54 protein-coding genes (1 of these 54 running past the window's edge) are annotated in these 57,098 nt (G+C 54.6%); 20 read left to right on the top strand and 34 right to left on the bottom strand.

The window, feature by feature from the left end; all coding sequences use genetic code 11:
* Positions 1 to 115 precede the first annotated feature (115 nt).
* The 3 genes from VKV18_RS06585 to VKV18_RS06595 are packed head-to-tail and all read left to right on the top strand — an operon-like array spanning position 116 to position 2,341.
* On the top strand, positions 116 to 1,093 hold the full coding sequence (locus VKV18_RS06585; RefSeq protein WP_324203414.1) for a DUF1385 domain-containing protein: 978 nt from the start codon (positions 116 to 118) through the stop codon (positions 1,091 to 1,093).
* Positions 1,094 to 1,116: 23 nt separating this feature from the next.
* On the top strand, positions 1,117 to 1,605 hold the full coding sequence (locus tag VKV18_RS06590; RefSeq protein ID WP_324203415.1) for a DUF393 domain-containing protein: 489 nt from the start codon (positions 1,117 to 1,119) through the stop codon (positions 1,603 to 1,605).
* Positions 1,586 to 2,341, top strand: a complete 756-nt coding sequence (locus tag VKV18_RS06595) for a DUF2071 domain-containing protein (RefSeq protein ID WP_324203416.1) — start codon at positions 1,586 to 1,588, stop codon at positions 2,339 to 2,341. Before VKV18_RS06590 ends, VKV18_RS06595 begins: the two co-directional genes overlap by 20 nt.
* An 18-nt stretch (positions 2,342 to 2,359) precedes the next feature.
* Here VKV18_RS06595 and VKV18_RS06600 read toward each other — a convergent pair whose 3' ends face one another.
* From VKV18_RS06600 to fliQ, 9 genes are all read right to left on the bottom strand, one after another.
* On the bottom strand, positions 2,360 to 3,586 hold the full coding sequence (locus tag VKV18_RS06600; protein ID WP_324203417.1) for a CPBP family intramembrane glutamic endopeptidase: 1,227 nt from the start codon (positions 3,584 to 3,586) through the stop codon (positions 2,360 to 2,362).
* A gap of 34 nt (positions 3,587 to 3,620) precedes the next feature.
* The gene (locus VKV18_RS06605) at positions 3,621 to 4,400 is read right to left on the bottom strand and encodes an ABC transporter ATP-binding protein (protein ID WP_324203418.1); all 780 of its coding nucleotides are present in this window, start codon (positions 4,398 to 4,400) and stop codon (positions 3,621 to 3,623) included.
* A 3-nt stretch (positions 4,401 to 4,403) separates the two neighbouring features.
* The gene (gene prmC, locus VKV18_RS06610) at positions 4,404 to 5,309 is read right to left on the bottom strand and encodes a peptide chain release factor N(5)-glutamine methyltransferase (RefSeq protein WP_324203419.1); all 906 of its coding nucleotides are present in this window, start codon (positions 5,307 to 5,309) and stop codon (positions 4,404 to 4,406) included.
* 15 nt (positions 5,310 to 5,324) lie between these two features.
* On the bottom strand, positions 5,325 to 6,458 hold the full coding sequence (gene prfA, locus VKV18_RS06615) for a peptide chain release factor 1 (RefSeq protein ID WP_324203420.1): 1,134 nt from the start codon (positions 6,456 to 6,458) through the stop codon (positions 5,325 to 5,327).
* 195 nt (positions 6,459 to 6,653) lie between these two features.
* On the bottom strand, positions 6,654 to 8,111 hold the full coding sequence (locus tag VKV18_RS06620) for a site-specific DNA-methyltransferase (RefSeq protein WP_324203421.1): 1,458 nt from the start codon (positions 8,109 to 8,111) through the stop codon (positions 6,654 to 6,656).
* A gap of 320 nt (positions 8,112 to 8,431) precedes the next feature.
* A complete protein-coding gene (locus VKV18_RS06625) occupies positions 8,432 to 9,211 on the bottom strand; it encodes a hypothetical protein (protein WP_324203422.1) in 780 nt (259 codons plus the stop codon).
* 69 nt (positions 9,212 to 9,280) lie between these two features.
* Entirely contained in the window at positions 9,281 to 10,363 is a 1,083-nt protein-coding gene (gene flhB / locus VKV18_RS06630; RefSeq protein ID WP_324203423.1) for a flagellar biosynthesis protein FlhB, read from the bottom strand.
* Positions 10,364 to 10,366: 3 nt separating this feature from the next.
* Positions 10,367 to 11,146, bottom strand: a complete 780-nt coding sequence (locus VKV18_RS06635) for a flagellar biosynthetic protein FliR (RefSeq protein WP_324203424.1) — start codon at positions 11,144 to 11,146, stop codon at positions 10,367 to 10,369.
* 6 nt (positions 11,147 to 11,152) lie between these two features.
* Positions 11,153 to 11,413: a flagellar biosynthesis protein FliQ gene (gene fliQ / locus VKV18_RS06640; protein ID WP_324201984.1), complete on the bottom strand. Its 261-nt coding sequence runs from the start codon at positions 11,411 to 11,413 to the stop codon at positions 11,153 to 11,155.
* A gap of 372 nt (positions 11,414 to 11,785) precedes the next feature.
* On the opposite strand from fliQ, the gene VKV18_RS06645 reads away from it, so the two are divergent.
* Positions 11,786 to 11,953: a hypothetical protein gene (locus VKV18_RS06645; protein ID WP_324203425.1), complete on the top strand. Its 168-nt coding sequence runs from the start codon at positions 11,786 to 11,788 to the stop codon at positions 11,951 to 11,953.
* A 154-nt stretch (positions 11,954 to 12,107) separates the two neighbouring features.
* Here the strand turns inward: VKV18_RS06645 and VKV18_RS06650 are convergent, their stop codons facing one another.
* From VKV18_RS06650 to lnt, 5 genes are all read right to left on the bottom strand, one after another.
* Positions 12,108 to 12,719, bottom strand: a complete 612-nt coding sequence (locus tag VKV18_RS06650; protein ID WP_324203426.1) for a hypothetical protein — start codon at positions 12,717 to 12,719, stop codon at positions 12,108 to 12,110.
* Between the two features lie 60 nt (positions 12,720 to 12,779).
* Positions 12,780 to 13,724 (bottom strand): ADP-ribosylglycohydrolase family protein, encoded by a 945-nt coding sequence (locus tag VKV18_RS06655; RefSeq protein ID WP_324203427.1) that lies wholly within the window; start codon positions 13,722 to 13,724, stop codon positions 12,780 to 12,782.
* A gap of 26 nt (positions 13,725 to 13,750) precedes the next feature.
* Complete coding sequence (locus tag VKV18_RS06660; RefSeq protein WP_324203428.1) at positions 13,751 to 13,987, bottom strand: oxidative damage protection protein; 237 nt, start codon at positions 13,985 to 13,987, stop codon at positions 13,751 to 13,753.
* A 128-nt stretch (positions 13,988 to 14,115) separates the two neighbouring features.
* Positions 14,116 to 14,853, bottom strand: a complete 738-nt coding sequence (locus VKV18_RS06665; RefSeq protein WP_324203429.1) for an alpha/beta hydrolase — start codon at positions 14,851 to 14,853, stop codon at positions 14,116 to 14,118.
* Positions 14,850 to 16,424 (bottom strand): apolipoprotein N-acyltransferase, encoded by a 1,575-nt coding sequence (lnt, locus tag VKV18_RS06670; RefSeq protein WP_324203430.1) that lies wholly within the window; start codon positions 16,422 to 16,424, stop codon positions 14,850 to 14,852. Before lnt ends, VKV18_RS06665 begins: the two co-directional genes overlap by 4 nt.
* 346 nt (positions 16,425 to 16,770) lie before the next feature.
* On the opposite strand from lnt, the gene VKV18_RS06675 reads away from it, so the two are divergent.
* The 6 genes from VKV18_RS06675 to VKV18_RS06700 all read left to right on the top strand — a co-directional run bounded on the left by VKV18_RS06675 (position 16,771) and on the right by VKV18_RS06700 (position 23,467).
* Entirely contained in the window at positions 16,771 to 18,009 is a 1,239-nt protein-coding gene (locus VKV18_RS06675; RefSeq protein WP_324203431.1) for a PIN/TRAM domain-containing protein, read from the top strand.
* Entirely contained in the window at positions 17,894 to 19,201 is a 1,308-nt protein-coding gene (gene ispD, locus VKV18_RS06680; RefSeq protein WP_324203432.1) for a 2-C-methyl-D-erythritol 4-phosphate cytidylyltransferase, read from the top strand. Before VKV18_RS06675 ends, ispD begins: the two co-directional genes overlap by 116 nt.
* Positions 19,202 to 19,329: 128 nt before the next feature.
* The gene (gene hrcA, locus VKV18_RS06685; RefSeq protein WP_324203433.1) at positions 19,330 to 20,370 is read left to right on the top strand and encodes a heat-inducible transcriptional repressor HrcA; all 1,041 of its coding nucleotides are present in this window, start codon (positions 19,330 to 19,332) and stop codon (positions 20,368 to 20,370) included.
* A gap of 198 nt (positions 20,371 to 20,568) precedes the next feature.
* Positions 20,569 to 21,159: a nucleotide exchange factor GrpE gene (grpE, locus tag VKV18_RS06690; RefSeq protein ID WP_324203434.1), complete on the top strand. Its 591-nt coding sequence runs from the start codon at positions 20,569 to 20,571 to the stop codon at positions 21,157 to 21,159.
* Positions 21,156 to 22,535 (top strand): phosphoglucosamine mutase, encoded by a 1,380-nt coding sequence (gene glmM, locus VKV18_RS06695; RefSeq protein ID WP_324203435.1) that lies wholly within the window; start codon positions 21,156 to 21,158, stop codon positions 22,533 to 22,535. The genes grpE and glmM overlap by 4 nt, the downstream gene beginning before the upstream one ends.
* A gap of 35 nt (positions 22,536 to 22,570) precedes the next feature.
* Positions 22,571 to 23,467 (top strand): alpha/beta hydrolase, encoded by an 897-nt coding sequence (locus tag VKV18_RS06700; protein WP_324203436.1) that lies wholly within the window; start codon positions 22,571 to 22,573, stop codon positions 23,465 to 23,467.
* Between the two features lie 49 nt (positions 23,468 to 23,516).
* Here VKV18_RS06700 and VKV18_RS06705 read toward each other — a convergent pair whose 3' ends face one another.
* Positions 23,517 to 24,788 carry a Glu/Leu/Phe/Val dehydrogenase gene (locus VKV18_RS06705; protein ID WP_345786396.1) on the bottom strand — a complete coding sequence of 424 codons (1,272 nt, stop codon included), beginning with the start codon at positions 24,786 to 24,788 and terminating at the stop codon, positions 23,517 to 23,519.
* Positions 24,789 to 25,127: 339 nt separating this feature from the next.
* On the opposite strand from VKV18_RS06705, the gene VKV18_RS06710 reads away from it, so the two are divergent.
* From VKV18_RS06710 to VKV18_RS06730, 5 genes are all read left to right on the top strand, one after another.
* Positions 25,128 to 26,477: a sulfatase gene (locus tag VKV18_RS06710; protein ID WP_324203438.1), complete on the top strand. Its 1,350-nt coding sequence runs from the start codon at positions 25,128 to 25,130 to the stop codon at positions 26,475 to 26,477.
* A gap of 11 nt (positions 26,478 to 26,488) precedes the next feature.
* Positions 26,489 to 29,806 carry a LamG-like jellyroll fold domain-containing protein gene (locus VKV18_RS06715; protein ID WP_324203439.1) on the top strand — a complete coding sequence of 1,106 codons (3,318 nt, stop codon included), beginning with the start codon at positions 26,489 to 26,491 and terminating at the stop codon, positions 29,804 to 29,806.
* Between the two features lie 242 nt (positions 29,807 to 30,048).
* Entirely contained in the window at positions 30,049 to 30,870 is an 822-nt protein-coding gene (locus VKV18_RS06720; protein WP_324203440.1) for a DUF1559 domain-containing protein, read from the top strand.
* A gap of 74 nt (positions 30,871 to 30,944) precedes the next feature.
* A complete protein-coding gene (locus VKV18_RS06725) occupies positions 30,945 to 31,217 on the top strand; it encodes a hypothetical protein (protein WP_324203441.1) in 273 nt (90 codons plus the stop codon).
* A gap of 151 nt (positions 31,218 to 31,368) precedes the next feature.
* Entirely contained in the window at positions 31,369 to 31,749 is a 381-nt protein-coding gene (locus tag VKV18_RS06730) for a VOC family protein (protein ID WP_324203442.1), read from the top strand.
* On the opposite strand, the gene VKV18_RS06735 is transcribed toward VKV18_RS06730, so the two are convergent.
* Positions 31,701 to 32,939 (bottom strand): polysaccharide deacetylase family protein, encoded by a 1,239-nt coding sequence (locus VKV18_RS06735; RefSeq protein ID WP_324203443.1) that lies wholly within the window; start codon positions 32,937 to 32,939, stop codon positions 31,701 to 31,703. The two genes, VKV18_RS06730 and VKV18_RS06735, sit on opposite strands and share 49 nt — an antisense overlap.
* Before the next feature lie 103 nt (positions 32,940 to 33,042).
* Here VKV18_RS06735 and VKV18_RS06740 point away from each other — a divergent pair, with 103 nt between their 5' ends.
* The gene (locus VKV18_RS06740) at positions 33,043 to 33,399 is read left to right on the top strand and encodes a hypothetical protein (protein ID WP_324203444.1); all 357 of its coding nucleotides are present in this window, start codon (positions 33,043 to 33,045) and stop codon (positions 33,397 to 33,399) included.
* 12 nt (positions 33,400 to 33,411) lie between these two features.
* Positions 33,412 to 34,059, top strand: a complete 648-nt coding sequence (locus VKV18_RS06745) for a hypothetical protein (protein WP_324203445.1) — start codon at positions 33,412 to 33,414, stop codon at positions 34,057 to 34,059.
* Here the strand turns inward: VKV18_RS06745 and VKV18_RS06750 are convergent.
* The 6 genes from VKV18_RS06750 to VKV18_RS06775 all read right to left on the bottom strand — a co-directional run bounded on the left by VKV18_RS06750 (position 34,056) and on the right by VKV18_RS06775 (position 39,824).
* On the bottom strand, positions 34,056 to 35,618 hold the full coding sequence (locus VKV18_RS06750; protein WP_324203446.1) for a glycoside hydrolase family 10 protein: 1,563 nt from the start codon (positions 35,616 to 35,618) through the stop codon (positions 34,056 to 34,058). The two genes, VKV18_RS06745 and VKV18_RS06750, sit on opposite strands and share 4 nt — an antisense overlap.
* A gap of 44 nt (positions 35,619 to 35,662) precedes the next feature.
* On the bottom strand, positions 35,663 to 36,763 hold the full coding sequence (locus VKV18_RS06755) for a 5-(carboxyamino)imidazole ribonucleotide synthase (protein WP_324203447.1): 1,101 nt from the start codon (positions 36,761 to 36,763) through the stop codon (positions 35,663 to 35,665).
* Positions 36,760 to 37,269 carry a 5-(carboxyamino)imidazole ribonucleotide mutase gene (gene purE, locus VKV18_RS06760; RefSeq protein WP_324203448.1) on the bottom strand — a complete coding sequence of 170 codons (510 nt, stop codon included), beginning with the start codon at positions 37,267 to 37,269 and terminating at the stop codon, positions 36,760 to 36,762. The genes VKV18_RS06755 and purE overlap by 4 nt, the downstream gene beginning before the upstream one ends.
* Positions 37,270 to 37,304: 35 nt before the next feature.
* Entirely contained in the window at positions 37,305 to 38,597 is a 1,293-nt protein-coding gene (locus VKV18_RS06765; protein WP_324203449.1) for an MFS transporter, read from the bottom strand.
* Between the two features lie 131 nt (positions 38,598 to 38,728).
* Positions 38,729 to 39,508: a DUF1559 domain-containing protein gene (locus VKV18_RS06770; RefSeq protein ID WP_324203450.1), complete on the bottom strand. Its 780-nt coding sequence runs from the start codon at positions 39,506 to 39,508 to the stop codon at positions 38,729 to 38,731.
* Positions 39,509 to 39,626: 118 nt separating this feature from the next.
* Positions 39,627 to 39,824, bottom strand: a complete 198-nt coding sequence (locus tag VKV18_RS06775; protein WP_324203451.1) for a YezD family protein — start codon at positions 39,822 to 39,824, stop codon at positions 39,627 to 39,629.
* Positions 39,825 to 40,150: 326 nt separating this feature from the next.
* Here VKV18_RS06775 and VKV18_RS06780 point away from each other — a divergent pair, with 326 nt between their 5' ends.
* Positions 40,151 to 40,792 (top strand): tetratricopeptide repeat protein, encoded by a 642-nt coding sequence (locus tag VKV18_RS06780; protein ID WP_324203452.1) that lies wholly within the window; start codon positions 40,151 to 40,153, stop codon positions 40,790 to 40,792.
* 1 nt (position 40,793) lies between these two features.
* Complete coding sequence (locus VKV18_RS06785) at positions 40,794 to 41,219, top strand: nuclear transport factor 2 family protein (RefSeq protein ID WP_324203453.1); 426 nt, start codon at positions 40,794 to 40,796, stop codon at positions 41,217 to 41,219.
* On the opposite strand, the gene VKV18_RS06790 is transcribed toward VKV18_RS06785, so the two are convergent.
* The 12 genes from VKV18_RS06790 to VKV18_RS06845 form a co-directional block, all read right to left on the bottom strand.
* Complete coding sequence (locus VKV18_RS06790) at positions 41,198 to 44,425, bottom strand: efflux RND transporter permease subunit (protein ID WP_324203454.1); 3,228 nt, start codon at positions 44,423 to 44,425, stop codon at positions 41,198 to 41,200. The genes VKV18_RS06785 and VKV18_RS06790 overlap by 22 nt on opposite strands.
* 9 nt (positions 44,426 to 44,434) lie before the next feature.
* A complete protein-coding gene (locus VKV18_RS06795; RefSeq protein WP_324203455.1) occupies positions 44,435 to 45,736 on the bottom strand; it encodes an HlyD family secretion protein in 1,302 nt (433 codons plus the stop codon).
* Between the two features lie 5 nt (positions 45,737 to 45,741).
* A complete protein-coding gene (locus tag VKV18_RS06800) occupies positions 45,742 to 47,049 on the bottom strand; it encodes a TolC family protein (protein ID WP_324203456.1) in 1,308 nt (435 codons plus the stop codon).
* Positions 47,046 to 47,711, bottom strand: a complete 666-nt coding sequence (locus tag VKV18_RS06805; RefSeq protein WP_324203457.1) for a hypothetical protein — start codon at positions 47,709 to 47,711, stop codon at positions 47,046 to 47,048. The genes VKV18_RS06800 and VKV18_RS06805 overlap by 4 nt, the downstream gene beginning before the upstream one ends.
* A 69-nt stretch (positions 47,712 to 47,780) precedes the next feature.
* Entirely contained in the window at positions 47,781 to 48,710 is a 930-nt protein-coding gene (gene ispH / locus VKV18_RS06810; RefSeq protein WP_324203458.1) for a 4-hydroxy-3-methylbut-2-enyl diphosphate reductase, read from the bottom strand.
* Positions 48,688 to 49,698 carry a hopanoid-associated sugar epimerase gene (gene hpnA / locus VKV18_RS06815; protein ID WP_324203459.1) on the bottom strand — a complete coding sequence of 337 codons (1,011 nt, stop codon included), beginning with the start codon at positions 49,696 to 49,698 and terminating at the stop codon, positions 48,688 to 48,690. Before hpnA ends, ispH begins: the two co-directional genes overlap by 23 nt.
* 5 nt (positions 49,699 to 49,703) lie before the next feature.
* Positions 49,704 to 50,702: an adenosyl-hopene transferase HpnH gene (hpnH, locus tag VKV18_RS06820; RefSeq protein WP_324203460.1), complete on the bottom strand. Its 999-nt coding sequence runs from the start codon at positions 50,700 to 50,702 to the stop codon at positions 49,704 to 49,706.
* A gap of 216 nt (positions 50,703 to 50,918) precedes the next feature.
* Positions 50,919 to 52,595 (bottom strand): formate--tetrahydrofolate ligase, encoded by a 1,677-nt coding sequence (locus VKV18_RS06825; protein WP_324203461.1) that lies wholly within the window; start codon positions 52,593 to 52,595, stop codon positions 50,919 to 50,921.
* A gap of 1 nt (position 52,596) precedes the next feature.
* A complete protein-coding gene (locus VKV18_RS06830) occupies positions 52,597 to 53,208 on the bottom strand; it encodes a hypothetical protein (RefSeq protein WP_324203462.1) in 612 nt (203 codons plus the stop codon).
* A 74-nt stretch (positions 53,209 to 53,282) separates the two neighbouring features.
* On the bottom strand, positions 53,283 to 54,311 hold the full coding sequence (locus VKV18_RS06835; RefSeq protein WP_324203463.1) for a hypothetical protein: 1,029 nt from the start codon (positions 54,309 to 54,311) through the stop codon (positions 53,283 to 53,285).
* Positions 54,308 to 55,600, bottom strand: coding sequence for a GspE/PulE family protein (locus VKV18_RS06840; RefSeq protein WP_324203464.1), 1,293 nt, complete (start codon positions 55,598 to 55,600; stop codon positions 54,308 to 54,310). Before VKV18_RS06840 ends, VKV18_RS06835 begins: the two co-directional genes overlap by 4 nt.
* A gap of 90 nt (positions 55,601 to 55,690) precedes the next feature.
* A complete protein-coding gene (locus tag VKV18_RS06845) occupies positions 55,691 to 56,641 on the bottom strand; it encodes a ParB/RepB/Spo0J family partition protein (protein WP_324203465.1) in 951 nt (316 codons plus the stop codon).
* A gap of 116 nt (positions 56,642 to 56,757) precedes the next feature.
* Between VKV18_RS06845 and VKV18_RS06850 the strand changes: the two genes are divergently transcribed.
* Positions 56,758 to 57,098, top strand: the 5' end (the start) of a protein-coding gene (locus tag VKV18_RS06850; RefSeq protein WP_345786397.1) for a DNA adenine methylase. It continues 565 nt past the right edge of the window; the window shows 341 of its 906 coding nt (coding positions 1-341); the start codon lies at positions 56,758 to 56,760; its stop codon lies beyond the right edge, outside the window.

The following is a 57,098-nucleotide window of genomic DNA, read 5'->3' on the forward strand; positions in this document are numbered from 1 at the left end:
CCTCCAGAAATATAAGATGAAGGCTTAGCTTATTAGCCGATGCAAAATCTCCAGCGCCTCTTCCCTGTAGCGAATACAGTGGGAGAGGCGTTCTGCTTAAGAAGGAGAAAAAGTGATGGATGATGCTGCGCGTACGCTCCCACCAGAGCTTTTTCGGTACGGCGGTCTTGCCGTTCCAGAAGGGGTGATGATGCGGGGGCGACGTCATTTTGCCATCGCCTGCCGTCTGCCCGACGGCACGATTCTGGTGGACAAGGAGCGGTTGGACTCGCGATGGCTCTATCGGCTTGGCAATGTGAACATCCCTTTCTTGCGTGGCATTTTTGCCCTGCTCGATACAATGACGTTGGGAATAAGGTCTTTGCTGTTTGCCTCCCAGGTGCAGGTGAAAGCCATGCAAGGGGAGGAGGTGCGGGTAGACACACCGCAGGGCATCAGCAATGGCGCCATCCTAAGCACGGTGATCCTCAGCTTTCTATTTGCGCTTTTGCTGTTCAAAGCGTTGCCCACCTACCTTACCCAGCTTTTCGCACGAGGGCCTATGTCGCCGGAGAAGGCGCATCTGCTGAACCTTTGCGACGGCCTGATTCGTTCGACTCTCTTTTTAGGCTACTTGGGGCTTGTTTCGCGAGACAGACATATTCGCCGGCTTTTTATGTATCATGGAGCCGAGCATAAGTCTATCAATACGCTGGAGTCGGGGCAACCGCTTACAGTAGAAAACGCCATGCGCGCTTCCCGTATTCACCCGCGCTGTGGCACCAGCTTTGCGGTGCTGGTGCTGTTCTTGGATTTGGTGAGTGTGACCTTCTTGCCGCGCCCTACCTCGTTTCTGTGGCGCTTCTTGCTTCAGACAAGCATCGTGCCGATCATCGCGAGTGTTGGGTACGAGTATATCCGTTTGGCAATGCGCCTACAACAGATTCGGGCACTGCGATGGTTGCTTACGCCCACCTTGGCTGCGCAATATCTAACCACGCGTGAGCCGGAAAGGGAGCAGGTGGAGGTGGCCCTAGCCGCCCTCTATGCGGTTTTAGAGGCCGATGGTTACGAACGGTTTGTTCCCGCCTCTGTCCTCTCGGGGCGTGCCTAGTTTTGCTTTTTTGATGGGCCGCTGTGCAGAAACACGAACCGGCGGATACGCTTGCCTACCACTTTGTGGCTGCTAAAACGTATTCAGAATGGAGCCTTGTAACCATCTGCGAGGAGCGCATGATGCCCCATCGGATTTTATGGGACGGTGATTGCGGTTTCTGCCGACGTGTGGTGGAGTGGTTTTTACGGCACGATAAGCAGGGGCTGTTTGAAGCCATCCCCTATCAAGACGACGCCAGTATAACGCCGGAATTGAGACAGGCATGCACGCAGGCGGTTCATGTGATCACAGCCGATGGGCGTATATTGAAGGCGGGGCGGGCAACCCTGTTTTTGCTAGAGCAGATCGGAGGCCGTCGCTTGGCGAAATGGTTATCTTGGCCACCCTTTCTAAGGGTTGTTGAAGCGTTTTACCGATTTGTGGCCCGTCACCGCAGCCTGTTCGACCAAATCCTGTTCCCACGTGCAAGGCGGAAGGGAGAGAGTTGTTATGTCCGGCGTCGTTCCTAATTGCCGGTATACAGGCCAGCAGGATGTGGAATTGTCTCGCATGCGTGTGGTTATGCAGCAAAAGTGGCGCCAACTGCTGTTCCTTCACTGGGCGGTGCCGGAAGCGAGTTTGCGTCCCTACGTGCCGCCTGCGCTGCAGATAGATACCTATCACGGCCAGGCCTATGTGGGGCTTATTGCGTTTACGATGCGGGAGGTGCATCCGTGGTGGGCGCCTCCACTGCCAGGTTTGTCTTATTTTCACGAGACGAATGTGCGTACTTATGTTCACCTAGAAGGCAAAGACCCTGGGGTTTGGTTCTTTAGTCTGGATGCCTCGAGTCCCATTGCGGTGGCTATTGCACGCACGTTATGGAAGCTTCCCTACTTTTGGGCGCAGATGCGCGTAGAGAGAACCACGGCGCGTGAGGTGCACTATCTCTCGCGACGTGTGAGGCAGCCGAATGCCTATAGTGCTTTGCATTGCCGATTATTGGGAATGCCTACAGCACATGCTGTGCCGGGCACGTTAGAGCACTTTTTATTGGAGCGGTATGTGCTCTATGCCCTGCAGGATCGGCAGCTCTATCGCGGGCGGATTCGACATCAGCCCTATGCGTTTCAGCCTGCAGAAATCCTGCAGCTAGAGGAGGGTTTGCTATCGGCGGTCGGTTTGGAAAGACCCGACGTTTGCCCTCATGTCCACTATGTAGAGGGGGTAGACGTTGACATTTTACCATTGCAGAAAGTAGGGTAACCGGTGGAAACCTTGTTGTTAGCGATGGACTGTCTGCAAAACGCTGATCAGGAAAAAAGCCATCGCGTTGTTGGTGCCGTGAACGATCATGCTCATCCAGAGTGAACGCGTCTTTTCGTAAACCAGCGCTAGAGCCATGCCGATGAAGAAAATGGGCACAAATTCTAGCGGATCCAGATGCGCGATAGCAAATAGCAGGGAGCTAATGGTGAGACCCCAGCCTATACCGAGCCGATTCCTTAGGGAGGCATAAATACCACCCCGAAATAGCGTCTCCTCGGCAACGGGAGCTAAAACCGCGCCGATAATCACAAAGCCAAAACGTTGCCAGCCGTGCAGTTGTCGAAATATGTGCTCTGCCAGTCCCTGGTTATGCAGGAGCCAGCTCGCGTGAGGAAACAGGGCTGTGAGCAATTCCTGCTGGACTCTACCGATGACAGATCCCATCACAAAGACCCCAATGCCTAGCCATGGAGCGATGAACAGCAGTTCCGATGGGGTTGGCGGTCTGAAACCGGCTTGTTGGAGGGTAAGATTGCGGCGGCGGATAAGCCAAACGCCCAGCGCAAAGAGAAGAAGTTCGAAAACCACCTGTGTGAAGAGACCGATGGTATAGTTCGAACCACTTTTTGAGACGAAGTGTAGGAGTGTGGCGAGAAGTGAGAAGAGGCCCCCTGCGATCCAGGTGCCCCAGAGCGAGCCGATTCGCTCGTAGAGCAGGGTGATTAAGAGAATGAAGAGAGCACTCAAGGCGGCTTGGATAAGCGAAAAATGTATCAAGAGGGCGAGCGCTCCGGCAAAGCAAGCAACAAGCAGACACGACGCCCAGACGCCATGGGTTCTACGCAGGGAACGGTAGAGCCAAGCTTGAAAGAAAAGGAGTTGTGCCGGCAGAGCAATGAGCAGCGTGAGAATAAGACTGAGAAGAGGAAGTCGAAGGGAGAGATGTGCTATTCGAGCAAAAAGTTGCAATTGTTGTTGGGCATAGGGAGCGAATGCCGGCACCTTTTGCAACGTGGAGAAGAAAGAGGTAAGCGCGTTTTGAAAAAGTGCAAGCAAGGGAATCTGGGCTAGGCCCCATGCTAGGGCGTAGAGCACCTGTCGGCTAGATGGCGGGAGAAGCCCTATCTGCTCACGGGTTGCATTCCCGCGCACCAGCAATCTCCACGCGAAGAGCGCCAACAGAATATTTAAGAGGATCGAGTAAACCAGATGGTCTGTATAGGATAGCTTTGATGCCAACATTTATTTTAAGCTCCTCTGTGTGGAACACGATGCACTATTTGTTCAGATAGCGCAAAAGCTCCTCTTCGTCTGGACTGCCGGTAAGCTGCAGAAATATCTCTTCAAGGCTAGGGGCGTTCTTATCGGCGGAGGTGGTGAGCGCTTGCGCTTTTAGCTCCTCTACCGTGCCTTGAGCGATAAGGCGTCCCTTGTTAATGATCGCCACACGATGGCAGAGCTGTTCGGCTATGCCGAGACTGTGGGTTGAAATAAAGACGGCAGCGCCACGTTGGGTGAGCAGGCGAAGCACCAATTGAATGAGCCTAGCCCCCCGTGGGTCGAGGCCTACGGTCGGCTCATCGAGAAAGACGACGATCGGATCGTGAATGAGCGCTGCCGCCAGCACGATCTTTTGACGCATTCCACGGGAGTAACTGCCGATGAGGGCATCTCCCTTATCCTCTAGCTCGAAGAGATGGAGAAGCTGGTCTATGCGCTCCTTGCGCCCTGAGCGTGGTACGCGATAGAGGTCGGCCATAAGGTCGAGGAACTCCCTTCCGGTGAGTTTATCATAGAGGAAAGGGTTGTCGGGGATATAGGCAAGCAGGCTTTTGGCCGCAATGGGCTCGAGATGCACATCGTGCCCCCCGATGAGGCAGCGTCCGGCCGTAGGGCGCAGGAGGCCTGTAAGCAGCTTTATGGTGGTGGTTTTACCGGCTCCATTCGGGCCTAAAAACCCAAATATCTCCCCGCCTTCAACCGTTAGGCTAACATCTTGTACTGCCGGTATATCGCCATAGTAACGGGTGAGGTTGTAACATTCGATGAGGGGCATAGTTTAGCCTCGATGCCTTGTCTGTTGCAGAGCGAAGTTGGGGCTGGCCCAGCAGCCTGTTATCTGCCCGCATACGGCGCGCTCTACAGAGGCAAGGTCGTGCAGTACCTCGATTTGAGAATAGCCCGCCTCTTCAAAAAGCGCCTGTACTTGCGGGGCTTGTCCCCATGCGACCTCCACTAGCAGCCAGCCATTAGGTGCTAGCAGATGCCGAGCCTGTTCCACGAGCACCCGATGAAAGGTAAGCCCATCCGGCCCCCCATCCAACGCATGGCGCGGTTCGTGGTAACGAACCTCCGGCTGCAACGTGCCGATCTCCGCCGAGGGAATATAGGGAGGATTGGAGACGATGAGCGCAAAGCGATGTGGTTTGAGGGCAGAAAGTTTATCGCCACGTAGGAGCGCGAACCGCTCGGCCACCTGATGGCGTCGGGCATTTTGAAGGGCTATAGACAGCGCATCTGCCGCGATATCCACGCCGAGCGCAAAGGCTTCTGGGATATGTTTCAGAAGGCTAATCGCAATGCATCCGCTTCCGGTGCCTATATCGGCAAATACGGGAGGGTGAGAGGTTTGTCGTAAGCAGACGATACCGCGTTCCACGAGCAGTTCGGTCTCTGGGCGTGGGATCAGTGTCGCCGGGGTAACAAGGAACTCCAGCCCAAAAAACTCTTGAGTGCCCCGAAGATAGGCTAAGGGCGTACGTTGGATACGGGCGTTTATCAACGCTTCGAGGCGTTTTTGTTGTTCAGCGGATAGAGAGCCTACTAGGCCTGCGGCCACATGGGAACGGGGCTTTCCGGTGGCGAGACTTAGCAGAATCTGGGCCTCTAAACGTGCTTCCGGTATGCCCGCCGCCTTAAGCCGCCTCTCGACGGCGTTTACTGCGTCTGAGGTCGAAACAGTCACCGTCTTCAACTCTCCCTAGGACGCTTTCACCCGTGCTGTTGCCACCTTATCGTCGGCAGGCTCGTTTCCTTCCGCTGCCTCTTTCAGGCGTTCAGCCTGGTCGGCTGTGATGAGGGCGTCTATGAAAGGTTGAATATCCCCATCCATGATGGCGGAGATGTTATAGATGGTGAGGCCGATGCGATGGTCGGTGACGCGCCCATCGGGAAAATGGTAGGTGCGAATCTTCTCGGAACGCTCCCCCGTTCCCACTTGGGAGCGTCGTGCGCCTGTGCGCTCTTCCTGTTGCTGACGACGTTGAATCTCATAGAGACGTGTGCGCAGCACGTTGCGAGCTTTGATTCGGTTTTGGAGTTGGCTTCGTTCATCTTGGCAGGTGACCACGATGCCGGTGGGTTTATGAATGAGGCGAATGGCAGTAGCCACCTTCTGTACGTTCTGGCCTCCAGCGCTGGAGGAATGGTACACCTCCTCGATGAGGTCATCCTCGTTCAGTTCCACGTCCACCTCTTCAGCCTCCGGCAACACGGCCACGGTGACGGTGGAGGTTTGGAGGCGGCCGTTCGATTCGGTAACGGGCACGCGCTGTACCCGATGAACTCCCCCTTCATACTTCAGTTGGCTATAGGCGCCTTTGCCTTGAATCTCGAAGACGGCCTCTTGCACACCGCCAAGACCGGTCTCTTGCAACGAGAGGATATCCACCTTCCATTTCCGTCGTTCTGCGTAGCGTATGTACATGCGCAGCAGTTCGGCGGCAAAAAGTTTCGCTTCCTCCCCTCCGGCCGCAGGGCGAATCTCCACAATAACGTTGCGTTCGTCGTTGGGGTCTTTGGGCAGAAGCAGGAGGCGTATCTGCTGGGCTAGCTCCTCTTGTTTTCTCTCGGCCTTTTCAAGCTCCTCCTGATAGAAGCTGCGCTCTTCGCCTTCGGCGGTCTTGAGCATCTCTTTGGCGTCGGCGATGTCTTGCTCGACGCGTTTGTACTGCTGATAGGCCAGAACCACGTCCTCGATCTCGCTTTGTGCCTTTCTGGCAGTCATGTAGCGTTGATAATCGGAGCTAAATTCGGGGTCGTTGATCTGGTCTGTCAGCTCTTGATAACGTTTTTCTAGTTCTTCTAGTCGGTTTCTTGCCTGTTCTAACAACACGGTCAGGTTTCCTTATCCTCAGAGAGGTTTGATTTCTGATCTTATAATACGTATTTGTTAGGTTTCGTAGCGAGGAAAATTTGACCTTTTATTTTACCCTTAGGGTCGGTTCGTAAGGGCTTGATGGAAATGAGAAGAATAATATGATGAGGCAGATGCCAGACTATTGATGGGATTGGTCATCAGAACTGCAAACTAAAGGGGCTTTTGCCAAACGTACACGCACTTCCTTCCCGTTTCTCGTCCATGTACGCCCATCTGTTGGCTGCTATTGCCTTTCCCATCGGGCAGGACGAGGATATTCTCTACGGTAAAACCGAGTTTTTCGGCGATGTCGGAGAGAATCGTATCTACCGAGATGCTGACCCCTGCATAGCGAACATTGTCGTTAACCATAAAGAGGAAGCCCCCTGGTTTTAGGATACGGTAGCATTCCGCAATGACGCAGGCTAGCTCGTAAAAGTAGCCTCGTACCATACGCGGTATACCGGCGTTATTTAGCGCGTTTCGTGCTTTTTGGTACTCAAGGTATTCGAGGATGACTTGAAGAAGCTTTTGTTGATCAACAAGAGATAGGACAGAGTGCCATTTTGAATTCATGGCTAAAAGGTCTTTCATACGATTTTCAACGGTGGCACTCAGCATCTGCTGACGCAGGGTGCGAAAGCCTTTTTCGTCAACACCCAACAGCGCAAGCTCTAGAGCATAGGTGCGCGTGTAGTCGTACCGATTACAATAGGGAGGAGATGTAACAATCGCGCGATAGGCGGTATCTGGAAAGGTAGGGAGTAGTTCTAAGCAAGAGCCGTTGAAAATGCGGATGCGGCCGGCAAACTTTTCCGTTGGGAAAAGAGTGGCCGTGGATTGGGTGATAGAGGAAGCGACATCCGAAAGAATCTCGGAGATCTTTGCTTGAATGGCCATGTCAAAGGGAAGTATCGGCCCTTTATCGAATTGCTTTTTACCCTGCGTGCGTCCAGAACGGTAGTCCCAGCGCAGATACTGCCCGTCTTTGCGCGTAAAGCTCACCGATTCGAGCACACACAGAAGCGCAAAGCGAAGAACGAGCTGCAATTTTTCGTTCTCTCTGTTACAGGCCGCAAGATATCTCTCAATCGCCACTTTCGTTTCCTCAGGATAGGCACCTCGTGTGATAGCAACTTCTGGAAGCGGAGAGATGGCGGTTTCCTCTTTCCAAGGAGTTGATATCGCCCAATGGCGTAAAGTCTCGAAATCGGAGGCACAAAAGGCAGAGGATAGCATCTGTTTGGTAAGGATGATCTGTTGGCCTATGGGAAGCAGCTCTATACCATCTGCGTCTAAGCCAAGGGCGCTAGCAGCAAAAAGAGATGTCCCACTGCCGGCAAACGGATCACAAATGGGGCCATCCTGAATGCGATACCGGTGCAGAATGTACTCCACAAAGGCCGCAGAGAAGGCTTCCTTGTATTTGTACCACCGGTAGATCGGTCGTTGCTTGTTCGCTTGAAAACTGACGAGCGTGCGAGATAGCTGTGGATCGAGCAGGAATGCGTCCTGGAATTTGAGATAAAGGCGTTTATCACCCTCTATAATAGGCTTAAGCGTGTTCTCCTCTACAGACCGGTCGAGCAAGGTTGTGTGCGTGCTGTTTCTTTTAGGAGGGCAAGTCATAGTATAGTTTCCTCAACAGGTTCAAGAGAGTGGCTCATGGTAGTTTACCTGTTTCTAAGTTGCAGCGGGAAAACTCTGCCCCTCGTGGGCTGCGAGGAGAGCCGCCTTCCCCTTCCAGCCTGAAAAAACTTCCGCAACAACCCACAATGTCGGCAGGTGCGTTCCGCTTCCGTGCAGTATAATGCAGTAACCTACTCCACGATGAAGATGCCTCCAGTGCCTCCCACAACTAACGTAAGACTGGCGAAAGTCAGCAGTTCCCGCTGAACTTGGAACTCCCACCCCTTGTGGGTGGGGAGACTTCACGCTCTTGCAATCGTTTAATGTGTTGAGGTAGCTGCCGAGCTTTTAGAAGGAAGAGTGCGGTCGGGCAGAAGACGGTTCAGGTCGTCAAAAAAATCCTCGATGAGGATATTAATGGCGTCGCGCCAATCCGCAAAGAGGTAGGTGTGGCCTGCAATGGTGGTTAGGGGTTGGTCTACGGAGTAGATGCCATGATAAACCGTGTCGCCTTGGGCATCAAGCAGGTAGAACACGCCACGACAGTTGACATGAGAGGGCACATGTTCAAGGCCTCCGAGGAGATCGTAGATATAGTGGCCGTTCACGCGGCGCGGCTCGTCGAGAACGCTTAGCAGGATGAGATCGGCATGGAGCTGACTACAAAGCTGTTGCGCCGTGTAGACACGCGGTACCGGAAAGGTGTCGCCGTGTAGGAGACCGTTATCGGTAAAAAGATCGCGTGGCGTGAAATGATCGGCTGTCAGTTGGGCCTCCACTTTCGATGCGGGAATAACCGTGAAAGCCGTGCGGTCTGCCGTACAGATGGGCAGTTGGTGAGCTGCATGTTTTTCGAGCCGTTGCAAAATCTCCCGATACTTTTGTTGTTGAGCGAGTTGTTTTTGGGTGAGCTTCGCTTCCTCTTTGGGGTTGGGCAGCAGAGTTTGCGTTCCATAGAAGGGCGAAATCACAATAATGCGGCGGGCGCTTGCCAAAATCTGACGTGCTTGTGCCTCGGGAATATCGGCGCGGGCGTGCACCGGGAACAGGAAGAGGAGGCCACTGCAGAGAGCTATCCAGAACTCTTTACGTTCACACATCCCTTCAGCCCTTCAAGAAGAGTATCTCTTTTAGAGACGAAACACCCGCTTTATACGTTCCGCCGCCGGCTATCTACGATGGGCGAGTCTTCTTTGGCGGCGTTCTTCATTGATACGGTAGACGAAAGCCATAACCTCGGCGACTGCAGCGTAGAGATCGGGCGGTATCTCGGCTTCGAGGGGAACCTGACGGTAAAGCGTGCGGGCAAGAGGCGGGTTCTCAACGATAGGGACATCGTGCTCCTGGGCCAGCTCACGAATTTTAAGGGCCACAAGGTCTTGCCCTTTTGCCACAACGACGGGCGCATTCATTCGGTCCGGTTCGTATTTCAGCGCAACAGCGTAGTGGGTAGGGTTTGTCACAACAACATCTGCGGTAGGTACCGCATTCATCATGCGTTTTCTGGCCATCTGTCGTTGCCGCGAGCGAATGCGGCTGCGGACGAGCGGGCTGCCTTCAAGCTGTTTATGTTCTTGCTTTACCTCATCTTTGGTCATACGCAACGATCGTTCATAGGCATATCGTTGGTAGGCATAGTCCAACACGGCGATGGCCAACATCGTGAGCGCAGCACGTACAGCCATCTGGCGCGCCGTTTCCAGCACCTGCTGAACTCCTGTGAGAAGGTCTACTCTTGGAAGGACGATGAAGAGCGGGTAAGCGTTATGGATGGTGTTATAGCAGAGCCAGCCCACGAGGAGGAGTTTGCAGAGGGCTTTTATAAGCTCAACAAGTGCGTTTAGCGAGAGATAGCGGGTTATGCCGTTCAACGGGTTGAGGCGATTCAGATCGGGTTGCATGCGCTGGAGAGCGAAAAGCGGCCCGGTCTGTGCCAGATTAATGGCGATACCCAGCGCCGCCGAGAGCGCAACGAGAGGGCCTATGGCTTTAACAACGGTAAGGCCGAGAGAGGCTCCAAGTTGCATAAGGGTAGACGTGGTAGGCGGAGTGTCGAGAAGATGTGCATAGGAGTAGCGAAAGAAGAGCGCTATCTGCTGGGCGGCGTTGCTGAACAGAGAGGGCATGGCCAAGACAAGACCGAAAAGAACAAAAAGGGATGAGAGGTCGGGTGAACGGGGTACCTGTCCACGCTTTCGTGCTTCCGAGCGGCGCTTGGGAGTTGCGGCCTCTGTGCGATTATCTCCTGCCATTCGTTAGTGTGCCTTTGTGAGCAGTAGATTGAGAGAGTGGTCTATGGCGAGCACGAGTTGGCCGGTTCCGAAGGCGAGAGCTGGCAACAGAATCGCCACGGTCATGATGCCGATCAACAGTTTTGCGGGCAACCCCACAAAGAAAACGTTCACTTGGGGCGCCATACGCGCCATAAAGCCGAGGGCGGCATCGGCCAGAAAAAGTACCCCGATAACCGGCAGGGCAAGGCGTAGCCCGATGAGGAACACCGCCTTGATAGCAGGCAGAATGGCGAGGCCTAGGGCTGAATGAAGTATGGGTGCATCGGGGGGAATGAGCCGAAAGCTGGTGGCAAGCGCCGCAATAAGCAGGAGATGGCCGTTCAGAAGAAGGTAGAGCACGAGAGATAGTTGATTATAGAAGGCGCTCAGCAGCGATGACTGCAGCTCGGAGAAGGGGTCAATAAGATTGATGAAACCAAGCCCCATTTGGGAGTCGGAAAGCGACCCTGCCATTTCCATGGCCGTGAAGAGAAACCGTGCGATATAGCCCAGCATCATGCCGAAGACGAGGTTTTGTGCGATGAAGTAGGCCAAAATGAGAAGCGATGTAGGAATAGGGCCGACGTGAGGAGCGATTTGGGGAAGTAGGGCAAAGGAAAGGCAAAGTGAAGCCCCCAAGGTGGCCAGCGGCGGCAGCGGCCGATTGCCCGGTATCGGTGCCGCAATAAGCACTCCAGCGGTTCTTCCGAGAAGCAGCAACAGCACATAAAAGGTATGTGCGGCGGTAATGGGAACGTTCATAAGATTCTAGCGAGGCATATGGTCGAATGCATAGTGCATAAAGTGCACAAGCGAGGCAAGCATCCAAGGGCCGAAAAGGGCAAGGGCGGCCACTACTGCGAGGAGCTTAGGGACGAATGTCAGAGTATATTCCTGAATCTGTGTGACCGTTTGGAAAATCGAGACGAGCACTCCCGCGACGAGGCCAAAGAGTAGCAGGGGGAGCGAGAGTTGCAGGGTAACGACGAGCATGGTGCGTCCGGCTTCGAGCACCTCTTGTGAGGACATAACGTAGTCTCCCTTTGCAGAAAGAATGAGCGAGGCCGGTGTAACGGCGCGTTGCTTCTAAGGACGGTTTCTCTCTTCCTATTATCGGGATGCAGGGCGGCAGACTGGAGTTTTGGAAAGAGGAAGTTCGACGGTTTCGCTTTTGTGAGGCGGTGAAACTTCGCTAGGGGCTAGAACCCGTATGATGAGGTGTAGGTACATCGCTCCCGGGCGAATGATCTCCCCGTATCGGGAAAATGCTCCAAAATATGGCACAACATTTACGCAGCTATTGACGTGCCATGTGCAGCTGTGATATACTATATAATGTGTGTCATCTCGGGTAGGACAGCGATGTGCCTACCACGACTAGCGCGCAAGAGGTAACCACCCATGGAAACGAACCAGAACGAGTGGAAGAGCGCGGAGAGCGCCATGCCAGAAGGGCCTTCGCTCGAGTTCATTCGAGCTATTGCCGAGCTGCTTGAAACAGACCCCGACGACATTCTGGCAGAGTTGGGCTATGCCCGAGAAGGCGAGGAGCTAGCGACCTCTCGCTAAAAACATTACCCCCTCACAAATCGGGAGAAATCTTTCTCCCGTGTATCATCTGTTGTGATGGTTTCGTAAGCGTTGTGTGCGCATAGGGAAGGGGCGACGAAAGAACTCCACTTTCGCCGCCCCTTTACTGTTCGGTTGGTATCCTTGGGCTGAACTACCGCTGCGAACTATTCGTGCTGAAGTCGTTCTCGCCGTTAGCCGGTTGTTGAACCCCGTTTTGGGATGAGGTATCGCCTGAGGTTGAGTTTTGATTCTCTGTTCCTAAGGGAGCGGGCGGCTGGACACCCGAGTTATTAGGCGATTGCGGAGAAGGGAGCGGGCTGTTAGAAGGATTTTGGGGTAAAACACTGCTGTTTTGAGGAGCAGAGCTTGGCGACGAACCGTTGGTGGAAGGAATGACGATCGGCCCTCCAACCTCCTGATCTCCCCCGTTATTGCTGGGATTTGACGGTGGGGTAGGCGCAGGAGTAGCTGCTCCGGGCAGGGGAGTGGCCTGTTGCACGGACGGTGGTGTCTGCGAAGTAGGCGGATTCGACGTCGGCTGGCCTGTTTGTGTGGGAGGGGGTAGAGGATTTTGCGAAACAGGGGCGCTGTTAGGAGTATCCGGCCCTTTACCTGTTGGGATGTAGCGCGACAACACAAAGAAACCAAGCAGAAAACAGGAAGTACCAAGTAGGATGAAGAGCAGTGTATTCAAGAAGACACGCACGACAGGGGAGGGTTGCTTTTGGTGCGACATATAGTTCATTCGGCTTCGACCGGCCATTTCATCTTTCTCCTTGGGGGCTGTAGGCGACCGAGCGCAGTTTGCATTGGCTAGTGTGCATTATACCTGCTTCTGGGTGGTTTGTGTTAAAAGGAGGAGACGATCGGCGAGAGACTGCAGTCGGTCACGTTGATGAAGGAGTTCGAGCCATTGGGAAGGGATGGCGGTGTAGCCATAGCAAGCCCCTGCGAGGGCGCCTGTAATGGCACCGACCACGGCGGCATCGCCGCCGTGGTTTACGGCTACGATCAGCGCATTTTCAAAGCGGGTGGTATGCAGGAGGGAACGTAGAGCCACTTCAAGCGTTTCGGGTGCGTTGCCTGAAGGGGAGGCATCAAGAGCGGGATCTCCGGCACGTTCTACGGCTAGGGCAACTTCCGACGGAAGCTCAGCAGCCGTCTTTAGAACTTCGTAGTAGGCCGTCTCTTTATCGAGACCCGACACCAGATAGGCAAGCATTAAGTTCAGCGCAATACAGGATGCCTCGCTATTGGGGTGCGCATGGGTAATGCGAGAGAGGATGGCGGAGAGAACCGGGAGATACTGGGGGCTATGGTAAAAAAAGAGCGCTAAAGGGGCACAACGTCGCAACGAGCCACTAGAAGCCCATTCCGGATTCTCCTGATGCACTGCTAAACTTGCCTCTTCCCAAGGAGTGCCGTTGGCGGTTCGTTCCAGTACCTTGCGTGTGTGCTCTCCGATAGTACGGGGATTTCTGTGGTACCAATCCGCAAAGCGTGCGGCGATGTCGTCGGGGTCGAAAACCTGTTTCTGTAGAAGGCTGTTGGCCGTTTCTATGGCAAGCTCGATCTCATCCGTCCACTCTCCAGGAGCCAGCCGAAGCCAGCCGCCGCCGACCAAGTCGGTCACCGCTTGAGCTGGATCGGGAGGAGGCTGCGCATCGAGAGGGGCACCGAAAGCATCACCCAAGGCCAACCCAAGCAGGACGCCTCGAAAACGATTGCGCAGGATTTCAGGCAAAAGCGGCACAGGCAAGAAGGCCATCTGTGAGTAGTCGCCTTAAGGGTCGCCTAGGCTGTTGATAGGCCGAGGAACTCTTTCATCACCTGGATGAGCTGTTTACGATCTTCGGGGTCGGCAAGTTGAAGACCGTAATGGTTGATGTAGAGCACCTGCTGAGCCAACCACTCTTGCCAACAATCAGTGCATATCTGGTTTTGAATCGTCTGTCCGAGCGAGCCACCCATAGGAGGTTCGGTAAGCGCCTCAGCATTGCGCCCACAGCGTCTACAAGTGATCGTGGCCATTTGCTAACTCCCCTTTTCCTCGTTTGTATGGCATAGTCTACCGTATTTTTAGTATTTCGTTCACTGAAAGGGATTTCTGCCTGCTCGAACGGCAACGCCACGCATCGGCTATCGGGAACGGAGGCGTTTTAAACGGTTTCAATGGCTTTAAGCCAAGAGAGCAGGGTGGAGCGCGAACGGTCGGGCGCTTCGAGGTGAGAGGTTTCTATGGCGGCAATTTGAGGGGTCGCGCCTAGAAGAGTTGCAAGCTCCTTCACCTGGTTCATTGAAACCACAATGTCTTGGGTGCCGGCAATGCAGAGAATAGGCAAAGAGGGTAGCTGTGGAATGGTCAGGCCATCGAACTGTTCGAGAAATTGCATAATAGAAACCCCTGCGATATAGTCGGCGCGCTGACGCAGCATCGCTTGACCTACCGGCGTAAGAAAGCCTCGTATCGGGTGGGTGCCTGTGCAGAGAGTGGCGACGCCGGCAACCAGGTTGGGATGCCGAGCCGCAGCCATGATCGCCCCATATCCACCCATGGAGTGGCCGATGGTTATAACGCGCTTTGCATGGGTGCTGTGCAGCCATCGAAGCGCCTCACAGGCGTTCTCTACGATCTGTTCCGGATGATGTAGCTCCCCACCCGTGCCGCCCAACTTATGCCCCACAAAGTCGAAAGTAAGACAAGTATAGCCATGAGCCGATAGATAGTTGGCCAACCCGTCCAGGCTATACTTTCCTGACGTAAGGCCATGCATAAGGAGGAGAGCAAGGGGTTTTGGCGAAGGTTGGGCGGTTTGATAAAGCAGAGCTTCTAGCATTCCCGACGATGAGGGGATGTGTACTTTTTCCAAATAGACGTTGGGACGAATGGGCGTCATAGCGTGCTTGTCTTTCGCCTCCGCATTTGCGCTATAAAGAGACCACACAATAGAAGGAAGCAAAGCCCTACAAACCAATCACCAAAACGGACATAGAGGGTCTGCCCGTGCAAGAGACGCATGGTATGCACCAAAAATCCCTCTTGGTTGATGGGCAGTCGCGCCAGAAGATGGCCTTCAGCGTCTATCATACAGGTGATACCGGTGGTAGTAGAGCGTACGACCTGGCGGCGGTTTTCGATGGCTCTTAGCACTACGGCAGCCAGATGTTGCTGCATGGCGGCACGGCTGAGGAACCAGGAGTCGTTGCTGATAGTGACTAAAAGAGAGGCTCCTTGCCGTGTCATGGTGCGGACGCGAGCGGGGTACATAGACTCGTAGCAGATAAAGGGACCGATGGCCAACGAAAGGCCGTTGGGAAGTTGGGTTTTCAGCACGCGCGCATGGCGGCCCGGAGCAAGATCGGTATTAGGGAAGTCGAAAAGACGCCCAAACAGGGGGGAGAGGATGCTGCGAAATGGAATGAACTCTCCGAAAGGCACGAGCTGTTGTTTGTAGTAAACACGAGGCTGTGAAAGGCCAGGTGCGAACAGAACGGCCGCATTATGATCGGCTCCCCTTGCATAGGTCTCGGCGCCGGTGAGAATAGCGGCGTTTGTGGCATCGGCAAGCTGATGGAAGAAAAGATAGCCCGACGGATTTTGAACCGGGTCGTAAGGGGAGGCCGATTCTGGGAATACATAGAGTTGGGGATTGGGTACGCAGGCCTTGGCGTTCATTGCCAGGCGATGCATTATTTGAAGTTGTGTTTCAGGCGATGGCGTTTGGTAGGAAGAGACGTTCGTTTGCAGATCGGCTACTTGGAGAGAAGGCCCGACATCCTGTTGTTGCAGACGTGCGAGGCCATAGAGGCACACCATGAAGCTGAGTGTGCAGGCAGCCCAGAGCCGACGCGCTCGGAGGGGCTGGTCTCGGCCCATCCAAAAATAGGCGAGTGCCCCGTTCACCAGCATCATAAGAAAACTGACGCCATAAGCGCCGGTGAAATCCGCGATTTGCAGGATGGGCAGGAACCGGTATTGGGTGTAGCTAAGTTGCGCCCAAGGCATGCTAAGAGCGCCAAGAGTGCGGGCCCACTCCATGACCACCCAGGCCGCCGCCAACGCCGTCACTGCCCACTGTTCGGGAACGTAGCGATCCAGCCACCAAGCGGCACCGGCCCAGAGCGCAAAGAAACCCGCCAAAATAAAGGTAAGGCCGAACCAAGCGACCCAGCCGATGGCGGAGCCGGTCCATGCGCTGATCGTCAGCCCGATCCAGTACCACAGGGGGCCAAGGAAAGCCCAGCCAAACAGATAGCCTCGCCATGCGGCCTGCGCAAAATGGCGCGCTCTTAGAACACTAACGATGAACGGTGCCAGGGCGACCCAAGCCAGAGGCCAGAGGCCAGCAGGAGGGTTGGCCAGCCATAGCAGCAGGGCAGACAGAAGCGCTAGTCGCAATCCCCAGAGCTTTCTGGGAGGCACCGTTTGCGTCGGCTCGGTCTTGGAGCCTATCTCTTCTGCGATCATACCCCTACGTTTTACCCGATAAGCGGCACCTGAGGCGGGTATAATGTAATCTGGGCGTAATCTAGTGGGGCGTTCTCGTATGATTTTTAAAGGATGCTTCCCAACTTCTATGAGAAAGGAAATTAAGATAGTTTAACCATCTCCGGTGTTTGTCGCCGTATCTCGTGTTAGAGAAAAACGTTTCCTATTCTGCCGGATCGTGAAGGAGGGCGAAGAAAGGCGAACCTTTCGCATCAAATGCTTGTTACTCTAAGTGGAGCTACGCTTTTCACTTCGCATTGCCCTTATAAGACTTAGTGTCTGTGGTACTTGGTTGACAAATAAAGGAGATGGATAGGATAAGAGCATGTCTGTACGTAAGTTTTTAACTATATTATTTGCTGCGGTGCTTGGTGTTACCGGCTTGTGGGTGGGGATACTCATTCATAATGCGGTAGCGCACGCGACAGCAGGTGCGAGAATTTCCCCTCTCTTACAACACATTAAAGATGTGTCCGATAGCTTCCCGATATACCCTCAGGTATTGATGGTATGTTTAGGGGCACTCGGCGTGTGTGTGGGTGTTATTCTCGGCCCAAAGGCTGCCAATGCCTTGGAAAATGCTGGTGATACCCTGGAACAGATGCCCGCTCGCGACAAGGTGGCGATCGGTTTAGGCTCTTTTGTGGGGCTGTTCATCTCTTTAGTGTTTGCGCCCTTCCTCCTGCGGGTTCCCTATGGAATCGGGATTCCTCTGTTCATTGCGGTGACGGTCGCCTCGTTCTATCTGGGCATTCGTGGGGCCCTTGGAATGAAGGATGAGTTTGCCTTTTTACGCCCTGCTCCCGAAGTGGAGGCCGATGCGAGCCCCGGACCCAATGTGAAGATTTTAGATACGAACGTTATCATAGACGGGCGGATCGCCGACATCTGTCGGACGGGATTTCTGGAGGGTACCCTCTACGTACCCGGATTTGTACTTGAAGAGTTGCAGCATATCGCCGATTCAAGCGACGACTTGAAGCGGGCCCGCGGGCGTCGAGGGTTGGATATTCTCAACAGCATGCAGAAAGATTTGCCTCTCGTTGTGCGTTCGTGGGATAAGCTGCTCGACCGCGCCTCGCAGCATGACCCCGTGGATACGCGCCTTGTGAAGCTGGCCAAAGCGCTCGATGCCACCATCGTGACCAACGATTTCAACCTTAACAAGGTTGCCGCTTTGCAGGGAGTGCCCGTTCTGAACGTCAACGAGCTGGCCAACGCCATTAAGCCCGTGGTGTTGCCTGGGGAGAAGATGCGCGTTTGCATTGTGAAAGAGGGTAAAGAGCCGGATCAGGGTGTGGCGTACCTGGACGACGGCACGATGATCGTGGTGGAAGACGGGCGTAACAGCATCGGCTCTACGGTGGATGTCATCGTAACCAGCATTTGGCAGACGGCTGCCGGTAAAATGATCTTCGCACGCATACAAACATCAGAGGACAATGAGAATGGAGATTCCGGAGAATCCACATCACCAACCCAATCGTCCCATTCTACCGGATACACAGCGCGTCGGGGTGATAATACCGGCCGCCGGACAGGCAAGAAGGTTTACGAGCGGTAGCAACAAGATTTGGGCAGAGCTTGCCGGCCGTTCGTTGTTACAACATGTGCTAGCCGTCTTTGAGGCGCATCCAAGGGTTGGTGCCATCGTTGTTGCGGCGGGTGCCGCGGAGCGAGACGCCGTTGAAGACGTTGCCAGGGACTACAAAAAAGTACATCGTGTGGTTACAGGGGGGGCGACGCGGGCGGAGTCGGTCTATCACGGGCTTGAGGCGCTCCCCGAAACCTGCGAGTATGTGCTGGTGCACGATGCCGCCCGCCCTCTGCTCTCCTTCGCCCTCATCGAAAGGGTTTTAGAGGCTACTCTTCGTTTTGGCGCCGCTGTGCCCGGCCTCCCGCTCTCCGACACCGTGAAAAGGGTAGATGGGGAGGGATTTGTTCGGGCAACGGTGCCGCGAACGGTGCGCACGGCAGAGGGTGCGCTCGGTGGATTAACGGCGGTGCAGACGCCTCAGGGGGCGCGCGTGGAGCTTTTGCGCCGGGCATATGCTCGTTGGGCTTTTCAGGACGGTGAGCCTACCGATGAGGCCTCTCTCATTGAAGCCTTAGGGGAACCGGTGGCCGTGGTGGAGGGAGATTTTTTTAATATTAAAATCACCCGGCCAGAAGACCTGCCGCGCGCCGAACAGTTCTATGCATTATTGCATCCCCCATCGGCGAAGGAGATAATGCCCGAACAGCACGGGAAGGAGACGGGCTTGTGTTACCGAACCGGTTTTGGATACGATGTACACGCCTTTGCAGAGCCTCGGTCAGGTCGTAAGCTTGTGCTCGGCGGGGTGGAAATACCCCACACTCGCGGTCTTGAGGGGCATTCTGACGCCGATGTATTGCTTCACGCTATTTGCGATGCGCTGCTCGGCGCGGCTTCACTTGGGGATATCGGTATTCTTTTTCCAAATACCGATCCGGCCTATCGGAATATCTCGAGTTTAAAGCTGCTTGAGGTGGTGCGAGATCGGCTTCAAGAGGCCGGGTGGCAGATCGAAAATATAGATGCTACCCTTGTGGCGGAGGCCCCGAAGCTTCGGCCTTATCGGGAGCGCATTCAGCTCACGATAGCGGACTGCTTAAGGATCGCCCCGGAGCGTATTAGTGTGAAGGCGACCACAAACGAACGCATGGGCTTCATCGGCCGTGAAGAGGGCGTCGCCTGTTCGGCGGTGGCGACACTTCGCCGTAGCCTTTCTTGACAGTGAATGTAGAGGCCGATTATAATATCTTTGAAAGCCGTCGGCTCTCGTAATATCTTTGAACATTTGTGAGAGGTTAGTCACCGCAATCATGACCAGTTGAAGTTGAGGGGAGGCTGTTTTAGAGGATGATGACGTTGGATGGTCGAAAGGTACGCATTTTGCAGACGGTTGTTGAAGACTATGTTCACACAACCCGACCGGTAGGCTCCGAGCGCCTAATGGAGCTGTGTGACCTTGGGTGCAAGCCGGCGACCATTCGGAATGAGATGGCAGAGATGGCCGATATGGGTTATTTGGCGCAACCCCATACCTCGGCCGGGCGTATACCCACCGACTTGGGCTATCGCTATTATGTAGATGAGTTGATGGATAGCCGGGACTCTTTGAAGCCGGAGGAGGTAGAGCAGATACGCCTGCCACAAGGTGAGGTAGAGGAGTTGCTGCAGCAAACCTGTCGCATTTTGGCTCATCTTACCCACTACGCTTCCATCGCGACGCATCCGGTAACGGAGAGCGTGCGGCTGCGCCGAGTCTATTTGGCGGAGGCCGACGCCAGACATCTATTGCTGGTTGTACTGCTTTCCACAGGGCATGTCGAACATCTCTTGCTGGAGACCGAGGTGATACCCTCCTCCATAGACCTCTTGGCGCTATCGGGCTACTTGCACTCGATAACGTCGGGGTATACGCTTGAAGAGACGCTGCGGGGAATCCCTTTGGGCACGGTGCCTCAAGAGTTTGTGGGTTACCGACGCCTGCTACAGCAGGTGCTACAGGCGCTTGCTCAGATGGCCGCTTCGCTCTCCAACCGGAGGGTCTACTTGGAGGGCACGGGCCAGCTCCTACGGCAGCCGGAATTTCATGATATTCAGCGGCTAGAAAACCTCTTGAACGCCTTAGAGCAACACCAGGCCCTTCTGCAGGTGTTAAGTCGGGTCAGTGCCCAAGGCCGTTCCTATAGCGTTGTTATCGGTTCTGAAAATGAGTGGGAGCCGCTACAGGTGTGTGCCCTTGTGACAACCACGTATGAGGTGGCCGGGCAACCGGTAGGCTACCTGGGTGTGGTAGGCCCAACCCGCATGGAGTATTGGCGAGCTACGGCTGCCGTTCAGATAATGGCGCAGAACCTCTCGAACATATTAACCAATCTCAGCTTAGCTTCGTAGCAAAACGTAGCTATTGACTAGAGCGCGTTGCTTGGCTTAGAAGAAGTCAAGCCTTTTGGGTGCGTATGATCCTAAGGGAATAGCACCTAACTCTGGTAGAATTTTTCTAGGGCGACCGCTGCGCATTGTATCGTGAGAGTCACTCGCGAGACCGTCCGCACCGGTCGCCGAAAACCTGTTTAAAGGAGGTTTTGCGAGATGACAATGGAAGAGAAGCCAAGTGCGGCTGAGCTAGACCAAGCGAAAGATGGGCTAGCCCAGGCAGAGGAAACCATAGATAAAGAACAAGAGGATGCCGAGGCAAAGCTCGCGGCCTTGATGCAGGAGCTAGAGCAGATAAGAGCGCGCGCCGAGCAGGCCGAGAAGGAGTTGCTTTACGCTCAAGCGGAGTTTATCAATATCTCCCGGCGCAAGGAGGAGCAGTATCGTGCCGATCAAAAGTACGCTGTTGGCGAACTGGTGAAGTCGCTTCTACCGGTACTCGATAACTTTGAGCGTGCCTTGCAGGCGGCAGAGCAGACACGCAACTTCGAGGCGTTGTTAGAGGGAGTGCGCTCGACGCAACGCCTTCTACAGGACGCTCTGAAAAAGGTAGGCCTGGTGCCTATAGAGGCGGTTGGCAAGGAGTTCGATCCGAAGCTGCATGAGGCGATTGGCCCGGCAGAGTCGGAGGAGTTGCCGCCTCACACCGTGGCCGAGGAGGTGCAGCGAGGCTATATGCTGCACGATAGGGTGTTGAGGCCGGCTTTGGTGCGAGTGGTGCAGGAAAAGGAGCAAAGCGAGGCTTGAGCGGAACGCGACTTTTCGGCACAGATGGCGTGCGCGGGGAGGCCAACGTCACCCTAACTCCGCAGCTCGCTCTGCATTTGGGAATGGCGGCGGGAGAGTTTTTGCGCCAGCAGGCCCTTTCTGCAGGGCCTGCTAAACGCCTTGAAGTGCTTATTGGACGGGACACGCGGCTTTCCGGCGAGATGCTTCAGGCAGCATTGGCCTCCGGATTTGCCTCTATGGGGATAGATGTGGTGGATGTGGGGGTGATGCCAACGCCTGGAGTCGCACGGTTGGTTCTTTTGCATGAGGCGGTGGCAGGTGCCGTTATCTCTGCATCTCATAACCCCTATCACGACAACGGCATCAAGTTTTTAGGGAGCAACGGTAAGAAGCTACCAGATGCCATGGAAGATACTATCGCCTCCCACATCCCCCTGCTCGAATCACTGCCCCGGGTAAAAGGGGCGGAGATAGGCCGCATCCGCACCGATACCTCTCTGGCGGAGGCCTATGCCCGATGTGTAAAGGAGACTCTCCGTCCCCTCGGCTCGAAACCTTTGGCCGGCTTGAAGCTGGTGCTGGATTGCGCCAATGGAGCTACTTATGCACTAGCCCCACATATTTTTAACGATCTTGGGGCAGAAGTGGTGGTACTGAATGCGAATCCGGACGGAGTGAATATCAATCGGGAATGTGGCTCGACGCATCCGGAACCACTCGCTAGGGCAACCCAACAGCACAAGGCCCACGCCGGCCTCGCTTTTGATGGGGACGCCGATAGGGTTATCATGGCTGATGAGCAAGGGCGCGTGATAGACGGCGACCGTATTATGGCTATATTGGCCTTGCAGATGGCACGTGAAGAACGCTTGCCAGGCCGTGTGGTGGTGGCGACCATTATGAGCAACGTAGGGCTTGAACAGGCTCTAGAGAAGGAAGGAATACGCCTCCATCGCACCGATGTGGGGGATAGATATGTGGCCGAAGCCATGGAAGCTCTCGGGGCAGGAGTAGGGGGCGAACAGAGTGGGCATATTTTATTGCCGCATCTTAGTCCAACGGGCGATGGCATGATCACAGGCTTGCAGGTTCTCTCGATTATGGTGCAAACCGGCAAACCTCTTTCGGAGTTGGCCGGTGTCGTACAGACCTGCCCGCAGATATTGCGGAATGTGCGGGTACAAGACCGTCAGGCCTGGCGTAACGACGTGGTTATTCAACAAGCCATCGAGCGGGCGCGAGAGCGTTTAGGACGTGCCGAGTGGCTTTCGGTAAGAGCTTCGGGCACGGAACCGCTGGTGCGCGTCATGGCGCAAGGCACCGATGCTGCCCTCGTACAGTCGGTGGTCGAGGAGATTTGTGCTCTTATTGAAGCACGCTGTGGTCTTTCCTGATCCTATCTAAAACCCTATCAAAAGGATGAACGCTGATGTTTAGACGGCAGAGAACTCTCTTTTTTGTTGCTGTAGCACTGGCTCTGGTGTTTTCCCAGCCTGCCGTGCTGGCGTTTGCGCAAGTGGCCTCAGACGATGTCACGGTGCAGAAGAACGTGCCTTATGGCGAAGTGGGTGGCGTTAAGTTGCTGATGGATGTTTACTTGCCTAAAACCGCACCAAGCAAGCGCCCTGGTATCGTTTTAGTACACGGAGGCGGGTGGGTCGGCGGTGACAAGATATTCTATGCGAATATCGGCAAGGCTTTTGCCGAACATGGCTACGATGCGTTTTCGGTGAACTATCGGCTGGCGCCAAAATTTCATTATCCCGCACAACTCGATGACGTGCAGCGAGCGGTGCGATTTCTACGCGCCCACGCAGCCGATTACGATCTTGACCCGCAGCGCATCGGGGCGATGGGCGATTCGGCGGGAGGCTACCTCGTCGCTTTCCTCGGGCTGTGCGACACACGAGATAATAGCGACCCCGCGCTGGCGAACTACAGCAGTAAGGTGCAGTGCGTTGTGGACTTTTATGGCCCTACCGACTTCACCATTCCACCGGAGCAGGCGCACATCAATGCTTTTGTGGCGAACTTGCTAACGATGTATTTTGGCAAGAAACCTGGGGAGGACCCTACCCTCTACCGGGAGGCTTCGCCGGTGATCTATGCCAGCAAGTCGGCACCGCCTTTTCTCATTTTACAGGGAACGGCGGATACGCTCGTGCCGCCCGATCAGTCGGAACGACTTTACGATGCGCTTCACAAAGCCGGGGCAAACGTTACTCTGCTATTGGCCTATGGCCTTCCCCACGCCTTTCTTAGCCCACAGCCCGATCTCTATTTTGATATAGCAGAGAAGTTTTTCGACCGTTATCTGAAGCCTTAAAGCCAAACTCCCTCCGTGGCCGGCAGGCCACGGAGGGAGATAGTTCCGTTTATGGGTAGATGCCGCGCGTGGTAGTGGCATCGGCAACGCGTCTTACCCCGATGAGGTAGGCGGCAAGACGCATATCTACATCTTCACGACGTGCCATGCTGCGCACGTCACGATAGGCACGTTCCATGATGGCCTCCATTTTTGCATTGACCTCCTCTTCTTGCCAGAAGAAGAACTGTAGGTCTTGCACCCATTCAAAGTAGGAGACCACAACGCCTCCGGCGTTGGCCAACACATCGGGCACAAGAAAGATGCCACGTTGATTGAGAATGCGGTCGGCCGCCGGCGTGGTAGGACCGTTGGCGCCCTCCACAACGATTTTCGCGCGGATGCGTCCGGCATTTTCGGTGGTGATCTGGTTTTCAACGGCAGCCGGCACAAGCACATCTACTTCCAGCTCAAGCAGATCTTTCACGCCGATCTTCTCGCCGCCGGTGTGTGTTGTCAATGTGCCGTCGCGGTTAGCGCACTCTTGCAGGGCAGGAATGTCAAGACCGTTGGGGTTGTAGATGCCGCCGAGCGCATCGCTTACAGCCACCACTTTCGCGCCCAACTGGTGGAAGATTTTGGCGGCGGCGCTGCCCACGTTTCCAAAACCCTGAATGGCTACTGTAGCCCCCTGTAGCTGGCGACCGTACTCTCGCAACGCCTCACGAGCCATCACCACGATGCCTCGTCCGGTGGCGTCGTTGCGACCCTCAGAACCGCCTACAGAGACGGGTTTGCCCGTAACGACGGCGGGAACCGTGCGCCCGCAACTCATGGAGTAGGTGTCCATGACCCATGCCATGATCTGCGCGTTAGTGCCCATGTCGGGGGCTGGAATATCGGTGTCTGGGCCTATCACGATGCTGATCTCTGAGGTGTAACGACGAGTAAGCCGCTCTAACTCGCCTGGAGAGAGCGTTTTGGGGTCACAGACCACACCGCCCTTGGCGCCACCAAAAGGAATATTGACGATGGCGCACTTCCACGTCATCCACATGGCGAGGGCACGCACCTCATCGAGGTCGGTTTTGGGGCTGAAGCGAATGCCGCCCTTGCTTGGCCCGCGTGCGAGGTTGTGTTGCACACGATAGCCTGTGAAGATTCTGATGGAGCCGTCGTCCATTTTGACGGGGAAGTGAACGGTAAGCTCGCGCTCCGGATGTTTCAAGATTTCATGAAGTCCGGGGTCGAGTTCGAGATAACGGGCTGCGATGTCGAGTTGATGAAGGGCGTTTTCGTAGGGATTGGTGCTTTCAAGAGGTTCGGAGAGAACGGTCGTCATGTGTTGTCGGTCCATGGAAGGCAGAGGGTTTTCTGCCGTTGTTGCGGTTTGTGTGCTCAATGGATTCCTCCTCGAATCGCTACATTATCGGACAAAACAGGGTCAGCGGGAGACTTGCTCGTGCCCCTTTGGCGTCGCTGCCAAAGGCCGCTGTCTGTCGTAGCGTCCGACATCTATATATTACTCTACGCAAAGGAGTTTATGTGGTTTCCTTTGCTTTGATTTTTGGCAATTTCTTTCAATTTTCCACAAATGGAACCTGGATCGGATAGATTGAGCAGGAAGCCACGATGAATTTGGCGAAACATGGTTTCAAACACGAAAGCGTAGAGGAAACCGATGCCGGAGAGAAGCCCCAATCTGCTCATCTTTGCCGTAGATAGCCTGCGAGCCGACCACTGCAGTTGCTACGGGTATCACCGTCTTACCACGCCCCATATAGATAGGCTTGCCGCACGAGGTGTGCGGTTTCAGAACCATTTCAGCCCCTACATTCCTACAACCCCGGCTTATACCACCATTTTAACGGGTCGTGATGTGATGGCGCACGAGATGGTGTCTCTCACTCCAAAGGGGCCTATCGCCCCCGATATCCCCACGCTGCCAGAGCTATTGCGAGAGGAGGGCGGGTACGCCTCGATTCGCGTAGGGTTTTCTGGAGATTTTTTTCGCGGTTTCGATAAGTACGTAAGTTATGATGAGGGGTGGCTCGCTTGGCCTGACCGCCCGGCACGCAAGGCAGAGAATCTCAATCAAGTGGCACTTCCCGCCTTAGAGGAGCTTGTTAACAATGGTGCACCTTGGTTGCTATTCATACGCCATATGGACCCTCACGCGCCCTATCTCCCTCCACCTCCGTTTGATAGCCTGTTTTACGGTAAAGACCCCACCGATCCAAACCTGCCGGATACGATGGGGCCGGTGCGCGATTTTCCTCCATTTGCCGACTTTCATCTCTCGTGGATGCCGGAGGGCATACGTGACATAGCCCATCCTGTGGCCATGTACGATGGCGCTCTGGCCTATATGGATGCTTGTATCGCCGTTTTATTGAATCGGCTGGAGGAGCTGGGGCAGGTCGAGAACACGCTCATTGTTTTTACCGCCGATCATGGCGAGACGCTTACTGAACATGGCTGCTACTTCGATCATCATGGGCTTTATGAACCGACCATTCATGTTCCGCTGATCCTCTTCCAGCCGAGTCGGCTCCCCCAAGGGAAGGTGATCGAGGGATACACGCTTCATCAGGATTTGGTGCCCACTTTGTTGGAGTATGTCGGCCTTGAGGTGGTTGTAAAAGCCCGTGAGTTTGACGGTAAGAGTATTCTGCCGTTATTGAGAGGGGAGAGGGCTACGAACTATTCGGAGTTTTACCTCACCGAGTGCACTTGGATGCGAAAACGGGGTTGGCGCACGGCAGAGTGGAAGCTGATAGATGCGCTAGAACCGGATTTTCATCAGAAACCACCGATTGAGCTATACAACCTTATAGAGGACCCTGAGGAGATTGTGAACCTAGCAACCAAGGAGCCGGAAGTGCTAAACATGCTCAAGAGCCGCATGATGGCTTGGGTGAACCGGCGCATTGATGAGACGGGCAAGCCGGACCCGATATTGCAGTATCATCTTGGGTTGGAGAAGCGCATTGGCTCTATTGCCACTGCGAAGCGATTACAAGAGCGATAGGAAGGTGATGGATGTATAGACTTCAGTACAGGTCTCTCTTATGCACCCTACTTGCCACGCTGTTGGTTGCAGTTGGGGCCTATCAAACCTTCGGTGCGACGCCAAAGCACCATAACGCAGGGATGCAGCCTTCATCAGACGCCCCAGGGTTGGATGCATCTCCCGATTTGGTTTTCGCATTGCATGATTATGCCACTGAAGCTCGCTTAATGATGGGTTTCGGTGGGTGTTTTACGTTCAACAACGTCCCAGCTCAAAACGATCAATTCGTTGGCGTGCTGCCCGCTCCAGGTCGCTTCGGTGGAATGACCGGGTTTAGAACCGCAGAGCAGGGAGGGCACCCTCTCCAATTCGATACAGTCGGGCTATTTAACAGAACGGGTTGGACTATTGTGTTTGAGCTTATGAATACACAAAACAGTTGGACAAGCTACCCGGGTAAATACATCACTATTCTCCGCCTTGGCTCTACGGTTTCACATCTTGAGGTAGACATTGCCAACGGCTCTCCTCGTCTACTTCTCCAAACATTTGGGCCTCATCTTGACGGCTCCACGTATCAAATTACAGCAACAACCCGTGCTGGGTATACAACGCTTTGGAGACCTAACACATGGCATGAGATCACCGTGACGTATGACGGGACAACTCTTTGGTTCTATGTGGACGCTATATTGATAGGTTCGCGCACAGTGGCAGAGATTCCGCCATTTTTCGGGCCGATGCTGTTACTTGGAAATGCGCCGACTCGACCGTCCGGCCCGGAATGGGTTCTGTCAAATTTGCGAATCTATAGTCTGCCACATTTTCCCGGGCCCGATGGTCTCACGAAAGACACGGTTTCGGCACAACAGCCTGTAAATGTTTTGGAAGTACATGTCAACCGACCCTTAGGCGTGACGATCAACCCTCTGCTATGTGGTCTATCCGGTGGGTTTGTACTGGGTAAGGATTCCTATTGGCGTTACCGAACGGGCTTCCGAATCCAGCGTGTGAACTCGTGGATAGAGGCTTCCGCGATATCGTTCACGCCTCGGCCTGGCTATTGGCGTGGGCCAACAACCGGTTTCTACTTCTATACAGGTGTATGGGATAGAACCTTGCAGTACTTTTCAGAGGCGAATCAAGACATCTATTTCAACTTGGATGGAGCGCCAGATGCAAAGCTGCTGGGCATCGCTTATGCCGCGGGTAGGGGGGCGACACTGCGCGAAGACCACTATGGATTAACCGATTCGGTTGGAGCCGCCTCAATAGTGCCGTCCTTATCCATCTCAGAACAGGACCCGACGGTGCGAACCTTGGCCGATATGTGGGCGGATATCCTCTACTATATTCTCGCTGTCAAAAAGTTTCCACCGTCAAAGCTCTATGTCGGCTTTTATAACGAGCCGAATCTCACTTATCGAGCACCCGGCACGACGGATCAGCCTGGGGGCGGAGCAGATATATCAACGTTCTATCAGGTTGTAATGAAACTGGTTCGGAATAATGTGTTTTTGAGACCCTATCTCGAACAGGTTCACCATCCGTTCTGGTTTGCCGGGGAGACAAGTGGGCCAGCAGACGGTTCTTCTAATGCCACAAAAGAGGATCAGGTAGTGGCCGGTATCATTGCATTGGCCGCTACAAAGGGGAACGATTGTCCTTTAGATGGGATCACCTATCACGAGTATAGTGGCGATCCGAACGCTCTAGAGATGATGCGTAAGGCTGTGGATGCCTATACACAGGAGTGCCATTTGGGGCACCGTTTGGCGTTGGCCATCGGTGAGACCTCTATGGATGCGCATTATGCGCCCCGTAACTACGCGCAGACGGCAAACTACACCTATCTGGCTTTCCAAAATGCTCGTATCAACGCTTATGGAGCTGCCTATCGCGCGATTGTGTTGTCCGAAGCACAGCGCTTAGGCTATGTATTCAAAACGGATTACTGCGGTCCTTTGGGCAATGGAGGCGGCCCTTGGAGTTATGATGGCCGCTACAGTGCTGATAACCATATCTTTGCAACCGCTTGGGAAGATGTTTTGTGGAATCGCATGGCAAATTGGCAAGAGGTCGCTGTGACGAGCCGAGGAGTGGAATTTTATCCGCACGCAGCTGTCAGCCCTGACGGCACACGCTTAGGAATCTATCTTGTCTATATGCGCACTCGTCCCGATCTCACACCAACATTAACCCTTCGATTAGGAAAAGAGTGGGCGCATGCACGATGCTATCGTTGGGACATTAATGACCAAAACAACAGTTTTTACGATGCAGGGGATTCCTGTGAAGGTTTAACAACCTTAGGGCCGCCACAAGTGGATGCTAATGGAACTGCAACGATAACAATAAGGCCTTGCACAATCTGTTATCTTGAATTCGACAAACGTGTGCCCATCACCAACCTGTCTAAACCGGCAACGCCCCAATTGAAGGCGGTTCCGGTGTATGGAGGGGTGGATTTGTCGTGGAGTGAAGTTGCCGGAGCAGAAAGCTATGAAGTCTGGCGCATATGGAAAGATACAGCTGGAGAACAGCATACCTATTTGGTATATGAGGGAAAAGGAACCGCTGTAGATGATCGAGGTGACCTCGGCGGAGAGCCCGGTGCCATGCTTTCACCTCAGCTTTCCTATACCTATCGCGTCTACGCCATTGATCGTCTCGGTGGTCGAAGTCGCGCAGCGAGCCTATCCATATCGCCACTAGCCCAGCCAAGTGAGATACCCCCTCCAAAACCAACGAGGTTTACGGTGAGCTGCCTTTACGGCCGTTTTTGGCAGAACGTTGCTTTGCAGTGGGAACCCAGCACAACACCCGATTTTTATTGTTATCGCCTTTATAATGGCAACAACGATCTATTGGCTATTTTGCCGCATCGGCAAAGCACCTGGTACTGGATGGCCAATCTCAAGGCAGACACCACCTATCTTTTTCGGCTTGTCCAGGTCAATACAAGCGGCGTGGAGAGTTTGGCTGCTATACTCATGGTGACAACAGGCACACAGAGACATGACTTCTCGAAGTTCTGTTTTGAACCTCCATTGCCTCCATCAAGACCTCAGGTAAAGATTGACGGTCGCACGATAACGCTAATATGGTCTAAAAGCCCAAGCCAGGATGTTGCGGGCTACGCCATATATCGGTGGGGAGTGGCCAATAGAAGGGTGCTGCTGGGTAAATGCGAAGCGACGCAGTATCAAGATGTGGTGCTGGCGGCAGGCACCTACACCTATGAGATCGTGGCGTTTACAAATACCGATCTTGGAGGCGGCAACTTGAGTAAGCCTGTGGAGATAACCGTAAAGGCCGCACCCGTTGGGGAGGGGGAAAGCCCCTAGATTTAGAAGTAAGTTAGATATACCTGTTTCCTACCACCAAGCAATGCAATAGGGTTGTTCTGAGAGGACTATCTATAAAAAAATATCTCTGGCATCTATTTTTGATATCTCAGTGAGTTTTGAAGCGACGATCAGACAGAATGTGTGATATAATGGAACCGATCGGAGACGCAGGGGAAGCAGAATACCCGCTTGTCCGAATCAACAGATACATTCATTCTTAACTCTCGGAGGTATAAAAAGTGAGGAAACAGAAGACCGCTTTCACTCTGATCGAGCTTCTCGTTGTCATCGCGATTATTGCGATTCTGGCTGCAATTCTGTTCCCGGTATTCGCCAAAGCGCGAGAGCAGGCGAGAGCTATCACGTGTCTCTCTAATCTTAAGCAACTCGGCTTGGGGATCATGATGTATGTCCAAGACTATGATGAGACGTTTCCTGTGCCGGATATGACCTACCTGGCAAATAACCCTACCGATATCTGCGGTGAGGTCTACGGTGGGCACGGCTCTATTGGCACTGGAAACTATCAGGTGCCTGCTGCCGCCATTCAAAAATATAGCATTGGCGGCCAGCTGTATCCCTACATCAAAAACTGGCAACTGTGGGCTTGCCCAAGCGATTCTGGGGTCACCACACAGTGGCAGGTCAATCAAAGATGGACATCCTATCACTATCGTTTCTTCTTCTATTCGGGGTTTGTAAGCACAAGTCCATCGGGGCTGCCGGGGAATGCAGGAAACTGCGGCAGCGTTTTCGGCGCTTTGACCCCGGTGAAAGAGGCCTCTCTCTCCAAGCCCGCCGATACGTTTGTCTTTCATGAGCTGTGGGTTTTTCATGATAATCGCACCCAAAACCTGCCGTGGCTCAGTGGACAGAACCCGCCTTCGGGTATGGCCCCAACGGCAAAAATGAACTTCACCTTTGCCGACGGCCATGCCAAGTCGTACCCGATTGATGATATTCTGTTAAGGGCACCATGGTGGCCCGGTCAAGGATACGACTACCACTGGCCTCGCTGCCCGGAGGCCACCGATCTCGGATGCAATCAGTACGTGCCGTAGGTTAAGGCCTCGCGAGGGCTGGCCCTCTTTCTTTGGGGGTCAGCCCTCATTCCCCATCATAGGAGGATCAGAACATGGCGGATTGGAAGAGTCTAAAGGATGTCTCACTCTCGCCGGTGGTTGGTGGGATCATCATCGTTGTGGTTGTGCTGATCGTGGCGTTTTTCCTGTGGCACTCGACGGGGAAGCCGGGGCCGAACCCGCAAGTGGAGAACGCGATTCGCGCCGAGTTCGCCCATCCGAACACAATCGGCATTGGAGCGCAGAAGCAAAACCAAAATCCTTATGGGGGAGGGAGCATCGGAGGGCTTCCTGCCCCTAACAGTATGCCTGGAGGAGCTCGCTGAGAACGCCCTTAGGTTCAAAGTGAGAGGCTTCGTTCCGAAGCCGGGAAGAGAGTGGCCATCCCTGCCCTAGTGGGATGGCCGCATAATGAGAGGCCACAGGTATCATATCTGTGGCCTTTCTTATATCCAACGATCGCAGAGGAGGACAACCGTGAGCTTCCAGTTTGAAGGGGTCATGGCCGTCGTGATGGTACAAGACATTGAGCGGGCATTACGATTTTATCGTGATCTTCTCGGTTTCACCGTTCAGGAGGAGCAGGAGGACTGGGTGTTTTTTCAAGAGGGCGTGGGGCTGAAAACCGCTCCTGAGGCGGGTGCGGAGGTGCGATTTGAAGCCAATGCCGTCGTATTGACGCTCATTGTAAAAGACGTGGTAGCCGCTTATAGAGAGCTGACAGAGCGCGGGGTAGCCTTCTTTTTGCCACCTACTACGCAAAACGGTCTAAAGATCGCCGTGTTGCGCGATACGGAAAACAACCTTATTCAGTTGTTGCAATTACCCGATATGGGTTTGCGTATCTCTCCTGAGTAACCAATATGTAGTCCGGTGGCTTTTACCGGTTTCCGGTGGTGTAACTTCGCCAGAAGATGAGGAGTGCGATGAGACCGCTGAAAGGCCGTATGACGCGAAGAAGGCACGATGGGAAGGTCATAGCTCTGAAGAGTGAGGCCTTCTAGGGCAAGATGTTTCTTGTTGACCAGATCGCTCAGATCGGCAGGTACGGTGATCGTATTCGGATCGCCATCGCTTACATAGACCTTTTGAGGATGTTTCTGAAGCCAATCTATCCAAGTCCACAGGCCGTCAGGCCCGTTGTAGGCGACAATACGAGGAATGCGGTAGGGGTTGAAACGGCGTGAGCAAGGGGCGGGAGCAGGGCCGCCAGCTGCCAGTAAAATAGCTTGGTTTTTATAGGCAAGATTATGCCAGCGCCCCCGACACATGATCCACCAATGATGTGAGCGTGGCGTACAGCCACCCGGAATGGCAAAAAGGGAAGTATCAGCTTTTGGGTCTAGCTTATCAATAAGCGCTTTGCCGAGAGCGATCTCTCTTTCGATGCCGGCGTCAGAAAGGTGGTTAAAGTATTTGTGATCGTAGGTATGATTGGCGATTTCAAACCCCAGCTTTTGCAACGTGAGCAGCTTCTTTTGAAACTGATGTCGGTTGCCGAAAGCGTTGGCGGGCACCACGAAGAAGACCCCCTTAAGCGCCCAGTCGGGATGAAGCGCGTGGAAACGCATGAGAATGCCCACGGCGCAGTTTGGATCGATACGGCCATTCGGCAAATAACGAAACTGACTGAGCAGCGCATCGTCAAAAGTGAAGATAACCGGCTTTTTGCCGGGAGGGAGATCGATTCGGTCTTCGAGGTACTCTTTCATCGAGATAGGGCGATAACCAAGGCGGTAAAGCCTCTCGATGTCCTCACGAAAGAGGGCTGCCGAACGACATGTCATGTAGCGCCCGGGATGGATATTATGATATTCTAAAATTGGGATGAAGCCTACTTCATTTGGACGGATGCGTTCAAGATCGGCCTGCGTTAATTTCGTGGGTAAGGGTGTGGCATTCGCAATAGAGAGGGTTGACAGCCTGATCGGTTTGGTGAGGGAGGTGGTAATGCGATTACAGCCGCCGAAAAGACAGATACCGACCAGAGTCAGCGGCACCACTAGACGATGGAACGAATGGGTTAGAGTACGTGTATATTGAAACATGGAAAATTCCTTCACACCGGTTACCCTTAGTGTCCAGATAGAATAGGCTGGCAACGTTTTTAGTAGTATAGCATATTTATCGGAGGGGAGAGGAAAGACCTTTATGAGTTGGAAAGAGGACGACGGCGCCTCGAAGTTAGAGCGATTTCGCGCCCTCGTGCAGAAGCAGTTTGGGCAGAATCTGGAAAAGGCCACACCCGCCAACGTGCGCGAGTTCATGTTGCTCTGTCAGCAAAGCCTGTTGGGTGCTCCCTCATCCGAACGGCTTGAGCTGAATGAAAGCAAAACTACCTATGAGGAGATTCTCAAGGACTTTTTCGTTCGCGTGCTTGAGAAACCCACAGAGGAGGCTCTTATTACACTCTGGCTTATGGCTTTCGAGCTATCTTTCTACCAGATCGAGCAGCACACTTCGGAACGATTGCAGGCGCTCTTTGGCGATGTCGAAGAGAGTTTTTAAGGTTTTGTGTTTATGCTGGATGAGGAACCAAAAGTAGGCCATTTTTATTGGTGCTGTACGCTCCACAGCAACCTAGGGAAAGAGTTCAGCGACAAAGAGTACCGTCCGGTGCTGATGGTGAAACGCATTGGCTATTATGCCGCCATCTATCCCTGCAGCACCCTATTCTCTTCCCGTGAGGGCGCAGAGCCTTTAGGTGCGCTGTTTCAAGAGGAGCCGACCTATCTCATCTATGGGTCCGGTGTGTTTTATATCCCCCTGGCCGACCTCAATCTGCCCGGTATCGTTTGGCCGGAATGGGCTTTATGGAGGCGAACCCATGCGGCTCTCGTCGAAGCCCACCTCAGCCAGTTGCAAAAACGCTATGGGGCGCTTTTAAGAGCGCCTTTGATCAAGCCCGCGGACGAGAAAACCTCCCTTCGTGTGGCGCTTAGAGAGAGAATCGCTCCTGAAGTCGTGACTCAATTGCTAAGGCCGCCGGAGCCATCGAGGCCAGCCGCATCGCCGCCATCAAAGCAGCCTACGCCCCAACCACCTCACGATGCAGAGATATTTCGAAAGGCCATCGAATCTCTGCCGCCCGATCTGCGAATCGTTAAAGAAGACGACCAGGCGAACTTCGATCTATCCCTCCCCCGAAAACGGCGTAGAAAACGCTAATGAGTTACACGCGATGGGTCGTTTTTGTGGGCTACCATCTGGGGGGTATAGATAACTGCCGGAACGCTCTGCAGGTTGTAGTTGTTGACTGCGGAGATCGCCACAACATCGGGAAGCTGTTTAGCATCGGATGCAAACGTTATCGTGTGGCAATCGGCCGGCAGAATCCGTGTTTGCCATGTGCCTTGTAGGCGCATCTGCAGCACCCACACCTGCACGAGGTTCGCCTGTGAAGAGCTGCCCTCATACCACCGAAGCGTCACCCGGTTGTCGGCAGGGCACGTATCCACCTCCACATTAGGCTTATCGGGCTGAGAGCCACCTAGCCAAGGGCAGCTCGGCACCAGCGCCTGCTGTGCGTAGGGGCCATTCAGCAACGCATCGGAGAGCGTTTGGTTGGCCATTAGTGTTTTCATGCTAAACTGTATACAACCGTCGCTGTTAGGGTTTTTCTCTGCTATCTCGATTTGATGCACGATCTCGCTAGCAGGCCAGGCCCCGTCGCCTACACGCCCCGTGTAGAGGCTGGGCCAGACATAGCGGGGCGCATCGCTATTGCATTGATCAAGCCACCAGTTTAGAAGAACCGGGTAGCTTTGGGCTTTTTTCTCGATTAGCCAGTAGAGTTGCGGACTAAGGTAATCGAGCCATCCTTTCCGAAGCCAAAGCCGCGAGTCGCAGGAGATTTCGTTGTAGGCATCGAAACCTTGAATCTGTTCGGGATGCCCCGGCTGCCAAATGCCGAAAGGACTGACTCCCACCAACACCCAAGGTTTTATAGCTTTAACCCCTTCATAAAGCTTTTCCACAAAATCGTTGATGTTTTGGCGCCTCCAGTCGGCTAAAGCCAGCGTGCCTCCTTGTTGACGATAGCGATGGTACGTGCTCTGATCCGGAAAAGGAATCTCATGACCGTTTTTATCCGAAATGGGATAGGGATAGAAGTAATCGTCAATGGCGACTCCATCGATATCGTAGCGTCGCACCACATCGAGAATGACGGAAAGAGAGTAGGCACGCGCCTGTGGGTCTCCGGGATCGAGCCAGAGCATATCGCCATAGTGGCGAACCCATTCGGGATGCGTGTGTGCCACATGATTGGGCGCGAGCGGGCCGTGTGCAGAGGGATGGTAGGCACGGAAGGGGTTGAACCAGGCATGCAGCTGTAGCCCACGTTTGTGGGCTTCCTCGATGGCAAAAGCAAGTGGGTCATAGCCGGGGTCTTCGCCTTGGTGGCCGGTGAGATAGATAGACCAAGGCTCGATAGAGGAGCGATAGAAGGCATCACAAGCGGGGCGCACTTGAAGGATAACTGCATTCAAATGAAGTTGCACCGCCTTGTCAAAGATTCGAATCAGTTCGGCCTTTTGTTGTTCTGCCGAGAGGCCACGGCGCGATGGCCAGTCTATATTGTCCACAGTGGCCACCCATACAGCGCGGAACTCGCGAGGAACCGACGGCACTTCCACCGTGGGCGTGGTCTCTTGGGCTGAGAGACGCACGGCGCCGATCAGCAGCGCACCAAGCAGTAAGGCAATGAGGAAGTCGCGAAAAAACACGATGGCTCCTCCTCTCTTTCACATGAGATAGAATGGGAAGACGCTCAAAAGTCTACGATATGCTGGCGACGTATCCGTTCGACGAGAGCGTCTCTTCTCTCTATAGTTTCGGCAGTAAGGGTAATATGTCCTACCTTGCGCCGTGGCCGTGGAGTTTTACCGTAGAGATGTAGGTGGGCGCCCTCAACGGCCAGCACGGTTTCAGGGGATGGCCACGAGCCGATAAGGTTGATCATGGCGCTATGGCCTCGTGGTGTGGTAGCCCCTAAGGGATAGCCCAAGATGGCGCGAAGATGGTTTTCGAACTGGCTTGTTGTTGCCCCTTCAATGCTCCAGTGTCCGGAGTTGTGCACGCGAGGAGCCATCTCGTTGGCGATGAGGTGGCCCTCTTTTTCAAAAAACTCGATGGCCAAGACGCCCACGTAGTCTAGTGCGGTCAGCGCTCGTTTGCCGTACTCTTCCGCCTCTTGCTGCAGGTTTAACGAAAGATTCGGCGCGGGCGCAAGCGAAAGACGCAGGATTCCCTCACGGTGATGATTTTCGACCAGAGGATAGAAGGCGAGTTCTCCCTGCAGCCCACGCACTGCAATAAGCGACAGCTCGCGTTCAAAGGGGATATAACCCTCTAGGATCGAGGGGCTGCCTTCCAGGGCTTCCCAAGCGGGGGCAAGCTCGGCCTCCGTTTGTAGAACGACTTGTCCCTTGCCGTCGTATCCGAAACGACGTGTTTTAAGCACGGCCGGTAGCCCCACCATACGAACCGCTTCCTGCAGCTCCTCGTAGCTTGTCACGGGATGGAAAGGCGGGGTAGGGATGCCTTGCGATCGAAAAAACTGTTTCTCTAGCAGGCGATCTTGAGCGGTTTCAAGCGCGTTAGGGGGTGGTAGCACGGTCTTGCCCAGAGCTTGTAGCCGACAGGCACTCTCAACAGGGACGTTCTCAAATTCGTAGGTAACAAGGGGTATATCTTCCGCAAATCGCTCCAAGGCGTGTGGATCGTTATACTCACCTACGATCTGCTCACCTACGGCGAAAGCAGGGGCGTTAGAGGCGGGATCGAGAAAACGGAAGGTAAGCCCCAAAGGAATTCCGGCCAGACCGAGCATGCGACCGAGTTGGCCGGCGCCAATGATTCCGATTCTCATGAGGCGCCCTCCCGTGGATCGGGGTGGGAGAGCACTTTTTGGGTTTGCTCCTCGCGAAAGTGGCGGAGGGCTTCGCGGACGCCGGGCAATTGGGTGCCCAGAATCGCGGCGGCGAGCAAGGCGGCATTAACGGCGCCCGCGGTTCCAATGGCCAGAGTACCCACCGGCACACCTGCCGGCATTTGGACGATAGAGAGCAGCGAGTCGAGACCCTGAAGCGCCCGCGACTGCACCGGCACGCCGAGCACCGGCAAGAGAGTTTTCGCTGCCGTCATGCCGGGCAGGTGGGCGGCCCCACCGGCCCCAGCAATAAGGACTTTAAGGCCACGGGCTTCCGCCGTAGAGGCGTATTCGAAAAGCAGGTCGGGGGTTCTATGAGCGGATACAACACGCACCTCGTAAGGGATATTGAGCTGAGAGAGCGTTTCGGCGGCATGGCGCATCGTTTCCCAATCGGACTGTGAGCCCATGATGATGCCAACCAAAGGAGATTGTTCGTTCTGCATATCAAAAGTATAGCACAGGCGTTCGTGGAGGCGATTTATCCCTCAGGCTCTAGCTCTTCGGTGAGAAGCGGTTCCTCGCGTAGCACCACCTCTTCCTGGACAGGAACTTGCGGTTTGCGCTCTTTTGGGAGCCAGCGGGTGGCCCCTAGCGAAATTGTGGCAATGACCACACCCACCCAGAACGGCAGTTGATAGTCGTGATAGTGCATCCAAAGCCAGGCGCCTCCGACGGGAACGGTGACGGCGGCGATGTGGTTCATCGTTACTCCCATTGAGAGGCAGGGCGTGATCTCGTTTGGTTCGGCGATACGATTGAGATAGGTGGTAAAGCCAACCCCGAAGCTAAAGAGCACATTGTCAATGAGAAAGAGGGCTACGAGGGCGCCCACTGTGCGTATGGTGGCGTAGCCGAGAAAGACTACGATCAGCCCAATACTGTAAAAGGTTAATGGGCCGCGTTCCCCTCGTTTATCTATTTCTCTGCCGATGACGGGGGCGAAGAGGATAATGAGCACGGCATTGATAAACTGAATGGAGAGCATGTTTTCAAGCGGCACATTGTAGACGAGGACGAGGGAAAAGAAAGCGAAAATGCTGAATATCTGCCGCCGGCAGCCATCGAGGAAAGTAAGAAGATAGTAGAGGGCATATTTGCGCCGAACGATGAGGCGTGCCCTTGGTCCTTTGGTGGAACCGTGATGGGAGATGCCCAAGCAGAGGAGGCCGCTAATGGCAATGCAAAATCCGGCAAAGGCGAAGCTTACGAGGTATACGGTCGAGGGAGTGTGTCCATGATGGGCATGAAAGCCAAGCGCACTCATTCCGATGGCGAGAAGCCATGCCACGAACAGCGCGAAGATCGTGGCCAGTTTGCCAATAGCGGCCATACGGCTGAGATGCTTTCCGCCCTCTTTTCCTTCGGCCAGCGCCAAGGCTATGGAGGAGCTTACAGGAGAGTAGGAGTGAAAGCCAATAGACCAGAAGACGGTGATGGCCACCAGCAGCCAATAGGAGGAGATCGTACCGGAAAGCCCAATGCCTATGCCCATGATGATGAGGCCTAGCGAGGCAATGCGGGTTTCTGGCAGCATGGCCAGGGTTCCGGCCATGAGCGCGGCAAGAAGTCCGGGGATTTCTCGTAGCGATTCGAGGCCTCCTAACATGAGAGGGTTGGCGCCGAGGTGATCACGCAGGAAGTTCTGAAAGTCGCCCGAATAGATGGCAAAGCCGAAAGAGAAGAGGAAAACGCTTGTCAGAAACAAGCCCCAGTCACGGCGTAGGGCTTGCGGTGGACGCGATGATGGTACCGAATGAGCCTCGCTGCTCACGAAATGATGCTCCTTTGCTTGATATTAGCTCGGTTGAATTTTACCTGTTCTTGAGGTTACATCAAAAAAGCTGAGGGCGTATCACGCCCTCAGCCACTTCCGAAGCCATTGATTCGATCTAAGTCTATCGTCTATTGACCTGGCAATGGAGTACGTCGCCAATCGTTGTCGTTATAGGAGCGCCAAGTATCGTTTGGATGTTTCCACTTAACGTGTCCATCTGCATAGCCTACATTTAAGCCATTTTGGTGTCTTACAACAGGACGAGCGTAATTCCCATCGCTTGCTCCATATGCAAACCACCATGGGGCCGGATATAAGCCTCCGCGCGAGCCGTTTTGGTCTGGCCTATCGGCTTCGGCGAAAATGATAAAACTCGCCGGATATGCGAGGGAGGCAAGATTTGTAGTTTCATTAAAGCCGAAGTCTGGGTTGTTCTGGTACCACTGCCATTGTGTATAGGGGTTGACCAGGTTGGCTTCATTTAAATGGAACCCATAGTCGTAGGTGTACCATTTACCTGGCGCCGGCGCCGGCCATGGGTGGCCTGAAGGGCATTTATAGATGCTTATGCCCTGACGCACATAATTTTTGATGTACGGATCGAGCTTATATTTGTAGGTGTAAGGCAAGCGATCCTGAGCCGTATCGGGCACGGTGACAGGTGCTTGACGCTCGGTGACATGGGGAAAGAAAGTTTCATCGTAATCTTGCAGATACATCTGCACAGCAAGGTCTATTTGCTTTTCATTGGACAAGCATGTGGCCTGTCTCGCTTTCTCGCGTGCTTGGGCGAAGACGGGAAAGAGAATAGCTGCCAGTATCGCTATTATCGCGATAACAACAAGCAGCTCTATAAGGGTGAAGGCAGTCTTTCTTGACGTAGGCGTACCGACCCGAATGTTGTTCATAGAGTGTAATCTCCTCATCATTTTTGTTATTTGGTTCAGTTTTGCATACCTCCGGTTGTCCGGTCGGTGCCTGCGTGAGAGTTTTAAGAGAACCTGCCTATGTCGGCTCGGTGTCTGTTTAGTTGTCCTTGTGGGAGCCATCTCGTGTATCCTCCTTGTGGGAAGTTTCCGAAGCCGGCCGAAACTTCTCTTTACGTTCAATTTGTACCACGCGCCCATCATGAATTACAATCTCGATCGCTCCATAACGCATACCTTGCAGTAGCGTTAGGATGAGCTGAATGGTCTCTTTGTGAACTTCGCTGGAAGAACACATGGCCGACCTCCTAATATTGACTTATTCGATTAAATAAGTCAAGATTTGACAGAGTATACACCACGGGATACGGCTGTGTCAATACCCACAAAAAATTTTTCTCTACTCGCCTCCATACCGGCCATCGGTGCGCAAACTCCTAAACTTGCGACGACTGTTTGGGAATGATCCCCCTTGAGAGCGCTCTTGTGATGATGCTCAGACCATCAACCGACAAGATAAGTAGACTTAGTGAAGAAAAGGTTACATGCCCACAAAGGTTGACTTGACACAGCAGTGCCCGCTTAGGTTTAATGAAGGCAACATTTGTTTTGGGAGTTGATACTTTGGAAAAGCCGCACTCGGCAAAGCAGGGAACGGAAAAGACGGGTGGAAGAAGAGCAAGAGGAGCCGCTAACGCACGTTCTGCGACGGCTCATTTTAACCGAGGTGAGCAGTTTCGCCGTAAGGGCCTTATGCGTTCTGCCGCGCAGGCCTATCGAAAGGCCGTTGAGTATGCCCCGGATAACGCCCACTATCGCTTTCGGCTGAGCGAATGTTACGCCAGTATCGGGCTGACCGAAGAGGCTATTGGGGAGTTGGAAAGAGCGCGCGATCTGAAACCCGAAGAGAGCTATTACCACTTTTCCTTAGGCAATCTGTATGTGCGTGCCGGACGTATTGAAGAGGCCATTGCCTCGTTACAAAAGGCCACCCATTTTGCTCCCCGTGATGCCTACTACAATGTGCGCCTAGGCGTTCTCTGCTTGCGCTTCCGCTATCTTCATGAGGCGGCAGATGCCTTGCGTCGCGCCATTAAGCTCGACCCCGATAACGCCTCCTATCATGCTCTATTAGGGGATGTCTATGCGGGGCTGGGCTACGATCGAGAAGCCCTTCGACACTATCGCAACGCCGGACGACTAGACCCCTACGATGCACGCTACGTGGAACAGGTGCGGCGCATGGTGGCGGGGGAGATGACATGACATGTCGCCGGAAAAAGAGGTGCTGGACGCAGCCCGCTTCGATGCGGCTCAACGCGAACTTTTGGAGATTACCTGGCGAATGCTTCGCGCCATTGATACGGGTGATGCCGAAACCTATGCGGCTCTCTCCTCCCCAGAACTCTCTTGTTTTGAGGACGTTTGTGCCTACCGCATTGATGGCCTGGAGTTTCACCTCGATCTTATTCGCCTCATGGGGAGAAGTCCAGAACGCGCGCCGATCCGCTTTGATATACTCTCCCCTCGTGTGCAAATCTACGGTGATTGTGGCATCGTAACCTATACCCGCCTACAGACCTTTGAACAGGATGGCGTGCCCCATTGGAAGAGCTACAACGAAACAAGAGTCTTTGTTAGGCGGGATGGAGCTTGGAAGATGGTACATTTTCACCGTTCACCCACGCGCTGAGAAGCGGGTTTTTCGACGTTTTTCGGTGGGCGCGTAGGGTAAGCAAGATGTTGGCGTGCCCACAGAACGAGGTCGTCGAACAGCGTGTAGATAACCGGTATCGCCACCAATGTTAGAAGTGTGGAGACCAGTAAACCGCCGATAACCACAATCGCCATAGGGGCTCTAATTTCGGAGGCCTGCCCAATGCGGAGCGCAATGGGCAACATACCCAGAATCGTGGCAATGGTCGTCATGAGAATGGGGCGAAGACGGGTTGCACCGGCCTCTTGAATGGCGAGATCGCGGGGTTCGCCTCGAGACCGTAGCGTGTTGGTATAGTCCAACAACAAGATGGCGTTTCTGCCCATAAGCCCTAGTAACATGATCACCCCAATGGCAGCGACCAACGATAGTGTTTCACCGGTAAGCACGAGGGCCCCTAGGGCACCGGCAAGTGCCATAGGTAGCGTGAACATGATGACGAAAGGAGTGCCCGGATTGTTGAACAAGATCGCCATGACCACATAGACCAGCAGAGCGGCCATGGCGACGGAGGTAGCAAAAGGTACGACATTTTCGTTCAGCGTTTCCGCATCGCCACCCCAATGAATCTTGATGCCGGCATGGGGCAGTTTGTTCAAAATTTGGCGTTGTATTCTTTGTTGGATATTCCCTAGCGGCGCGTTGGGCGCGAGATCGGCGGTTACGGCAACCATACGCTCGCCGTTTTGGCGTTCGATGCTTGTGGGGCTGCTATGTAGGGAGAGATCGGCCACATCGGCAAGAAGAATGGGCTGTCCAAACGAATCGTAGCCGATGACGATGTTACCAACCTGTTGCAGGTTGCCGTGATCGAAGCCCGACAGATGTACGCGCAAGGGGATATCTTTGTCGCCATCCCGATAGACAGCGGGGGAAGCGCCCGCAATGGCCTCGTGTAGAATGGTGCCTGCCTGCAGGGGAGGAAGGTTGAAGGAGGCCGCACGAAAAGGCACGATGGTCGCAGTGACCTCTGGTTTGCCGGTGCGCACGGAAACATCTGGGTTGAGCACGCCGGGTATGTTGGCGAGACGATCGCGAACAACGGCAGCAAATTGGGCTAGTTTTTGTGTGTCGGCACCTCGCAGTTGGATATCTATGGGTTGTGTAACTCCCACCACAGAGCGCACGGCGGTGGCCACAATGCGGGCTCCGCTTGTTTGGGCTAGAGGGGCAAGATCGGCTTGAAGCTCTTGTGCGACCGCGCTATCGCTCTTGAGGCGCGTACCAGACAGATGCAGGTGAAGCCAGCGTGCGAAGACATTTGCGCGCGGTTTTAGCTGTACGTTGATCTGGGCGAACTGCGGGCCTTGTTGAGGGATGGAGCCAAATCCACCCAATATCTGCCCGACCGTGGTGGCCGTATGGGCTGTTTCTGGGATGGCGGCGATGGCGCGTTCCACCTGGGCGGCGATGCGATCGGTGGCGCTGAGGCTGCTGCCAGGAGGCATCTCGATGGTGATGCTTAGCTGGCCTTGATCGACGCCCGGCAGAAACTCAAAGCCAAGGTGAGGCAAGGCAAACCAAACCACAGCCGCTAAGATAATTCCTCCTCCCGCCAGGACTGCCCATCGGTGACGCATCGCCACACCGAGGAGGTGTCGGTAACGGTTCTCTAGTTTTACATAAAGGCCTTCTAAAACGCGATAGATTCCTCTACGCGCTCCTATCGTCTCTCCTGAACGATACCATGTGGAGGCCAACATAGGCGTTAGGGTGAAGGAGACAAGCAGGGAAAAAAGGGTAGCAAAGACGATGCTAAGGCCAAACTGCTTAAAGAAACTGCCCACGATGCCGCCGGTAAAGGCGATGGGCACGAAAACCACAACATCGGTAAGCGTTATAGCCAAACTGGCAAACCCAATCTCTGCGCGACCTCGGTAGGCGGCTTTGATGGGTGTTTCTCCGCGATTGAGGTGTCGCGTGATCGATTCAAGAACCACTATCGAATCGTCCACTAAGATGCCGACGGAAAGTGAGAGAGCCAGGAGGGTCATTTGGTTTAGGGTAAAGCCTACCAGGTACATCACGAGGAAAGTGGCGATAATGCAGGTGGGAATGGCGAGGGAGACAATGAGGGTTCCACGAAGGTTATGTAGGAACAGCAGAACCACGCCCATTGCCAGAAAGGCCCCTAGAATAAGGCTAAAATCCACGTCCTGCAACGCTTCACGCACGATGGTGGCTGTGTTTTGTAACGTGATGATATGCACCTCCGGGGGTAGCACCGAACGAAGCTGCGCGAGGGCTTTTTGTAGTTCCTCCACCACGGTTACGGCACTCGCATCTGCCGCTTTCACCACTACCAGGCTCACTCCCTCGTGGCCGTTGATGCGTGTGATAACCGTTTGCGGGGCATACCCCTCTGAAACGTCAGCGACATCGGCCAGGGTAAGTGGCGGTGAAGGGGGGGTGGCTGTAGGAGTTGAGAGAGAGGGGGGTGGGGTAGAGGGCAGAAGAACGGTATTGCGTAGCGCCTGAAGAGAGGTATAGGCGCTGGCGAAACGAACCTCGATCTGCTGTTGTCCCTGCACTATAGAGCCTGCCGGTACATCATGGCCACCCATCTGTAAGCTATTGATGACATCGGCAAGCGTAAGATGGTTCTCCTGGAGCCGCAGAGGGTCTACTCGAATATCAATCTCACGTGTTCTTCCCCCATAGACCTCAACCGTGCCGACTCCGGGTTCTCGGCGCAATTGTGGGGCGATCACATCGTCGGCAAGCTGACGCAGATGAAACGAGTTCAGCGAAGGGCTTTCTAGTCCGAGATAGAGCACGGGCTGAGCGTTTATGTCGAGAGGGGAGACTTGGGGTGTTTGGGCACCGGCAGGAAGATGAACGGACTGTAGGTGCTGGCGAACGGTGGCCAGAGCACGCGCCACATCGGTTCCTGCGACAAAGTCCATACTGATAATAGAGACATCCGGTTGAGAGCTAGAGTAGACGTTTTTTAGGCCGGCGACGGAACCTACGGCATCCTCAATCGGTTTGGTGACCTCTGTTTCGACCTCCGAGGGCGCCGCTCCTGGATAGACAGTTGTTATGGTGATGGTCGGAATCGTCACGCGTGGATTGAGGTCTATGGGGAGATGGAAGTAGGCAAAAATGCCCAGTGCCGTTATGGCGAGCAGCACCATCCACACAAGCAGGGGGCGTGATATGGCGAGACGGGTAATCCACATAGTAGCGGCCTACGGAAGCATAACCAGAATTCGGGCACTTTGGCCGATCCTCAGCCCCGCAGGAAGGTGGAGAAAAGAGAAATGCACACGGAACGAGCGACCATCCGGCTCGGCCACCGGGGATATATAAGTAAGTTTGGCTGCATAGGCGGCGCCCGGATGGCTGTCCAAAAAAACCTTTGCCGCTTGGCCGATATGCAGCAGTGGGAGTTGACGCGCGAGCGCTAAGGCCTCTACATAGGGGTGATTTGTGGAGACCACGGCAAGCAGAGGTAAGCCAGGCTGCACAATGTCTCCGGTATGAACCGCCAGGTCGGTAACAATGCCCTCGATGGGGCTGATGAGTTGGTTCGCCCTATAAACGGATTTGGCGGCAACTAAAGCGGCATGGGCTTGTTGAACGGCATCTCGGGCGGCGGCGACATCGTGTTGAGCGATTGCGATGACTTGAAGACGCGCTTTGGCGGCTGCTTGAACCGCTTGTTGTGCCTGCTGAACCCCGAATTTCGCCTGATCGAGGTCTTGCTGCGCAAGAGCCACGCGATAGGGTAGGGAACCACCGGGAGCAGCCATGGTCTGTTGCAGTTGCGCTTTGGCCGCCCTGAGATCGGCTTCAGCGGTCTCCACTTGGGCTTGCGCCCCTTGCAGTTGCATCTGCGAGACGCCTCCAACCGAGGCAAGCTGTTGTAGCGAGCGAAGGTTTTTTTGAGCTTGTTCAAGCTCGATCTTCGCTTTTTGCACGTTGGCGGTTGCGGCAACGGCATCGGCGTTATTGGCGTCCTGGGCCGCGCGCAGGGCAGTTTGCGCCTGCTGCTCCTTTTGCTGGGCTTGTTGAAGGGCTGCCTGGGCGGTGTGCAGATCGCTATCGGCTTTGAGTTGTTGGGCCTTAGCACCCACAATGGCCTTACGAAGTTGATCTTGCGCGGCGCGATAGCCGGCCTCGGCCTGATCCCATTGGGCGCGTGTTTGGGTATCGTCAAGGACAATGAGGGGTTGGCCGGCGGCAACATGATCACCGTTGTGTACAAGAACCGTAAGGGCTTTGGTTGGCTGTGAGATAGAGAGCGTAGCTCGGTCGGAGGTTTGAATAAGCCCGATCAGTTGCAGAGGTTCTGGCTTTGAGGCTATGGACTGATCGAGGCTTTTGGTGGCTGTGGATGCCGTGGTAGAGGTTGGCGTGAGTTCGGGAGCAGCGGCTGGTTTAGAAGCCGTTGGCATCTCTTGGCGTGCACAGGCCATAAGCACTGTGACCAAGAGACCTATAAGTGCTATGGGCATAAGGAATCGGCAGCGGTTGACGAAGCTTTGCATGATATCTACTTAGAAATTTGTTGTGGAACGAGAGTCCCCTGAGCGTACCGAAAAGCGAATTCGGCCGCGATCAGAGCGTACTGTGCTTGAAGTTCGCTCTGTTGTGCCATGGTGTAGTCCTGGCGGGCGTTCTTTATATCAAGTGCCGTGCCTTGTCCTACTTCGTAGGCTTTCTCGGCAACGGTTAAACTAGCCTTGCTGCTCTCTAACTGAACTTGGGCTAGGGCTAGCTGCGCTTTTGCCTCTTCCATCTGCTGCCAAGCCTGTGTTACATCGAGAACAACACCGGACAAGGCGTCTTTCCGAAGGGCCACGAGGCGTTCGACGGCATTTTCGGCCTGCGTTCTATCTGCTTTACGCTCCCCTCTGTCCAACAGTTGCCAATGCAGTTCGATGGTAGCGGCCGCATAGTGTTCTGGCACGAGAGCCGTACGAGTTTGTTCGGCCAGTTCGGCATGAAAGCTAAGAGAGGGTTGCGTTGCGAGGCGAGCCAGAGAGAGGCCGGCTTTAGCGGCCTGCAGTTGGAGGTTAAGAAGCAGCAGGTCGGGGCGCTGGGTTTGCGCTGTGGCGATGGCCTCCTCCGGGGAAGGGGGCGGTTCCGGCAACGAGGCCGGAGGCACGATCTGGATGGGGGCTTCTAGGGGGCGCCCTAGAAGCCGATTGAGGTTCATTTTTGCTAGGTGGTAGGCTCCTTGCGCTTTAGCCAAGCCCAGCTCGGCCTCGGCAGTTTGAGATTGCGCCAGGGTGCGATCCACCGGTTTGCCGAACCCTGCAGTAATTTGCTGTTCCACAAGCGCGGCATACTGTTTCGCGAACGCGATCCCCTCCTCCGCCGCTTTGAGGCCGGCCTGAGCGCGTAGCAGGTCCACACAGGCCTTTGCGACAGAAAGGGCAATGTCGGCCAGCTCTTTGCGATAGTTTTGCTGAGCGATGGCGCGTTCGGCTAGATAGCGCTCTTTGGCGGCACCTAGCCCGGCACGATAGAGAGGCTGGTCGAACTCCAGCTTCACCTGACCGAACTGCTCGGGAAGGATTGGAGACGCGGAGATGCCGGGAAGTCGCACCTCCGGGCCCTGCTCGGTGCCGGATGCGGTTGCAGTGATAGAGGGGCGAGCCACCGGGCGGTCGGGGGCGGCAGCGGCCTCCGCAGAGGCCAACTCGTAGCGAGCTGCTTGCGCTTGCGGGCTTTGTTGAAGTGCGATTTGGATGGCCTGAGAGATGGTGAGCGAGGTGGCCGCCTCCTGTGCAGGGCATGGAGATATGCTGCACACCATGAGCATGGCCACTACAACGAAGCAAGCCCGAGCGATCATGGGCGAGGCTCCTGCAGTGCAGCGATAAGATTTTGAAGGTATAACGCGAGCCTCTTCGCGGCGATGGCAGCTCTCTTGCCCAATAGATAGAGTTCTGGTAGGTTGTGGGGCTGTTTTAAGATGGCAAGAAGGAACGGAAAAGGACGAATACGACCTTGTGTGTCGGTAAGTACATTAAAATCAAAGGGCATACGGTTCTGATAGCCGTCCGTAATGGCGCGTACGACGATCCAAGGACAGTTATGTATGCTGGCAATTTGCGCTGCGCCGAAGCTTTCCATATCGATTCCTAAGGGTTTTTCTGGGTAGATTGCAGAGAGCTTCTGCAAAAAGGCGCTTTTTTCCGTCGCGTTTAGCAGAACGCGGTCTCCCGTTGCTAAAGGGCCTATATGTAGGCGAACCGACGGAGGCACGACTTGCTGCGCTTGCCTAAACACATCGGCATGAGGCCTATAGACCTGTGGCGCTGCCGCTCCCCCGTCGAGTACCTGGTTAGCCAGTAACAGCGTGCCCGGCACAACCTCTTCCGCTAAGCCGCCGCCAAATCCGCAGATGATAAGGCACCGAACGCCTTGTGCAAGGAGCTGCTGTGCGCCCCGTGCTGCATTTTCCCTGCCGGCGCCGGAGCAGTGAACGATGAGATTTTGTTGCGCCGCTTCCATCGGCCGGAAAGGCCTTCTCTCTTGGGGCAGCGCGAATAGCACGCCGATTCGCAGTCGTGCTTCCTCGTGTTAGGATGGCTGCGCCACAGGCTCTTCCGAAGGAGGCGCGATGTCACATTCAAGCACCTTTTGACGCACGGCCTCAACGAGGTCTTCAGGAGTAGAGAGACCGGAAGCGATCCCGACGGTTTTACAGTTGGCCAACACCTCGAGGGGCAGCTCTTCGGCGTTTTGGACATGAATGGTATTGGGGTTATAGTGTCGGCATAGCGCGGCCAGTTCCATGGTATTGGCGCTTGTACGAGAGCCGACCACGATCATCAAATCCACTTTTTGAGCCAGCTCGATGGCGTCATCCTGTCGGTTTTGCACGGGACGGCAGATCGTGTTGATGATGCGTATCTCCTTGCACATCATCAACATCTCGTTGATGATTTTATGACACAGTTCGAGCGCGTGAGTCGTTTGAAAGATCACGCCGACTTTGCGCAGGAGTTTGAAGTTTTTCTTGGCCTCATGAAGTTCCTCAACGCTATCAATCACAAGGGCCGGGTTTTCCAGTGAACCAAGGATGCCTTTGATCTCGGCGTGGTTTTTATCTCCGATGATCACGACCTGATAGCCGTCTCGCTCCAGAATTTGTGCGGCCTCCTGTGCCCGTAAGACGATGGGACAGGTGGCATCCACGACCTCGATGCCCTGCGTCTTAGCTTCCTCGATCTTCGCTTTAGGGAGGCCATGAGCGCGGATAACCATGGTTCCACCGCGGCTCTGCGTATAGTCCTCGACTTTCCGAAGGCCTTTGCTTTCGAGTTCATCGGTAACACGTTTGTTATGAACAAGGTCACCGAGGATAAACACGTCTTTGCGTTCATCGAGGGCTTGACGGGTGAGATTGATGGCGCGTTTAACGCCAAAGCAGAAGCCCACCTCGCTGGCCATGATCACGGTTCGGCCAGACGGTGTGCTGGCCACATTATGGTTTTTGTTTTTTGGCATAACCTTTCTCCTGAAACCAAGCCACTGCACGGGCGAGCGCGTTTTCTATGGGCGATTGGGGCATTCCCAGTTCCCGCACAGCGCGCGTTGAGTCGAAATACATTTTGTATCGGGCCATTTTCACCCCTTCAAAGGGATGCGTCGGCTCTTTTTTCAGCAACCCGGCGACCAGAAGGTTTTCTAGGCCTACGACGCACCAGGCCACGGCATAGGGCAGACGAAGGCGCGGGGCGGGTAGCCCCGATATCTGAGCGAGCATTTCTAACATCTGCCTCAAAGTTACATTACGATGTCCGAGAATATAACGTTGACCGGTGCGCCCTTTTTCCGCAGCCAGCAGAATACCTTCCGCCACGTCCCGTACATCCACAAGGTTCAAGCCGGTGTCTACATAAGCGGGCAAACGCCGGTTGAGAAAATCCACGATGATACGGCCTGTAGGGGTTGGTTTAATGTCGTTTTCACCCACGGGCGTGCTTGGGTTCACGATGACCACATCCAGACCCTCTGCGGCAAATTGGCGGGCAACCTCCTCGGCCAAGAATTTCGAGCGTTTATAGTGGCCGATCATGTCGGCCAAGGTTACCGGTGTCTCTTCGTTTCCGGGCGAACCATCGCGAGGGATACCCAGTACCCCTACGGTGCTCGTATAGACCACGCGCCTTACGCCGGCATCGCGGGCTGCGGTTAGGAGGTTTTTTGTGCCCTCCACATTTGCTCGGTAAAGCTGTTGTGGATCACGCGCCCAGAGACGATAGTCCGCGGCTACATGGTATACCACATCGCAACCGGTTACCGCTCTGCGAAGCGAGGCGATATCGGTTAGGTCGCCACACACCTCTTCGTAAATCGCCGGGTTAAGGGCGCAAAGATTCTCTCGGCGACTCGTCGGGCGGGTAAGCACCCGAATAGGATGGCCGCGCTCTGTAAGCAGACGAGCCACGTGAAAACCGACAAAGCCGGTGGCACCGGTAACCAGCGAAGGCATGTGTTTTATTTAAGCGACCAGGCGGCGAGCTGCAGTTTCCCTTTGAGAGTTTTCATGGCTTCGGTGACGGCACTATGCTCGAAACCGCTATGCATTTTGCAGTTTTGGCAGCGCGGATCTAGACGCGATTCCCAATACTCCCAGTTGGTGGTGTTCCAGAAGGTCTCCCAATCCGGGATGTAGCGATCGCCGATCAGATAGCAAGGCGACTTCCACCCCATGGGGGTATAGTTGACGGTAGACCAAGGCGAACAGGGCAGTTCGCGTAAACCGGCTGCGAATTCGAGAAAGATGGGAGTGGCACAGACTTTGTATTTGCCGGCAAAGCTGCGTATCTGTCGAAACTTTTCATGAATCTGTTCTCGGGTAAGAAAGATGTCGCGCTCCACGCTTTCGTATTCATAGCCCGGCGAAACGAGGATACCCTGAGCTTTCAGTTCATCCACCAGTTTGCAGAGCGCCTCAACCTCTTCTACCGAGGTCTCTTTATATACGGTGGTGTTGATATAGACATAGTAGCCCAGCTCGGCGGCGCGCTTCATCATCTCGACGGCTTTGTCGAACACGCCGGCACGGTTACACACGTAATCGTGTGTTTCACGAAGCCCATCGAGGTGGATCATAATGAAGAGGCGCGGATCGGGTGGTATAACGCCAAATACTTTCGTATCGAGTTTGAGGGCGTTCGTGCAGAGAATAACGTATTTGTCGCGTGCAAATAGCCCTTCGATCAACTCTTTAAGTTCTGGATAGAGGGTAGGCTCGCCTCCACAGAGGTTCACAATAGGGGCGCCACAGTCGTCAACCGCTTTGAGGCAGGTTTCCACGCTGAGACGATCTTTTAGTTTGCCGGTATGCCGCTCTACGGAGCAGCCGATGCAGGCCAAGTTGCAAGTGTAGAGGGGCTCAAGCATGAGCACTGTGGGGTAGCGGGTTATGCCCGCCTTTTCCATTTTTGCGCGATGGCGGGCTTGCGCCATCATGAACCCTATAGGATAACGCATTGCGTGAGGAGCCTCCTTTTAATGATGTTGTATCGCCAATCTGCGGTAAAACCACCGGTTCATTTTAGGATTGTACCCTAATATTACGCTTAGGCGAGTATTTTGTGCTGCTGGACTGGCTAAGATTGCAAATAGTATCTAGTGAGCAACACAGATCATACGATGGCCTCTCCATAGCTACCAAAGAAAGCGCTGCTTTGGCCTATCTCTTCTAGGCTAGAAAAGCCCTATGATGCGCCCGGTATCGTCTATATCTATATTTTCGGCAGCGGGGACTTCAGGTAGGCCGGGCATGGTCATAATATCGCCTGCAAGAGCGACGACGAATCCGGCACCTGCGGAAAGACGCAGCTCGCGAATGCGGATGGTGAAGTTGGTGGGGGCGCCTCCTGCTTTGGGGTCGTCGCTAAAAGAGTATTGTGTTTTTGCCATACAGACGCGGAGACGGCCGAACCCGTTTTTCTCTAGCCAGCGCAGTTGCGACAAGGCGGCCGGCTCCAAAGCGATGCCGTTGGCCCCATACACCCGCTTCGCGATGGTCTCCATTTTGGTGAAGAGGCTTCCTTCTTCGGTGTAGAAGGGGGTGAAGTGGGCGGGCTGCTCTAGGGCCTGTAGTACCGCTGCTGCAAGCTCCTCCCCACCTTTTCCCCCCTGTCCCCAAACATCGCAGGTGGCAACAAGCCAGTTCTTGCTTTTTGCAAAGTTGCGCACAAGTTCGATTTCTTTCGGTGTGTCTGAGGAGAAACGATTGATGGCGATGACAAAGGGGACTTTTACCTGTTGTACGATGCCCACATGACGTTCAAGATTGGCCAATCCGTCCTCAAGTGCCGCGAGATTCTCTTCGTCAAGCTTCTGCTTGCGAACACCACCATGCATTTTGAGGGCGCGAATGGTGGCTACGATAACCACGGCATCGGGGGGTAGATTGGCGCTGGGGGCAACGATATCGCAGTACTTTTCAAAGCCGAGGTCGGCCCCGAAGCCGGCCTCGGTAACGACGATCTCGCCCAAACGGCGTGCGAGCTTGGTGGCAATGATGCTGCTGCAACCGTGCGCGATGTTGCCAAAGGGGCCCCCGTGCACGAACGCCGGTGTTCCTTCCAAAGTTTGCACTAAATTGGGTTTGAGGGCATCGCGCAAGAGAACCGTCATAGCACCATGCACTTTGAGATCGGCAGCCGTGATCGGTTCATCGGCACCATTGCGTCCAACGACGATCTTGCCCAAGCGCTCTTTCAACTCACGAAGGTGGTTGCTGAGACACAAAATAGCCATGACTTCGGAGGCGACGGTAATGAAAAAGCGCGATTCGCGAGGGATTCCTCCTTGTGTGCCTCCTAATCCGATGACAATATGACGCAAGGCCCGATCGTTCATGTCCACCACACGGGGGAAGGTAATGGTGAGAGGGTCTATGTGGAGACGATTGCCGTGATGCAAATGATTATCTATTGCGGCGGCAAGCAGATTGTGGGCGGCGCCAATGGCGTGCATGTCGCCTGTGAAATGAAGGTTGATGTCCTCCATGGGGATGACCTGAGCATGCCCGCCTCCGGCAGCGCCCCCCTTCAGGCCAAAAACCGGTCCCATGGAAGGCTCGCGAATGGCGACGATGGCGCGTTTCCCCAGTCGGCAGAGAGCCTGTCCTAAACCCACCGTCACCGTGGTTTTGCCCTCCCCGGCAGTGGTGGGTGTAATGGCGGTCATCAGCACAATTTTGCCTTCCGGGTGAGTGGAGGCGTTCAAAAGCCGATCGAGTGCAGCGTATCCTATTTTGGCTTTATAGGTGCCGTAAAGCTCAAGGTCGTTGAGAGTAAGACCCAAATCGGCTGCCACCTCAGTAATGGGGCGTGGGGTAACGGATTGGGCGATGAGGAGGTCGTTATTCATGCTAGCTCCTTCGAGTGTTCCAAAGTTCGCGAACAACGGCGGCGAGGTAGGGGGCGATACGCTGAAAATCGGCGTCGCCTCTGACAATGAGGTCGGCATGGACTCGTGAGGGTTCTACGTAGGCGGCGTGCCCCACGCGAGCGCACTCTTGATAGTAGGTTGCGATCCAGTGGGGATCGGTGCTTCCGCGCCCGCCCTGCATGTCTCGAAGAAGGCGCCGAAGGGCACGTAGGTCGGCATCAAGTTCTACAAAGAGGCGAAGGTCGAACCGCTCACGGAGTTCGGGCACATGAAGCGCCATAAGGCCCTCCACGAGAATGACGTCGGGGGCGTTCTCTGAGGCGCGAAGGGCCTCGATATCGGCGATGAGCCGCGCATTATCGGCAGAGTCTGGATGGTTGTTATCGGGAAGTCGTTCGCCGGTAGAGGGGGAGATGAAGGTAGGCCCTCCGGGTGCACCACGATAGAAATAGCGGTCCATGCCGATCACCTCTGCATGGAGCGGTGGACTGCCGTTCGCAAGTGCGTGCGCGAGGTGCTGGACGAGGGTCGTCTTCCCGGAGGCCGAACCGCCGGCTATACCTACGACAACTGAACAAGTTTGATTCTTCATACCGCTTGCTGTCTGTTCTCTCAGAGCGTTTTTGTGAAAGCTAGACGATTAGGTTTACTCCTTTGGATAGGGCGTCAACGAACCGGTTGAAAGCAGTAGAGTTCGCGTTTTCCTTTGCCCTCATCTACAAGCGCAAGCAGGCCTATCTTCCCTTCGTCCCGTGGGTCGCCGATACGCACGTCGAGGACTTTTCCCGGCAGTGGGTCGCTACGCCAGCTCTCTTCATAATCGTCAAATCGCGTCAATTGCCAAAAGGTTTTGTCGCGCTCGTCGGCTTTGGGGACGTAGACAATGAGCCGGTCGTTGCCGGGCGACGAATCGCCGCTTGTCTCCGAGGGCAAAACCCCGATGAGCCATCTTCGTTGTCCTTGCCAGTAGGCTTGGGCATAGAGGATGTTGGGGGCGAGGTTTTGCCGGCCTTCAAAAGGGTAGGTGCCGACGCCCCAATGAGGGTAGCCTTCCTCGTTGGGGTTTAGATGAAGGTCATCGGTGACGAGTTTGCCGGAGTTGAGCGTCCAGACGGAGGTATTGTCGCCGTTGCCGCAGACAAGCAGGTCGAGTTGGCCAGGGCAGATCAGGCTGAAGCGAAGCGCCGGTGGGGGATCGCTGAGGCGTTCAAAACCTCCGCCTTTCCACATGAAGATGCCGCCGGAGGTAACAATCTGCACCATCGGCAGTTTTTGAGGTTTCACGATTTTGTTTTTGGGCAGTTGCGCGTCGGTTTTTTCCGGTGTAGCAAGCGTTGGCCAAGAGTCGGCGAAATGGCCGGCGATGAGGGGGTCTGTGGCCCATCCGATAAAGGAGGCTGTGGCATCGGTTGCAAAGCGAAAGCCGTCCCAATGGGTGAGCAACAGTTGGCGCCGAAAATCGGTGCTGCTTGCGGAGCCTATCAGCAGTACGAGGTCGTCCTCTTTATCTTGCCGAATAGGGAAAGGCTCGATAAGGGCCGTGTAATCGGGTAATGGAACGTGCCAGGCGAGTGTGAAGGCGGTGAGAAAAGGGTTGTCTTTGTGTGCAAACGGATCGATCTGCCCTAGGCATCGGCCGAATGAGCAGAGGAGAAAAAGCAAACAAAGGGGGGATAAGAAGCTGCGGCTTCTCATCCCACCCCTCCGTTTTCCATGCCGGGGGTCAAGCCGGAGGTCATGGTGGAGTAGACGGCGGTGAAGACCTCTCGGGGGGTTGTCAGCCCGGCGAAAATCTTTTGGTGGCCGTCTTCCAGCATGGTGCGCATCTGCTGTTTTTTGCGTGCGTATTCATAAATCTCGCCGATGGTGGCCCGGCGTGCTATCATTTCGCGCAGCTCCGGCGTGCTCACCAGAATCTCGAAAATGCCGATGCGCCCCCGGAAGCCGGTTTTGCGGCACTGTTCACACCCGGCGCCTTTATAGAAAGTTTTTCCTTGCATGGCGTCGGGGTTGAGGCCTATTTCGATAAGCTCGTCACGGGGAGGCTGGTAGGGCTGTTTGCAGTTAAGGCATATGGTGCGCACAAGGCGTTGGGCCATAACCGCTTGGAGGGTGGAGGCGATGAGATAGGGTTCCCCGCCCATATCCATCATACGCCCGATGGTCTCCACCGCGTTGTTGGTATGAAGGGACGAGAGGACAAGGTGACCGGTTAAGCTCGCCTGGATGCCGATGGATAGCGATTCGGGGTCTCGCATCTCTCCGACCATCATGACATCGGGGTCTTGGCGGAGGAAGGCTCGCATAACGCGAGGGAAGGTCATACGTTCGGTAACCTGCACTTGGGTGATGTGGTCGGCAAACTCATACTCAATGGGGTCTTCTACGGTAACGATGTTACGGCGGGTGCGGTCTAACTTATTGATGGAGGCATAGAGGGTAGAGGTTTTTCCGCTACCTGTTGGGCCGGTGACGAGCACCATGCCGTAGGCAGATTGGATGGCCTGGCTCCATTTTTGCAGCACGTCGGGCGGCATTCCCAGCTTATCTAGCTCTACGCGGGCGCCAACCGGATCGAGGATGCGCAGCACCATCTTTTCCCCATTCAGCATGGGCAGTACGGAGACGCGGGCACTTAGTTTTCGGGTGCCGTACTCCATGTCAATGCGTCCATCTTGCGGCTCTCTGCGTTCGTCTATGTGCATGCCGGCGGCAAGCTTAAGGCGGGCGAGAATGTTGGGCACAATGTCTATAGAAAGTTGCCCCACATCATGCATTACACCGTCTATGCGATAGCGCACCAGCATCCGGTTGCGTTCTGGCTGCAGGTGAATATCGGAAGCACCGAGGTCGAGTGCTTTACGCAACAGAAAGTCGGTCTCGCTAACGGCTTGGGTCAGTTCGCCACCAAGCTCCCGCGCGATACCATCCTCGCGCATGATCAGTCGAAAGGCCAAGGGGCCACGGGATGCAACCTGTGTCATGGTTTCTGTTCCTCTTTGCAGAGCGTAGGCATAAAGGCTATATGTTGTGGGGCAAACGCCCCTACTTTCTTTCTATAGTGTACCGTATTGCTAGAAATTTGCGCTACGTTGTTCGCAGGCATGCAACAGGCTTTCAACGGCCATCTGTAAGGAGCGGAGGGCCTCTTGCAGCGCGATGAGTTCGTCCTCCGGAAGACGCGAGACTTCGATATCGGCCAAAAGGGGCAGCATATCCAAAACTTTTTGTGCCGCATGGCTTTGAGGCGCGTAGGTTTCTACAACAGCGTGGCGAGCCGGCACGGTAGGGGCTTGGAGAAGCTCCTGATAAATCTGTTCCCTCTGCTCCGGGGCCGACTCCAAAATCTCGCGGGCGCGTGTGGGGGCGGTGCGTATGGCACGGACGAGCTTTTCGGTCTCTTCACTGTTAAGGCGTTCCTGTTGAATATGTTCCGCCACCTGATGCTGCAGTTCTGGGTAGGGGTTCAACTGTTTAAGGTAGCGGGCATGTTTTTCGGTAAGTTGGCCGGCAGCCGGCCTATTTGGGCTAGAGACCACGGCCTCGCCGATCTCTTCGGGAAGGGTGAGCAGGTCAAGAATATAGCCAACGGTGCGTTCCGACAGCCCCAGTCGCCGTGCCACTTCACGCGTGGTAAGGTTGAGGGTCTCTTTAATTTGCTGGATAGCGCGCGCTTTTTCAAGAGGCTGGAGGTCTTCTCGTTGGAGGTTTTCGATGATCTGTTCGGTGAGGCGTTCCTCTTCGGCGATCTCGCGCACCACACAGGGAAGGGTTTCGAGACGGGCTAGCTTGGCGGCACGCCAGCGACGTTCACCGGTGACGATGCGGTAATAGGAAGAGCCGGGAATAGGCGTAACGGTGATAGGGTTTAGCAGACCGTGCTGGCGAATGCTGTCGGCTAGTCCCTGCAAACTCTCCTCATCGTGATGTTTGCGGGGTTGTGCCGTATCGGCAACGATCTGATCGATAGAGATGGAGCGTATTTCCAAAGCCGGTTCTCCGAAAAGCCACAGAATTTGTGCCAATTATAACGACCTTTTAAGGGGATGTCAACAGGAATGCAGCCCTTTGTTGGGAGAAAGAAGGATTAAGGTATTATAGAAGCGACCCCTCTTAGGAGAGAAGAAGCGGCTCTATGACGATGAAAAGGAACCATGCGCCTTCGCCTGTGGTAAAACAAAGCTCAAAGAAACTGCTTGCTTTCGGATGGTACGGCGGAAAGTTTTCTCATCTAGACTGGTTGCTTCGTCTGCTGCCCAAAACCCATCACTATTGCGAGCCGTTTGGGGGTTCGGGTGCCGTGTTGTTGAATCGCGATCCCTCCCCGATTGAAACTTATAACGATATAGATGGGGAGGTGACGAACTTCTTTCGTGTTCTTCGCGAAGATGCCGAGCGGCTTATTCGCGCCATTGCTTTAACGCCTTTCTCACGTGAGGAGTTCGCCCTTGCTTGCCAAATTGACCCAATGCTTGACCCCTT

This window comes from Chthonomonas sp., from assembly GCF_035294505.1.
Taxonomy (GTDB): domain Bacteria; phylum Armatimonadota; class Chthonomonadetes; order Chthonomonadales; family Chthonomonadaceae; genus Chthonomonas.

Bases quoted from the DNA above. Each gene is read 5' to 3' on its own strand.
- VKV18_RS06740 (WP_324203444.1), top strand. From the start codon at position 33,043: ATGAGTTGGAAAGAGGACGACGGCGCCTCGAAGTTAGAGCGATTTCGC.
- VKV18_RS06705 (WP_345786396.1), bottom strand. From the start codon at position 24,788: ATGACGACCGTTCTCTCCGAACCTCTTGAAAGCACCAATCCCTACGAA.
- VKV18_RS06650 (WP_324203426.1), bottom strand. From the start codon at position 12,719: ATGGCCGGTCGAAGCCGAATGAACTATATGTCGCACCAAAAGCAACCC.
- VKV18_RS06775 (WP_324203451.1), bottom strand. From the start codon at position 39,824: ATGTGTTCTTCCAGCGAAGTTCACAAAGAGACCATTCAGCTCATCCTA.
- lnt (WP_324203430.1), bottom strand. From the start codon at position 16,424: ATGATCGCAGAAGAGATAGGCTCCAAGACCGAGCCGACGCAAACGGTG.
- VKV18_RS06825 (WP_324203461.1), bottom strand. From the start codon at position 52,595: ATGAATAACGACCTCCTCATCGCCCAATCCGTTACCCCACGCCCCATT.
- VKV18_RS06755 (WP_324203447.1), bottom strand. From the start codon at position 36,763: ATGAGAATCGGAATCATTGGCGCCGGCCAACTCGGTCGCATGCTCGGT.
- VKV18_RS06625 (WP_324203422.1), bottom strand. From the start codon at position 9,211: ATGTGTGAACGTAAAGAGTTCTGGATAGCTCTCTGCAGTGGCCTCCTC.
- purE (WP_324203448.1), bottom strand. From the start codon at position 37,269: ATGCAGAACGAACAATCTCCTTTGGTTGGCATCATCATGGGCTCACAG.
- VKV18_RS06795 (WP_324203455.1), bottom strand. From the start codon at position 45,736: ATGCAAAGCTTCGTCAACCGCTGCCGATTCCTTATGCCCATAGCACTT.
- VKV18_RS06835 (WP_324203463.1), bottom strand. From the start codon at position 54,311: ATGAGAAGCCGCAGCTTCTTATCCCCCCTTTGTTTGCTTTTTCTCCTC.
- hrcA (WP_324203433.1), top strand. From the start codon at position 19,330: ATGATGACGTTGGATGGTCGAAAGGTACGCATTTTGCAGACGGTTGTT.
- VKV18_RS06830 (WP_324203462.1), bottom strand. From the start codon at position 53,208: ATGAAGAATCAAACTTGTTCAGTTGTCGTAGGTATAGCCGGCGGTTCG.
- VKV18_RS06770 (WP_324203450.1), bottom strand. From the start codon at position 39,508: ATGAACAACATTCGGGTCGGTACGCCTACGTCAAGAAAGACTGCCTTC.
- VKV18_RS06595 (WP_324203416.1), top strand. From the start codon at position 1,586: ATGTCCGGCGTCGTTCCTAATTGCCGGTATACAGGCCAGCAGGATGTG.
- VKV18_RS06745 (WP_324203445.1), top strand. From the start codon at position 33,412: ATGCTGGATGAGGAACCAAAAGTAGGCCATTTTTATTGGTGCTGTACG.
- VKV18_RS06805 (WP_324203457.1), bottom strand. From the start codon at position 47,711: ATGGAAGCGGCGCAACAAAATCTCATCGTTCACTGCTCCGGCGCCGGC.
- hpnA (WP_324203459.1), bottom strand. From the start codon at position 49,698: ATGCCTTCGCTGGTTACCGGTGCCACCGGCTTTGTCGGTTTTCACGTG.
- VKV18_RS06585 (WP_324203414.1), top strand. From the start codon at position 116: ATGGATGATGCTGCGCGTACGCTCCCACCAGAGCTTTTTCGGTACGGC.
- grpE (WP_324203434.1), top strand. From the start codon at position 20,569: ATGACAATGGAAGAGAAGCCAAGTGCGGCTGAGCTAGACCAAGCGAAA.
- VKV18_RS06710 (WP_324203438.1), top strand. From the start codon at position 25,128: ATGCCGGAGAGAAGCCCCAATCTGCTCATCTTTGCCGTAGATAGCCTG.
- VKV18_RS06600 (WP_324203417.1), bottom strand. From the start codon at position 3,586: ATGTTGGCATCAAAGCTATCCTATACAGACCATCTGGTTTACTCGATC.
- VKV18_RS06840 (WP_324203464.1), bottom strand. From the start codon at position 55,600: ATGACACAGGTTGCATCCCGTGGCCCCTTGGCCTTTCGACTGATCATG.
- VKV18_RS06700 (WP_324203436.1), top strand. From the start codon at position 22,571: ATGTTTAGACGGCAGAGAACTCTCTTTTTTGTTGCTGTAGCACTGGCT.
- VKV18_RS06605 (WP_324203418.1), bottom strand. From the start codon at position 4,400: ATGCCCCTCATCGAATGTTACAACCTCACCCGTTACTATGGCGATATA.
- VKV18_RS06675 (WP_324203431.1), top strand. From the start codon at position 16,771: ATGTCTGTACGTAAGTTTTTAACTATATTATTTGCTGCGGTGCTTGGT.
- VKV18_RS06800 (WP_324203456.1), bottom strand. From the start codon at position 47,049: ATGATCGCTCGGGCTTGCTTCGTTGTAGTGGCCATGCTCATGGTGTGC.
- VKV18_RS06660 (WP_324203428.1), bottom strand. From the start codon at position 13,987: ATGGCCACGATCACTTGTAGACGCTGTGGGCGCAATGCTGAGGCGCTT.
- VKV18_RS06725 (WP_324203441.1), top strand. From the start codon at position 30,945: ATGGCGGATTGGAAGAGTCTAAAGGATGTCTCACTCTCGCCGGTGGTT.
- VKV18_RS06620 (WP_324203421.1), bottom strand. From the start codon at position 8,111: ATGACTTGCCCTCCTAAAAGAAACAGCACGCACACAACCTTGCTCGAC.
- VKV18_RS06785 (WP_324203453.1), top strand. From the start codon at position 40,794: ATGTCGCCGGAAAAAGAGGTGCTGGACGCAGCCCGCTTCGATGCGGCT.
- VKV18_RS06790 (WP_324203454.1), bottom strand. From the start codon at position 44,425: ATGTGGATTACCCGTCTCGCCATATCACGCCCCCTGCTTGTGTGGATG.
- ispD (WP_324203432.1), top strand. From the start codon at position 17,894: ATGGAGATTCCGGAGAATCCACATCACCAACCCAATCGTCCCATTCTA.
- VKV18_RS06735 (WP_324203443.1), bottom strand. From the start codon at position 32,939: ATGTTTCAATATACACGTACTCTAACCCATTCGTTCCATCGTCTAGTG.
- VKV18_RS06645 (WP_324203425.1), top strand. From the start codon at position 11,786: ATGGAAACGAACCAGAACGAGTGGAAGAGCGCGGAGAGCGCCATGCCA.
- VKV18_RS06635 (WP_324203424.1), bottom strand. From the start codon at position 11,146: ATGAACGTTCCCATTACCGCCGCACATACCTTTTATGTGCTGTTGCTG.
- VKV18_RS06655 (WP_324203427.1), bottom strand. From the start codon at position 13,724: ATGGCCTTCTTGCCTGTGCCGCTTTTGCCTGAAATCCTGCGCAATCGT.
- fliQ (WP_324201984.1), bottom strand. From the start codon at position 11,413: ATGTCCTCACAAGAGGTGCTCGAAGCCGGACGCACCATGCTCGTCGTT.
- flhB (WP_324203423.1), bottom strand. From the start codon at position 10,363: ATGGCAGGAGATAATCGCACAGAGGCCGCAACTCCCAAGCGCCGCTCG.
- hpnH (WP_324203460.1), bottom strand. From the start codon at position 50,702: ATGCGTTATCCTATAGGGTTCATGATGGCGCAAGCCCGCCATCGCGCA.
- VKV18_RS06715 (WP_324203439.1), top strand. From the start codon at position 26,489: ATGTATAGACTTCAGTACAGGTCTCTCTTATGCACCCTACTTGCCACG.
- VKV18_RS06665 (WP_324203429.1), bottom strand. From the start codon at position 14,853: ATGACGCCCATTCGTCCCAACGTCTATTTGGAAAAAGTACACATCCCC.
- ispH (WP_324203458.1), bottom strand. From the start codon at position 48,710: ATGCCAAAAAACAAAAACCATAATGTGGCCAGCACACCGTCTGGCCGA.